Source organism: Sanguibacter sp. A247 (genome assembly GCF_052324925.1).
GTDB lineage: Bacteria > Actinomycetota > Actinomycetes > Actinomycetales > Cellulomonadaceae > Flavimobilis.
On record NZ_JBQPRE010000003.1, the window covers coordinates 342,662 to 399,772 of the forward strand.

Consider the following 57,111-nt stretch of genomic DNA (forward strand, 5'->3'; position numbering starts at 1 on the left):
CGGTAACGCCGCGGCCCCGCCCCCGCGGGGCTGCGCAGGGTCCGATGCTCGCTGTACGGGCACCTCGGACCTGAAGGGACCTGCATCCCTAGACTGACGCCATGCTCACAGCCCGCGCCGCAGCGTTCAAGGAAGCACTCGCCACCAGGGTCGTCGTCGCTGACGGCGCGATGGGCACGATGCTCCAAGCAGCGGATCTCTCGCTCGCCGACTTCCTCGACCTCGAGGGTTGCAACGAGATCCTCAACGTCACGCGGCCGGACGTCGTCGAGTCGGTGCACGACGCGTACTTCGCGGTCGGCGTCGACTGCGTCGAGTCCAACACGTTCGGCGCCAACTGGTCGAACCTGTCGGACTACGGGATCGACGATCGCATCACTGAGCTCGCCGAGGCGGGCGCGGCGATCGCGCGTCGCAGCGCGGACAAGCACACGGCCGCCGACGGGCGCGAGCGGTGGGTCCTGGGCTCGATGGGCCCGGGCACGAAGCTCCCGAGCCTCGGCCACACGACGTACGCGCACCTCAAGGAGACGTTCTCGCTGCAGGCTGAGGGCCTGGTGCGGGGTGGTGCCGACGCGATCCTCGTCGAGACGAGCCAGGACCTGCTCCAGGCGAAGTCCGCGATCAACGGCGCGCGCGACGCGATGGAGCGCCTCGGCCAGCACGTGCCGATCATCGCGCAGGTCACGGTCGAGACGACGGGCACGATGCTCATGGGCTCGGAGATCGGCGCGGCGCTCACGGCGCTGCGCGTCCTCGGCATCGACGCGATCGGCCTCAACTGCGCGACGGGCCCGTCCGAGATGAGCGAGCACCTGCGCCATCTCTCGAGGCACTCCCCCGTGCCCGTGACCTGCATGCCCAACGCGGGCCTGCCCGTGCTCGGCGCGCACGGCGCGGAGTACCCGCTCTCCCCGGCGGAGCTCGCCGCGGCGCACAAGCAGTTCGTCGGCGAGTTCGGCCTCGCGCTCGTGGGCGGTTGCTGCGGGACGACGCCGGAGCACCTGCGCGCGGTCGTCGACGCCGTGGGCGGGACGCCCGTCGTCGCGCGCGACCCGAAGCCTGAGCAGGGCGTGGCGAGCCTGTACTCGCACGTGGACTTCGACCAGGACGCGAGCTTCCTCGCGATCGGTGAGCGCACGAACGCGAACGGCTCGAAGGCGTTCCGTGAGGCGATGCTCGCGGGCGAGTGGGACGAGTGCGTGCGCATCGCGCGCGACCAGACGCGCGACGGCGCGCACCTGCTCGACGTGTGCGTCGACTACGTGGGCCGCGACGGCGCGGCGGACGCGCGGGAGGTCGTCTCGCGCCTCGCCTCAGCGTCGACGCTGCCGCTCGTGCTGGACTCGACGGAGCCGGAGGTGCTGCGCGCGGGGCTCGAGCTCGTGGGTGGGCGCGCCGTCGTGAACTCGGTGAACTTCGAGGACGGCGACGGCCCGACGGCGCGCTACGGGCGGATCATGCCGCTCGTCAAGGAGCACGGTGCGGCGGTCATCGCGCTGACGATCGACGAGGACGGGCAGGCGCGCACGGCGGACCACAAGGTCGCGATCGCGAGCCGGCTCATCGACGACCTGGTGGGCACGTGGGGCATGGCGGTCGAGGACATCATCGTCGACACGCTTACGTTCCCGATCGCGACGGGTCAGGAGGAGACGCGCCGCGATGCGATCGAGACGATCGAGGCGATCCGCGCGCTCAAGGCGAAGTACCCGGGCGTGCACACGACGCTCGGCGTCTCGAACGTGTCGTTCGGCCTCAACCCGGCCGCGCGCACGGTGCTCAACTCGGTCTTCCTCCACGAGGCCGTCAAGGCAGGGCTGGACTCGGCGATCGTGCACGCGGCGAAGATCCTCCCGCTCGCGAAGATTCCGGATGAGCAGCGCGAGGCCGCGCTCGATCTCGTGTGGGACCGGCGGCGGTACGACGACGCGGGCGTGCTCGTGCACGATCCGCTCGCGCGTCTGCTCGACCTGTTCGCGGGTGTGGACTCGGCGTCGCTCAAGGACCAGCGGGCAGCGGAGCTCGCGGCGCTTCCGCTCGGTGAGCGCCTCGCGCGGCGCATCGTCGACGGCGAGGCCAAGGGCATGACCGACGACCTCGACGAGGCGCTTGCGTCGGGCCTCAAGGCACTCGAGATCGTCAACGACTACCTGCTCGACGGCATGAAGACGGTCGGCGAGCTCTTTGGGCGCGGAGAGATGCAGCTGCCCTTCGTCCTGCAGTCCGCCGAGACGATGAAGCAGGCTGTCGCCTACCTTGAGCCGCACATGGAGAAGGTCGAGGGAGGAGCGTCGAAGGGCACGATCGTGCTCGCGACGGTGCGCGGAGACGTGCACGACATCGGCAAGAACCTCGTCGACATCATCCTCACGAACAACGGCTACACGGTCATCAACATCGGCATCAAGCAGTCGATCTCCGCGATGATCGACGCCGCCGAGGAGCACGGCGCGGACGTCATCGGCATGTCGGGCCTGCTCGTGAAGTCGACGCTCGTCATGAAGGAGAACCTCCAGGAGCTCGTCTCTCGGGGTCTCTCCGGCAAGTACCCGGTGATTCTGGGTGGCGCGGCGCTCACGCGCACGTATGTCGAGGACGACCTGGCGTCGTTGTACGACGGCGAGGTGCGGTACGCGAAGGACGCTTTCGAGGGCCTGCGGCTCATGGAGCCGCTCGTGCGCATCGCGCGCGGTGAGGCGCGCGACGCCGTCGGGCTTCCCCCGCTCAAGAAGCGCCGCCACGCGGTCGTGACGCCGACGTTCACGGCGCCCGAGGACCTTCCGGCGCGCTCGGACGTCGCGCTCGACAACCCGGTCCCGACGCCTCCGTTCTGGGGCACGCGCATCGTCAAGGGCGTGCGCCTCGCCGACTATGCGACGTTCCTCGACGAGCGGGCGACGTTCATGGGTCAGTGGGGGCTCAAGCCGTCCCGCTCTGATGGGCCGGGATACGAGGAGCTCGTCGAGACCGAGGGGCGTCCGCGCCTGCGCTCATGGCTCGACCGCATCGTTGCCGAAGAGCTCTTTGAGCCGACGGTCGTCTACGGCTACTTCCCCGTCGTTGCCGAGGGCGACGACGTCGTCGTGCTGCACCATGAGGGGCCCGACGGTGGGTCGGGTGGCGAGCCAGGCACGGAGCGGCTGCGGTTCACGTTCCCGCGTCAGCGTCGCGACCGTCACCTGTGCCTCGCGGACTTTGTGCGGCCGCGCTCCTCGGGTGAGGTGGATGTCATGGGCGTGCAGCTCGTGTCGATCGGCGCGCGCGTCAACGACGTCACGGCTGCGCTGTTCGCGGACAACAAGTACCGCGAGTACATGGAGCTCCACGGCCTGTCGGTGCAGATGACTGAGGCGCTCGCCGAGTACTGGCACTCACGGGTGCGAGACGAGCTCGGCTTCGCCTCCGAGGACCCCGACGACGTCGCCGGCATGTTCGACCTCAAGTACCGCGGCGCCCGCTTCTCGCTCGGCTACCCGGCATGCCCCGAGATGGAGGACCGCCGCAAGGTCGTCGAGCTGCTGCGCCCCGAACGGGTGGGAGTCAAGCTGTCCGAGGAGCTTCAACTGCACCCCGAGCAGTCGACGGACGCGTTCGTCTTTCATCACCCGGAGGCTAAGTACTTCTCGGTGTGACGACGCGCACAAGCATGAGACAGTCGTTCTGGAGGCATAGTACTGATGCCCCACGCGCCTCCCGGCCGCATGCCTGCGGACCCGCCGTGCAGACGCACCTTCACTGTCCGTCGATTCGAAGTCCTGTCTTTTAGAAGCAATGCGCACTGTGCAGAGTTCTGAAGGGACCCAATGCAACTCCCGGCGACATTCGCAGAAACCCTCGATTTCGAAGCCGCCGCTCGGGAGGTGGTTGCGAAGCCACTACTGGAAATGCCACCTCTCATTTCCGAGCGCGCCCTAAATAATAACGCAGCGCTTCTTGCGGACGCCTCATCGGCGGTCTCGATTGGTGGCCACACTCCGTCCATGACCATCATGGCGATGCCAAAGAAGGGCTACGGCCCACGCCCAATCGGCATTCTCTCACCGATCGACCGAACCATATACGAGGCGCTCGTGAACCGATTGATCATACACTTGCCCCCCTCGTCACGAGACGGAGGAATCGAGACTCATCGAGCATTTGGCCTAGACAGCACCGACCAAGACGCGCGTGTCGTCGACCTGGATATTGCCGCATGCTACGAGTACATCGATCACAAAATTCTAGCCGACGAGATCCTGATGCAGAGCCTGGACCCGGCAGGCACCCGAGCCCTAACAGCGTTCCTCAATGACCTATTCCCCCGATCCGTTGGACTTCCCCAGGCCATGGCCGCGAGCCACGCGCTAGCGGATGCCTATCTTGAGCGCATCGTCCGCGGGATTCAGCGCGGCGGCTACCAAGTAAATAGGTACGCAGACGATTTTCGCATTGTAGCGAGGAACTGGGCGGATTCGCACTTAGCCCTGGAACTGGTGGTCACCGAGGCTCGCAACATTGGTCTCACGCTGGCCGACGGGAAAACGCGAATAAGCTCTCGCGACGCGCTGCTCGCCGAAATTCAGGAACGCCAAAATCTATACGACCAGTATAAATCGGACGCAGCCGACGAGCTGCGCTACATTGATTTTACAGATAACGGCTATGACGATGTCGTTATCGAGGAGAAGGAAGCGCCAGAAGAAGAGGTGGACTTCGCAACCCTGCGTAGGATTGTTGAAGATTGGATTACGAGTCAGAGCGACCCTCGTGCACTCCACGCTTCCTTTGGCTCGCGCGCCCTCCAAGTGCTCGCCGCCGCGCCAGAACGAATTCCCGACGAGTGGCTTCTCAGGATCGTCGCCCGCGAGCCGAGGAGGCTACGCAGCGTCCTCGCGTATATTTCGCGCCGGGGGGAGAGTGAGGAGAATTGGAAGACCCTGGAACTTCTTTCACAGCAGCCGAGGAGATCTCCATGGTCGCGAGTGTGGCTCCTGGCTACTGCTGACGAACTGCAGTCGCGCGACGCCAACACTACAGCGGAGTTGATGGAGTGGGCCACAGGTTGTCTGCGAGACAACTCCGAGGTCGTCCGTGCCGAGGCTGCCTGGCTGCTCGCCCACACGCATTCGGTCAATGGAGATGACCTTGCATCCATTTTCGTCGAGTCCACCCCGATCACAAGATTTGGAGTTGCAGCCGCGGCCGGAAGACTTGACGGAGCCACACCGTCGAAGGTTGGAAAGGCCCTTCGCGCGGATTCAAGGGTAGCGCGCGCCGCCTATATGTGGGGAACCGACCATGCTAGTTGATGGCCGACTCACCGCCGAGGCAGAGGCCACCATCGCCCGTCTCTCACACGGGCTCTATGCAGACAGTCTTGCGACGGCTTCACTGTCGAGCCTTGTGGCGATAGTCGAAGCCCATGTGGATGCGTCGATTCAGACGCTGTTCGATTGCTCGACTGTCGGAGATACAACATTTGGCAAGTTCCTATTTCAGCGCTATAGTCGTGAATTGAAGCAGACCTGGACGGGGCGAATGGAATCCCTCCGGGCGGGGTTCGGAATCGTCATTGAGCCCGAGATTCTCTCGAGGAGACTACTCTGGATAGTGGATATTCGGAACGCGATTGCGCACGGCGACGGGTCACTCACGGACAGGCAGGTGCAGAGTTGGAGCGCTGCTCTGAACTTGCGCCGAGATCTTGAACGCGAGTTGGCAGTTTCTATAAATGCTCGCAGGATCACCATAACCCCATTGACGATCGAGAGGTCGGTACGGTTTCTCGTTGCGTACGTTGCCGCCTTCGATCTCGCTATTGGCCGCAGCCTTAGTCGCACTGCATAGCGGCTTTGGGATATTGGGCTCTTCGCGATCGAGGGTGTAGAGGCCTGAGCGCGTCGTTGGCCGGATGTGGGTCGAGGTCTCCCTGAGGATGGAAGTTCTCACACTCACCATCTGGAAGACCTCGACATGCCCCACCCTACTTTCGCAGCCCCCGACCTGACGACGTTCGCCCGCCTGGACGAGCTCGGCCTTGAGGCCGTCGGGCAGTACCTCGGCACGGACCGGGCGGTGCTGGAGTGCCGCGCCACAGAGCCGGACCAGTGGTGCCGGCAGTGCGGGTGCGAGGGCGTGCCGCGCGGCACCGTGGCCCGTCGGCTTGCGCACGAGCCGTTCGGGCACTGGCCCACGACGCTGCTGATCCGCGTGCGCCGCTACAGGTGCACGGGATGCGGGCGGGTGTGGCGGCAGGACACGACGGCGGCAGCGCCACCTCGGGCGAAGATCTCCCGCGGCGGGCTGGCGTGGGGGCTGGCGGGGATCGTGCTGGACCACCTGTCGGTCTCGCGTGTCGCGGCAGGACTGGGGGTGTCCTGGTCGACTGCGAACACCGCGATCCTCGCCGAGGGCAAACGCCGCCTCATCGAGGACCCTCATCGGTTCGACCACGTCACCACGATCGGTGTCGACGAGCACGTCTGGCGTCACACCAGGCGCGGTGACAAGTACGTGACCGTCATCATCGACCTCACCCCGGTGCGGGACAAGACGGGCCCGGCGAGGCTGCTGGACATGGTCGAGGGCCGCTCGAAGGCCGTGTTCAAGCAGTGGCTCGCCGACCGGCCGAAGGCATGGCAGGACGGGATCGAGGTCGTCGCGATGGACGGCTTCACCGGGTTCAAGACAGCCACCACCGAGGAGCTGCCCGACGCGGTCGCGGTCATGGACCCCTGCCACGTGATCCGCCTGGCCGGTGACGCGTTGGAGAACTGCCGACGCCGCGTCCAGCACGACATCTTCGGCCGCCGCGGGATGAAAGGCGACCCGCTCTACCAGGCCCGCCGCACCCTGCTCACCGGCGCCAGCCTGCTCACCGGCAAGCAGCAGGCACGGCTGGGGGCGCTGTTCGCCGACGAGCGGCACGCCGAGGTCGAGGCGACGTGGGGCGTCTACCAGGACGTGATCACCGCCTACCGCGAGAAGGACCCGAGCCTGGGCCGGTTCTTCCTGCAGCACACGATCGACCGGATCACCACCGGCGTCCCGGACCCGCCGGGCACCTCGAACGGACCGACGGAGGCGATCAACGGTCGGCTCGAGCCCCTGCGTGGCACTGCCCTTGGCTTCTGGAACCTGACCCACTACATCCCACGAAAACTGCTCGAAGCCGGCGGCTTCAGGCCTCGACTGCACCCTGGATTGGGATGAGCCTGTTTCGCCTCAGTTCACGGCTGATCGTCGAAGGTGCCCCCATCGTCGCCCCGATCTTCCGGATCGACAGACCCGTCATGATCAGGTCCTACAGCGGTCTCGCTCGAGGAGGCCGAGGTAGCGGGCATCGATCACCTGCTCGGCGCGGAGCGTTTCATAGCGCGTAGCAGCCCGGGTCTTGATGGCGTCGATGACGGCGGCGAGGTCGTCGGGTAGCGGGTCGGCGGCGCTGATGGTGTGGTCGCCAAAGGTGCTGTCGATGGTGCATTGAACAGATCGGCGGCCAGACGCGCTCCCGTGGGGCGGCTCCAATCCACGATCCGATACCCTCTTGTCGACAGTGTCCCCACAAGCGTGAATCAAGGAGGAAATCGTGATTCCCATCAAGACCAATGTCGAGGACATTCAGAAGTTGCTCGCTTACCTCGGAAAGCAGATCGGCTGGGTGGAACCGGCAAAGATCGAGAAGGCACTCGGGTCGGTCGACGATCGCAAGGTTAGCGCGATGGTCGAGTACGGTCTCATCGTCCGCGACGGTGGGAATCTTCGGACGACTGATCGCGGCAAGCAGTTCAACACCGACCCGCGCGCCGTGCTCCGAGAGGTGTTGTCGAGCGTTGAGCTGTACCAGGCAACGCTGGAGTGGGTTCACTACGGCAAGCGGTCTGAGGCGACGACGTCTGAAATCGGACAGTACTGGGAGGGATCCCACAAGGACACCGTCGGCAGCTTGAGCGGCTCAACGCTCGCGTCTGGTGCGGTGACCTTCGGGCGCATCATTGACGGAGCGGGGCTGGGAACCTTCGTGGTCGGCCGCGGCGGGAACGAGACTCGGGTCAGCTTCGACCTCCCTGAAGTGGACGCGGTGGTGAATGGGGCTCCTCCAGCGGAAGAAGCCGAATCAGAGGTTGTCGAGGATGTGGAGCCCGCGACGGCAATGGCCACTAACACCCCAACACCCGTAGCCACGCCCGCGACGGCTCCGAGCTTCCCCGCACCTACGTCCACGGTTTCCCTATCCACCAGCCCGAGCGTGCACGTCAACGTCGAGATTCACATCGCCGCCGACGCCACTGCGGAAACGGTGCGAGAGATCTTCAAGAACATGGCTCGATACGTCCTCAACAAGCCCGTAACAGATGACGTCTAGTGAGGACTGGGTACCAGATCTCGAACGGCTCCGAGAGTTCCAGGAGGCGTATCGGCTACCCGTAACCGACATCGCGAGGCAGGCTCCCGCACAGGCGCTTCACTCGCTGCGAGACGCCACGAAGAACGCTCCTGAAAGCTACCGACCGTATCTGGATGAGGCTGTGGACTGTTACGAAGCTGGCGCGTATCGCGGCGCAGTTCTCATGGTGTGGGCGGCGACTATCGAGCACATCTACTCTGTGATCGAGAGACATCGGCAAGGGTTCAAACTCCTCGAAGCGGAGAACTTCAAGCGTTACGAGAAGGCGGGCTTCTACCGAAAGATCAACAAGAAGAGCGACCTCCTGTACGTAAGCGACGGGAATCTGCTGCTGATCTGCGAGGACGCCGGAGTTTTCAACAAGAACGCGCGCGCCGTTCTCAATGATGCTTTGAAGACGAGGAACCGTTGTGGGCATCCGACGGGCTATGTCGTCGGTCGCGAAGAGGTCGTCGTGTTCATTGAACGGCTAATCAACAACTTCATCAGCGGGGCGATGGTCGACTGGGACTAGGGCTAGTTGTGATGTCCAGGGACGTTGTTGCATGAATCGCGAATGATCTGCTGACAGGCGAAGGCCTCCCGTTGCGGGAGGGGAGCTGTCTAGAAACCGCTCACGCAACACAGGAGGCCTTCGTGTCCCACGCTAACGCTGCTCTCACCCCGCGCGCTCGATTACGGCTCGCTAAGCTCATCGCCGAGGATCATTGGCCAGCGACTGTCGCGGCGAAGATGTTCATGACCTCACCGCCCACGGCGCGGAAGTGGGCTGCGCGGTTCCGGGCAGAGACCAGCCGTGACGCCACGCCCCATGAGAGGATTCGCGCTATGACGGGACCCGACGGGACAGAATCCGGCTCAACGGCCCTCGGGACCGCCGGGCCCGGATCGACGGCTGGCACACTCGCCTACCGCACTTCCATCCGCCCTGGTTGGGACTCGGTCTCCCCCGCTGCCCGCGCGGCCATCGCGCAAAGGTGCGTCGCCGTGGTCGTTCGCGCAGAGTCAGCGATTGCCGGTTTCACTCCCGGCCTCGCATGCGTGCTGGAACTTGCTGACGGCACTCGCCTCTTCATCAAGGGCGCGGGCCCGGCAAGCCCGGAGTGGCTTGTGGGGAGCTACCGGCGGGAGGCCGCGACGGTGGCAGCTCTTCCGCCGCACTCCGCGCTCGTGCCGCTGCGATGGACGCTCGACGTCGACGGGTGGTTCTTCGCCGTCTATGACGCGGTCGATGCCACACACCCAGTGCGGCCATGGACGGCTCCTGACGCATGGCGGGTACTCGACGCGCTCACCGAGGCCGCGGCTGCACTCACTCCTCCGCCTGCTGCACTCGAAGCCGGGTCGTGGGTGGACGAGCTGGGTCCCTATGTCGATCAGCTCGGCGCCCTCGAGCCACGCATCGGGTCTGCCAGGACCGCACACTTGCAGGACCTTGCCCGGCGCGTGCTTGCCGAGGCTCCTGCGACGACATTGAGCCACGACGACGTCCGCGACGACAACCTCCTTCTTGAACGCGGAGGAGGCGTGAGGCTCGTCGACTGGAGTCACGGGATGCTCGCTCCCCCGTGGTTCATGTCCGTGGTCGCGACGATTTCCATGGCTGCCGACGGCCTTGATGCGCGTGCTCTGCTCGCGGAGCACCCTGCAACGCGCGACGTCCACGCCGATCACGTCGACGGGCTCGTGGCGCTGCACCTCGGGTACTACGCGGGCGTCGCAGACCTCGAGGAGGTTGAGACGTCGCCGCAGTTGCGGGCCCACCAGAGGTGGTACCGCGAGGCGACGATCGGGTGGTTTGGCTACTGAGCGCTGGCACGAGGAAGCACGCGACGAGCCGCTGCCACGGCGATCTGCGCGTGAACGTGACGGGCCGACGCTGCGCATCATGGTCCCGGCCCCGTCCCTGACGATCACCGCCCGGCGAGCCTCCGCAGCATCTCCTGCGTCTCCGGATCGACCGAGAACAGGTACGTCCCCTCCATCCCACGCGTGAGCAGCACCTTGTAGACGTTGCGCACGAGGCGGTCGAACTCGTCGTCGGGTACGCGCGTCCGCGAGCGGAAGTCAGGGTCGCGGTTCTGCTCGCGCCGCGCGACAAAGCGGTCGCCGCGCCACACGAGGTCGGGGCCGAGGATGACGCCGTTCCACCCGTACTCGAAGCCCTGCGCCGTGTAGACGCAGCCGACCTGCTCGAAGCCGCCGTCGGCCGTCGCCCACAGCGCGGACGGCGGTGCCGAGCCGATCCCGCGGTCGCCCTTGACGTTCCACGGCCGTACCCAGTCGCCGATCCTCACGTCGGGCACGAGCCCGACACCGTCGACCGGGTCGCTCCACGGCCAGCAGTACCCGGCCGTCATGCGAGCCCCGTGCCCCGCTGCGAGCTTCGCGCGCAGGCGCGCCTCCATCTCGTGCGGCGAGTCGACGACGTCAACGCTGAACGACGGCTCGTCGTGCCACGGCAGCGGCCCTCCCGGCGCAAGACCGAGAAGACGCCGCACCCACTCGATGTAGGCGAGCGACCCTCCCGCGCGGAACTCGGCGTCGAGGTCGACCTGGACGACATCGATGCCCCGCCGAGCAGCCGCCGCACGGATATCTGCCACCGCACCCTGCTCGCCCGGCCGAACGACCTGGTGCTCATCGAGGAGGAACACTGGCACGCGCGCGGCGTCGAAAAGTTCATCAACCTGGAGGCGTGCAGATTCTCGGACGACCTTCGGCGTGTATCGGCTCACGGACGTCTCGCGGATACGGTGCGCCTCGTCACAGACGAGCACGTCGAGCCCGTTGCGCTCTGCCTGCATGAAGCTGTTGAAGTACGTGAAGAGCGTCCGGACGCGCGGCGCACGATGACCGACGACCTTCCGCAGCGTCTGCGTGAACGAACGCGACCCCGTCGCGTGAAGGACCGCGCGCTCCTGCCGGGCGAGCTCGCCGAGCAGCGCGAGGGCGATGACCGACTTCCCCGAGCCCGGACCGCCCGTGATGACGACGGCCGACTTCACGTCCCCGCGGCGTGACCGTTCGACGGCACGCAGGACGAGATCGAACGCGACGCGCTGCTCGTCGAGCAGGACGAACTGCTCCCGCTCCCGCACCTCGTCGGCGGCGAGCGCAAGCAGCTGCTTCGACGGCGCGACGGCCGACCTCGCAAAAGCGTCGGCCGCCTCGATGCCCGGCTCGGGCGCGAACGCCCGCCGCAGGTGCTCGACGAGCTCGGCGCGGCCGTCGCCCGTGAAGAGCGGGAAGTCGCGGACGTGCGCGTGGTCGTAGAGCGAGTCGACGGACCGGCGGGTCGCGTTGTGGAGATAGGCGAGCCCGCCGATCGTCGCGGCGTCCGGGTTGTGGGGCCCGAGGATCGCGAGGAAGTCCCGCAGGTAGTCGACGTACCCACCGACCTGGACGGACGGGTGGAGCGACTGCCTGTACGCCGTCCCCGGAACGGTGACGAGATTCTCAGCGTCGGGCATCGTCGTCGCCTCGGCCCACTGCTTGAGCTCGACGACGACGTACCTGGGTGCGCCCGTCACCCGGTCGACGCCCGCGAGGACAACGTCAGCGCGCTTTGACGTCAGCGGAAGCCGTTGCTCAACGAGCATCTCGATGCTGCCGAGACCCGCGTCGGACAGGTCGCGCGCAAGTCGCGGCAGCGAGTTCCGCCACGAACGCGACTCGCTCGCGCCACCGGCGCCAATCCCCTGCGACCGGAGATACTCCGCCAAGACACGCTCCAGCTCGGACGTGCCCGACGCCGACAGCTCGACGATCTGGGCCGCCGTCAGGCGAACGGAAGTTACCGACATGGACACACCCCGGGCAGCACGAAGTTTCGTGCGGTGGGGGCATGTCCCGGGGGAAGTCCGTCGGTACCGCTGGTACGAGGGTCACGCTAGCAAGCGCTAGCGCTCTGAAGTGCTGCGACACGGACGGACGCACTGCCCGGTCCGAGTGCACCTCACACCAAGCGATACGCCGGTAGCCCCCGGTCGCTCTCATAGCGCTGAGGTGGCCGAAGCGGTGACCAGAGGCGTGCCCCTGGTTCAATGTCAGACGTCTCCGGCAAGATGTGAGCGGTCACCGGGGGCGCAGACCTGGGCATCGTCGACTCCGACCCGATGCTGCGCGTGCGGTTCCTCGACGCGACGCTCGCCCCCGGCGGCATGGCCGATTTTGCGGCACCCGTCCAGCAGCTCGCAGCCCTCGACGTCGAACCGCGGATCCTCGTGCTTCTCGAGAACCGCGAGACCCTTCTCTCACTCCCCGCGATGCCCGGCATCGTCGCGGTGCACAGCCCCGGATATGCGGTCGAGATGCTCGATCCCATCGGCTGGGTACGGAACTCACCGGTCGTCTACTGGGGCGACCTCGACTCGCACGGGTTCTCGATCCTGCACCGGTTGCGTACCCATCACGATCGCGTCGAGTCGGTGCTCATGGACACCGAGACGCTCGAGGCGCATCTCGACCTCGCCGTCGTCGAGCCACGACCTGCGCGAGGCATCTACCCGACGCTCACCGAGGCTGAGAGCACGACACTCGAGCGCTTGCGCGCTGGCGGCGACCTGCGCCTCGAACAGGAGCGGATCCCATGGGAGTACGCGCTTACACAGCTCAACGCCGCGATCACACCGCCTCGCCCCACGCAGCGATCCCCGATGTGACGTATCACCTATGAGATGGTCAGAGCCGTAGGTATGGCGTAACAAGATCGGTGACGGGTGGAGATTCCCTGGCCGCGACCGCGATCGACATCGACGACTACCACTGAGGAGGAACGATGACCACGAACTACGCCGTAGCTCCGGGCGAGTACCTCGCGAGTGGATCGACGAGCAAGCGCTCAGCCAGGGAGCGATTGCCGACCTCCTCGGCGTAAGCCGCAAGCACGTCAGCGAGATCGTCAACGGTCGCGCCTCCATCTCCCCTGAGACGGCGGTCAAGCTAGGGCGAGCGACCGGGATAGCCGCGGACGCATGGCTCCGGCACGAGGCCCTCTATCGCGCCGATCTCGCTCGAATCGCGAGCGAGCGCTCACTTTCCGCCTCTTCGTGGAGCTTGCAGGCCCACCCGTGACCTGAGGCACGCCACCCACGCCGCCGGCCCCCGATGAACACAGAAGCACCTCACACCAAGCGATAAGCGGGCAGCCCCCGTCGCCGCACGAGCCACTCCGCGACCACGAGGTTCGGGATCCAGCAGAGGAACGGCACTGCTGCGTAGGCGTTGTCGAAGATCGGCGCGAACTCGATCTCGCCGTTCGCGAGCAGGATCTGTCCGACGATGAGCAGCCCGAGCCACAGTCGCAACGTCGGGGCGGCGAAGCTGAGCGCGTAGTTGCGGATCATCCAGGACCGGTGGAGCTTGATGTCCCCTCGCCTGATCGCGGCGAGCGCCCGCCACCCGGTGACGAACCACAGCACGCCGAGCGCACCGAACCCGAACGTGCCCACGAGCCCGGCGGAGTTGAACGGTGCGATGACGAGCGACGTCACCGACGCGAGCCCGACGGCGATGAAGTAGCCGCGCCCCAGCACCCGGTGCACCCGGGGTGAGCGCACCCGCAGGCGACGCGAGAACTGCGCGGGCCCGAGCACGAGGGCGAGCGCACCGGTGACGATGTGCAGGTAGAACGACGCTTGGACGACGAGCGGCGCACCCACGTAGCTGCCGGCGATCGCCTGCCCGTCCTCGTCGGCCGCAGCGATCTCGGCGAGCGTGCCCTGGCTGTAGAAGAACAGCGTGTAGGCGACGACGGCGAGCGAGAGCAGCGCCACGGTGACGAGGCCTGAACGGCGCCGCAGGCGCGCGACCCTCCCGGGTCGGGGGCGCCACGACCGCGACGCGTCTGCGCGTCCGGGTGCGGCAGGAACGGGTGGTGAGCCGACGGCACTAGTCATGAGAACCCCTCGAATGTGAACGCCGTTAACATCGCGTGAGACAGCACCGTAACGGCGGATGTTAGAGTCGTCAACATGGAGGCTCAACAGCGCTATCACCATGGCTCACTGCGCGAGGCACTGCTCGCGGCGGGCCGCGAGCTGCTCGCCGAACGCGGACCCGACGGCTTCTCGCTCTCCGAGCTCGCACGCCGCGTCGGTGTGAGCACAGCAGCCCCCTACCGTCACTTCGAGGACCGTGACGCGATCCTCGACGCTCTCGCAGCCGAGGGCTACGCGATCTTCGACGACCACCTCCGCGCCGCGATCGAGGGCGCACCCGACCCGGCCGCTGCACTCGCCCGCGCCGGCGTCGCCTACCTCCGGTTCTCGATCGAGAACCCCGCCGTCTTCCGCGTCATGTTCCACAACCGCCCAGGACGACCGACGATCACCATCCCGACCGCGTTCACCGCGTTCGCAGACACCGTCACGCAGGCCCAGCACTCAGGCTTCCTCACCGACCAGATCGAGCCGCACGTCGTCGTGCGCAGCCTCTGGTCCGCGATCCACGGCGCCGCCGTCCTCCACGCCACGGGCGGCTTCACCAAGCTCGGCCTCGACGCACCTCTCGAGCAGATCGTCGACGGCATCGTCGCGCCCTACCTGACACAGCCACGCTCCCCCGCCCCCTAGCGCAACCCCTGCACCCAGCAGGTCCTCAGAACACCAGGGATGCCGCAAGCCGCGTCTGACGCGGCCGCGCGAGTGGCGGCTGGCAGGGGTTGACTGGGAGGACGGCCGGCGGACAGCCGCAGGAGGACCCGAGCGAGGAGCGCATCATGACGACGACGTCGATCGACGCAGACGAGCACACTGAGCAGGTCGACATGCTCGTCATCGGCTGGGGCAAGGCAGGCAAGACCCTCGCCAAGGTGGCAGCGGGCCGCGGGCTGCGGGTCGCGCTCGTCGAGGAGTCCTCGCACATGATCGGCGGCGCGTGCATCAACGTCGCATGCATCCCGACAAAGATCCTCGTGCACGACGCAGAGCAGCGCCGTGCAGGTGACGACGTCGACGCCTACCTCGCCGCGACGATCGAGCGGCGCGACACGCTCACGGGCGCGATGCGCGAGGCCAACCACCGCCTGCTCGCAGATCTCGACCAGGTCATGCTCGTCCAAGGCCATGCGACGTTCACGGGGCCACGCACCGTGCTCGTCGAGGGCGGCCCCGAGCGACTGCACCTCGTCGCCACGACCGTCATCATCAACACCGGGACCCGTCCCGCCACCCCGCCCATCCCGGGGGCCGCTGTCGGGGCCCGAGTCCACAACTCGATCACGATCCAGCACGTCGCACCGCTCCCGCGCACACTCGTCGTCATCGGCGGCGGTGATGTCGGCCTCGAGCTCGCGTCGACGTTCGCCCACCTCGGCTCCGACGTCACCGTCCTCGACCGCGGGCCGCGCCCGCTGTGCCACGAGGACGACGACGTCGCCGAGACAGCCGCCGAGATCCTCGCCGACAACGGCGTGACGTTCGTGCCGCGCGCAACCGTCACCAAGATCGACCCGGGCGACAGCGAGAGGCGCGCACAGGTCACGTGGCACGACGGGGACGACGAGTCCTCGCGTGAGGCCGACGCCGTCCTCGTCGCGCTCGGCCGCGAGCCCACGACAGACACCCTGGGGCTCGCAACCGCAGGCGTCGCGGTCGACGACCGCGGCTACGTCGTCGTCGACGAGCACCTGCGCACGAGCGCAGCGGGCGTCTACGCCGTCGGCGACATCAACGGCGGCCCGCAGTTCACGTACATCTCGTTCGACGACCATCGCATCGTCGCCGACCACCTCTTCGGCGAGGGGCGTCGCTCGACGACGGACCGCGTCGCGGTGCCGCGCACGACGTATCTCACTCCCCCGCTCTCACGCGTCGGCCTCACCGAGGCGGATGCACGGGACCATGGCTACGACGTCCGCGTCGCCTTCCGGAAGGTCGCGCAGATCGCCGCAGCCCCCCGCGCCAAGATCGAGGGCGACCCGCGCGGGCTCGTCAAGATCATCGTCGACAGCGCAACCGACCTCGTCCTCGGCGCTGCTCTCCTGCACGTGCACTCCGAGGAGCTCATCAACTTCGTCGCCCTCGCGATGCGCCATGGCGTCACCGCGAGCGAGCTGCGCGACGGCATCTACACCCACCCGTCGACCACCGAGGCACTCAACGAGGTGCTCACGGCGCTCACGCCGTAGCGCACCTCACGCCGTAGCGGACCTCACGCCGTAGCGCACCTCACGCGCCAAGACGCTTCTGCGCCCGTCCGAGGACGCCGAGCACGGTCGAGCCGAGGACGAGCACGCCCACCGCCGTGACGACTGCCCGCACGGTGTCGACCGTGAGCGTCGACGTCGCCAGCGTGTACCAGACGAACCTCGGCAGGTTCTCGCCGAGCCCACCCCCCGGCACGTAGGAGAGCTGCGTGCCGTCCCCGAGCGCGAACGGCCAGAACCACAGGTTCGTCACGAGCCCGTAGAGGTAGGCGGCGACGATCCCGTATGCGGCCAGCGCGATGACGGCGCGGCGCGGGACGCGCGCACGCCGCCCCTCGTCGGGCACAGCACCCGGCACCGGACCGCGCCCACCACCCGGGAGCACAAGCCGACCGACCGCTCCCGCGCCTGCCCCCACCCACGCAGCCGCGAACGCCTGGAACGGCAACCACGGCCCCACGCCCGCAGTGAGCAGCGCGGAGACGAGCATCGCGAGGGCCCCGAGCGAGAACCCGAGGCTCGGGCCGAGCACCGCCGCTGCCAGCACGAGCAGCACGAACATCGGCTCAAAGCCGCCGAGCCCGGTCCCGAGCAGACGCAGTGCGGCGATGAGCGCGCCGAGCACGCCGACGAGGGCCAGCGCACGCGGGTCGGGCCGCTCCCGGGTGACCGCGGCGAGAGCGCTCGCGAGCACGAGCGGCACGAGGACGACGACGAGCCACGGCGCCGACTGCCCCTCGGACCGCGGCGTCACTGACGCCAGCAGCGGCCAGCCGAGCATGGCCGCACCGAGCAGGCTCGTGAGCACGACGAGGATGCGTGAGGTCAGCGTGCTCACGCGGGCCCCGCCGCGGGTCCCCGTACGAGGTCATGGACGGTGAGCGCGGTGAGGGGTCGCACGACCCGCGCGATCTGGGGTGCGGCCGCAACGGATCCCGTGAGCACGTCGCGCGCGGGTCCGTCGCTGATGACCTCGCCGTCGGCGAGCACGATGACGCGGTCGGCGGCCTCAGCCGCAGTTTCTCCGTCGTGCGTCGCGAGGACGACGGTCGCTCCGGCCGCGGCTCGCGCGCGCAGCGCCGCGACGAGCGCGTGACGGGCGGGCGTGTCGAGGCCGCGGGTCGGCTCGTCGAGCAGGAGGACGTGCGCGCCGGCCGCGAGCTGGATCGCCAGGACGAGTGCGAGCTTCTCCCCCTCGGACAGGTCGCGCGGGTGCGTCGCGTCCGCGATCCCGTCGACGAGCGAGTCGAGCAGCGTGCGCGTCGTCCCCTGCTCAGCCCCCGCGTCGGCGTCACCACTTGCGCACTCGTGCGCGACGCTCGCCGTGAACAGCAGCGCCCCGATCTCCTGCGGGACGAGCGCAACCCGGCGCCGCGCGTCCGCTGCACCGAGGCGCGCGGGGTCCGCACCCTCGACGTCGAGGCGTCCGCGGTGCGGCAGCATCCCTGCGAGCGCACGCAGCAGTGTCGACTTGCCGGCGCCGTTGCGCCCCATGAGGACCGTCACCTCGCCCGCATGCAGCTCGAGGTCGAGCCGCGGCACGACGGTGTGCGTCCCGCGCCGTACCTCGAGCCCGCGCGCACGCACGCGGACGGGAGCGGGCGCGGCCGTCGGCGCCGCGGCACGCTGCTCCCGTACGACGAGCCGCTCGGGCTCGGCCAGGTAGGCACGGCGCGCCGCACGGACGTCGGCGGGCAGCTCGCGCCACCCGGCGACGTCGGTGAGGTGGACGAGCGGCGGTGCCTGCGGCGTCCCCCGGAGCACCTCGAGCCCTCCCGTGCGCAGCGTTCCGTCCCCGCCCAGGTGCCAGATCGCGTCGGCCACGCCCGTGACGCGTTCGAGGCGGTGCTCGGCGATGATGACGGTGAGCCCGACGTCGTGCGCGAGCCGCCGCACGGCCCCGACGACGTCGTCTGCCGCACCCGGGTCGAGCGCGGACGTCGGCTCGTCGAGGAGCAGGACCGACGGCTCGGAGACGAGCGCGGCCCCGAGCGCGACGCGCTGCGCCTGCCCGAGGGAGAGGGTGTCGAGGCGTCGCGCGCGCAGGTCAGCGATGCCGAGCAGGTCGAGCGTGTCCTCGACGCGTCGGCGCATCGAGGCGGCCTCGATCCCCTGCTGCTCGAGCCCGAACGCGAGCTCGGTCTCGACGTGAGCGGTGACGAACCCGCGCAGGGGGTCCTGGGTGACGTACCCGGTGAGGTGCGCACGGTCGCGTGCGGGCACGCTCAGCACGTCGCGTCCGGACAAGGTGACGGTGCCCGACGTCCGCCAGGCGGCGCCGTCGAGCAGGCCCGCAATCGTCCGCAGCAGCGTCGTCTTGCCCGTGCCGGTCGGTCCGGCGAGCAGCACGACGTCGCCCTCGCGCACGTCGGCGTCGATCCGGTCGAGGACGACGCGTCCGTCGATGGCCGCCGTGACCTCGCGCAGGCGCATCATGACGTCGCTCCGCGTACGTCGCCTGCGGGCGTGAGCGCGGACTGCGCCCTCCGCCTGCCCGGCGTCGCAGGTGGGACGAGCGCCGGGAGGACCGCCACGAGCGCCGCGCCGAGCGCAGCAGCAGAGAGCGCGAGCCAGGCGTCGGCCGCGGGTCCGCGCACGGCAGCGGGTGCAAGAACGACGCCGACCGCGGCCACGATCCCGCACCCGACGACTCCGAGGCTCAGGGGCGTCCATCGAGGCGGTCGGTGCACCGTCGTGAGCCGCCCCCGGCCGCCGCCGAGCGCGATCCAGGTGAGCATGCCCGCCACCACCGCGAGGACGGGCGCGGACCACGCAGGCCAGGCCCCGTCGAGGAGCGCGAGCAACGCCAGCGCGCTCGCGGCGAGCGAACCGAGCATGAGCACGGGCGCGCCACGTCGGACGGTCGCGCGCGAGCCGAAGCCCCGCGCTTCCATGCCCATGGCTGTCGCGAACGCGCGCTCGATCGCTCCTTCAAGAACCGGCACGACGACGCGTTCGAGGCTCCGTCGGTCCCGAGCCGGCCGGCCGGTGAGGCTCACGCCCCGCAGCCGCAGCGCCTCACGCGTGTCGAGGACCGAGCGCACGAGCGCGGGGAATGCCGCAACCGCGATGACGGCAGCGATGGCGACGGGGCCGAGCGCGGCGGGCACGTGCCGCAGCAGCAGACCCGCGTCCGCGATCGTGTGCGCGGCTCCCACAGCCAGGACGAGGACCGCGAGCTGCAGACCCCCCGAGACCCCTGCGAGGAGCGATTCCCGCGTGAGCGGCCCGAGAAGCGTGAAGGGGCCGAGGTCAAGCGCCGGAAGGTCGACGAGCACGTGCGCACCCGGCGTCGCCAGGAGGATGTGCGCGCTCACCCGCACGGCGAAGATCAGTCCGGCAACAGCCGCGTACACGCCGAAGCCGCGCGCGCCGTCGGGGCCGTGCACCGTCACCGTGAGCACGACAACTCCCGCGAGCAGCGCGAGCAGCAGCACGTTCGTCGTGCTCGTCGCCGCAGCGGCGAGGGCGCCGGCCCAGCACCACCACGCCGCAGGATGGACGCGGGGCGCGGTCATCCGCGCGACCGGCGCACACGCACGACGACGACCCCGACGGCTAGGGCCGCAAGCACGCCCAGGCCCACGAGCACGACGGGCTCCGGCCCGCCGTCCGGCAGAGCGGTGCCCGCGGCAGGTTCGCGCAGCGTCCAGCCGTTCGGGACGTCCCCTGCGCGTGCGTGGGCGACACTCACCGCGGGCGTCCGGCCCTGAGCGCGTTCGACCGAGTAGACGAGCGCAAGGGCACTGCCCGCCGCAAGGTCGATGTCGCCGATCCCGGCTGTCGCGTACCGCCACGCACCGTCGTCGCCCGCTTGCCACAGTGACCAGTACGAGGTCGCAGGCGGGGTCCGGCGGCATGGCTCGGTGCGCGTCGAGCCGTCGGCGAGCCTGATGCTCTCGTCCGCCGCGGGGCGTCCCTCGACGCGGCACACGAAGGCGAGGCCCATCTGGACGGTTCCCTCGAGCTCGACGTTCGCGACGCGCAGGACGTCGAGCGCGGGGCCCGTCGTCGGTTCGCAGTGCACGAAGCTCCCTCGCTGCGGGTCCGTGACGGGCAGGTCACCGAGGTCGACGACGATCGCCACGCCGGGGCATGCGTCGGACGTCGCCAGCGCGACACCGCGCGGGGCTGCGGCGGGCGCAGCGACCACATGCCCGACGGTGGGCGCCGCACCGGCGGGCGCCCCACCCGCAACGCTGAGCGCGCCCAGCACGAGAGCCGCCGCGACCCCGGCGAGACGCCCCATCAGTCAGTTCCCTCCACGAGGTCGACGAAGCCCGCGCCGACGAGTGCCGGGATCGCCTGTGCCGACGCGCGCGCGTCGGGCGTGGTCCCGTCGAACGTGAGCGCGGTCGCACCCGCGACGGTGACGGTCTGCGCGGCGAGCCACGTACGGGCCGCAGCAAGCGTCTCGGGCGCGACGCCCGCATCGGTGAGGGCACCGATGACGACGCCGGTCGAGTTGACGTTCGCCTCGGGCGCGTCGGCCGAGCGCCACGCCTGCCCACCGTCGGTCTCGAGCGCGGCCTCGAGCAGCCACGTCTTCGCGGCCTCGGTCACCGCCGGGCCGGCGACGGCGTCATCGCCCTCGGCTGCGGCAGACGCACCGAATGCCGTGAGGGCTGAGAGCGCGAAAGCCGTCGAGTCGGCGTCACCCACGCACGGCTCCGCCTCGAGCGCGGCAGGGAACGAGCCGTCCTCGCACGCTTGGTCCACGAGGTAAGCGACGGCCGAGCGCGCTCGCGCAGGTCCGCCGTCGGAGGCGAGCGCGGCCGGGCGGACGAGCGCAAGGACGCCCCACGCCTGGCTCACCGTCGAGGAGTAGTCATCGGCTCCGAGGTCGGAGAGACGGCCGTCGTCCGAGAGGAACTCCGCGAGACGAGCGCCCATGTCGTCGGCGAGCTCGTGCCCGGCCGCTCCGAGCACGACGGCGGCCTTGGCGGTCGACCCCGCCCAGCCGGCGCTCGCGCCGTCCCCCGCGTAGGCATCGAGCACGTCACGCGTGAACGTCCCCGAGAGGTCCGCTGCAAGAGCGGTGTCGCTCGACGCGAGCGCAGCTGCGAGGACGTCGAGGGTGAGTCCCTGATCGGGGTACGCGGTGCCGTCGAAGACGGTCGTGAAGAGGCCGGCCGGGCGCTCGAGCGACGACAGCCAGGCAAGCGCACCCGCCGCGGTCGTCCCGGCCTCGGGCGCCGCGGGGTCGGCGACAGCGGTCGGGGCCGGTGTCGTCGTCGAGCTGGTCGACGGCGGAGCGCCCGGTGCGGGGGCGTCGTCCGCGCACGCGGCGAGCGGAAGGAGGAGAGCTGTGGCGCACACGAGCGCGGCGGAGCGCGAGGTGCGGGCGCGGAAGGAGCGCATGGTGGCCTTTCGACGAGGGGTCGCGTACGCACCCCGCACATGCACGAGGCGCTGCGACGCAGTCCCCCTCTGGGGCCATCATCCTGCGTCGGGGGCGAGTCTAGCCAGGCTCACCCGCGAGGGCCGGTGCTGTTCGCGGTTCGTCCCGCACCGTGGCACGCTCGCGCCGGGCGCACGCGTGCGCGAGGAGGACCTGGGCGGCGACGTAGGTGAGCATGACGAGGAATCCGCGCTGCGGAGGGTCAAACGACGGCGCGAAAGCACCGAGCGCAATCATCGCGTCCGACGCGAGGAAGATGATGCCGCCCACGCCAGCAACTGGCCCGAGCCCCCACGCGAGAACAGAGGCCGTCGCAAGGACGGCGGCGTACACGGCGACCGCGGGAAGCAGCGCGCCCGCCTCCTTCGCGCACAGCACGACGACCCCGACGAGAACCGCCCCGTAGAGGACGAGCGTCCACGGCGCCCTGCCCCACGCGCTCGCGCGGCGCGACGGCCAGAACGCAGCCGAGTAGATGACCTGGGCGACGAGGAAGAAGCCGATCATCGCGAGGAAGCCCACGTCCCCGCTGAGCACCCGCGGGACCGCGTCACCGAGCCACGAGAACCCGAGCGCGAGGAGCACGAGCACGGTGAGCCGGGAGCGCGGACCGGGCGTCGTCCGACTCCACAGCCACGCGGCGACGAGCGGCATGAGCAGGACCTGGGTGATCGCGGCGAGCCCCGATGCGTCGTTCCACTGCGCGACGAGGTGCACCCCCGTGACGGCGATGCCAAGGACAGCGATGACGGTCGTCGCGTTGCCGCTGGTCAGGTTGCCGCTGGTCGGCGCAGGTGCAGCGCCCTCGGGCCGAGCCACCATGAAGTCCTCCACAACGTCGGGTGGCCACACGCTACGGGACGGGGTGCCGTCCGGGAAGGTCAGTGTCCCGACACGCCGAGCAGAACCTCGGAGTGGAAGACGCGGAAGCCCAGACGTTCGTAGAGCCGGTACGCGCCCGACGGGTTGGCGGTGTCGACGCCGAGCGTGCCGGCTTCCATGCCGTCCGCCCGGAAGCGTTCGAGCGCGCGCGTGAGCAGAAGACTGGCGATGCCGCGGCCGCGGCCCTCTCGCACGACGCCGAGCAGGTGGACGTAGCCGCTCGTGAAGCCCTGCGCGGGCCAGTCCTCGGGGTACTTGTCGCTGCGCAGGTAGCCGACGACGGGGCTGCCCTCGCGCGTCGTGTCGCGGGCGACGAGGCTCCACCCGGGGACGAACGTCGTGCGGCCGGCGAGCCAGCGCTCCAAGCTCATCGGCTGGGAGCCCCAGTGGTCGGCGAACGCGGCGTTGTGCGCGAGGCGCACGTCGTCCTCGTCTGCGTCCGCCCAGGTCGTGACGGTGATGCCCGCGGGAGGTGCGGCGGGTGCGAGGTCGGTGTCGAGGTCGCGTCGCAGGCTCGCATAGTGGCGCAGGTCTGCGAAGCCGAGCCGCGTGTAGAGCCGGGCCGTGCGAGCGTCGTCGCTCCCGATGACGACGCCGACGCGCCACGGGATGCCGTCGCCGCTGCCACGGGACGCGAGCAGCGCGTGCGCATGGTCGATGCCCCAGCGTGCGACGGTGCGGCCGATGCCGCGTCCGCGCCAGCGCTGGTCGACTCCGCCGTCGAGGTACACGCGGCGTTCCGTCTCGTCGTCGGGCGGCGCGGTGAGCATCATCCAGGCGCGCGGCGTGCCGTCTGCGTCGAGTCCGACGATGCTCTCGAGGGCAAGGTTGCGCCAAGGCTCGCCGAGGTCCTCGACGGTCTCGTCGAGCGACATGCGGAAGGGCTGCGCGTCCGCCTCCTCGACGTCGTTGAACAGTCGCAGCAACGCGGGCGCGTCGGCCGCGACCAGCGGACGCCAGAGAAGATCGGGGTGGAGGTCCATGGGCCCAGCATGCGTCGCGCTTTCCTCGCCGGTCGAGGTCTTTTCCCCGTCGGTCCCGTGCGCCTCGCGGAGCCGTCAGGCGTCGATGCGCGACCGGTCGAGGTTCACGGCACCCGCGACGATGAACTCCTTGCGGGGCGCGACGTCCGATCCCATGAGCAGGTCGAAGACCTGCTCGGCGACCTCAGCGTCGGCGAGCGTGACCCGGCGCAGCGTGCGCAGGCGCGGATCCATCGTCGTCTCCGCGAGCTGACCGGCGTCCATCTCACCGAGGCCCTTGTACCGCTGGATGTCGTCCTTGTAGCGCTTGCCGGCCTTGTCGAGCTTCTTGAGCGTTGCCGTGAGCTCGGCTTCGGAGTACGTGTAGATGTACTCGTTCTTGCGGCTTCCCGCGCCGATGACCTCGATGCGGTGCAACGGCGGGACGGCCGCGTACACGCGCCCGTCCTCGACGAGGGGCCGCATGTAGCGGAAGAAGAGCGTGAGCAGCAAGGTGCGGATGTGCGCGCCGTCCACGTCGGCATCCGTCATGAGGACGATCTTGCCGTAGCGCGCTTGCTCGAGGTCGAACGTGCGGCCCGAGCCGGCGCCGATCACCTGGATGATCGCCGCACACTCTGCGTTGCGCAGCATGTCGGAGACCGAGGCCTTCTGAACGTTGAGGATCTTGCCGCGGATGGGCAGCAGCGCCTGGAAGTCCGAGGACCGCGCAAGCTTCGCAGTACCGAGCGCCGAGTCCCCCTCGACGATGAAGAGCTCGGAGCGCCCGACGTCGTCTGAGCGGCAGTCGGCAAGCTTCGCGGGGAGCGAGGAGGTCTCCAGCGCATTCTTGCGGCGCGAGATCTCCTTCTGCTTGCGCGCGGAGATGCGCGCGCGCATCTCCGCGACGACCTTGTCGAGCAGGAGCGCGGACTGGGCCTTGTCGTCACGCTTCGTCGAGGAGAAGATCCCGCCGAGCTCCTTCTCCAGCACCCGCGAGACGATTCCGCGGACGGGAGCCGTGCCGAGGACCTCCTTCGTCTGGCCCTCGAACTGCGGCTCGGCGAGGCGGACCGTGACGACCGCGGTGAGCCCCGCAAGGATGTCGTCCTTCTCGATGCGCTCGGCGGAGTCCTTCGCGCTGATCTTCAGGCGCCGGGCGTTGGCCTCGACCTGCTTGCGCACGAGCTTGAGCAGCCCGGCCTCGAAGCCCGCGAGGTGGGTGCCACCCTTGGGCGTCGCGATGATGTTGACGAACGACCGCACGGTCGTGTCGTAGCCCGTCCCCCACCGCAACGCGATGTCGACCTCGCACTCGCGCTCGACCTCGCGCGGCGTCATGTGCCCGCGGTCGTCGAGGACCGGGACGGTCTCGGTGAACTTGCCGGAGCCCGACAGCCGCCACGCGCCCGTCACAGGGGCGTCCGGCGCCAAGAACTCGACGAAGTCGACCGTGCCGCCCGTGTGGTGGAACTCCTCCTCCCACAGGCCGCTCTCGCCGGGGGTTCCGGGCAGGCCGCGCTCGTCGCGCAGCGTGATCCTGAGGCCGGGCACGAGGAACGTCGTCTGCCGGATGCGCGCGACCAGCTCGTCGTACTGGAACGCTGCGGTCGCGAGGAAGATCTGCTTGTCAGCCCAGTAGCGCACGCGAGTTCCGGTGCGGCCGCGCGCGACCTTGCCCGACGCCATGAGCGAGGACTTCTCGACGAACGGCGTGAACGCGGCGTCAGGGCTCGGACCCGTGCGCGGGTCGTCGAACACGCCGGGTTCACCGCGGTGGAACGACATCGCCCACGTCTTGCCACCCCGGTCGACCTCGACGTCGAGTCGCGCGGAGAGCGCGTTGACGACGCTCGCGCCGACGCCGTGGAGGCCGCCTGAGGCGGCATAGGACCCGCCGCCGAACTTGCCGCCCGCGTGGAGCTTCGTGAAGACCACCTCGACGCCCGAGAGCCCGGTCTTGGGCTCGACGTCGACGGGGATGCCACGGCCGTCGTCGGCGACCGTGACCGAGCTGTCCGCGTGCAGCGTCACGGTGATGTTCGTGCAGTGCCCTCCGAGGGCTTCGTCGACAGCGTTGTCGATGATCTCCCACAGGCAGTGCATGAGGCCCCGAGAGTCGGTGGTCCCGATATACATGCCCGGACGCTTGCGTACCGCCTCGAGCCCCTCGAGGACTGAGAGGTGGCGGGCGGAATAGGACTCGGTCGTTGCGGTCGGCACGGTTACACACTCTAGGTCCACCGAGGCTCACCGACGTGCTCGAAGCCATTCGGCGAGAGTCCGCGCATCCCTCTCATCCCACCCAGGACGCCGACGCAGCCTGGGAACATGACGACCATGTGGCGGACGTCATGATCCCGGGCTGTGAACGGGGCCGATGCGTACGCCGGTGGCGAACGTCCCTGCGGCAACGGAATGCCGTGGCGGGTTCGATGGTTTGATGCTGACATGAGCACCGTGACCGCAACCCCGTTGACCGTAGCCGACCGCTGCGACCGCTGCGGCGCCCAGGCGTATGTCCGCGTCGCACTTCCCGTGGGTGAGCTCCTCTTCTGCGCCCACCACTCGCGTGAGCACGCCGAGGCGTACACGTCGATCGCGGTGGAGATCCAGGACGAGACCGCCCGCCTCCACGAAGAGCACGGCGCACGCTGAGCGATCGCTCACCGCACCATCAGACGCAGGACCCCGCACCACCATGGGTGCGGGGTCCTGCTGTCTTCGCGGCCGACCGTCCCCTCGCACCGTCCCTCGCACTGCCCGCTCCCGACTGCGCGTGCCGTCATGACGGACGACCCCCGCACCGGAGTGCGAGGGTCGTCGGGGTCGAGACTCGGGGCCAGGCCCTGTGACGGGCTCAGTCGAGGTAGTCGCGCAGCACCTGTGAGCGGCTCGGGTGCCGCAGCTTCGACATCGTCTTCGACTCGATCTGACGGATGCGCTCACGCGTCACGCCGTAGACCTTGCCGATCTCGTCGAGCGTCTTGGGCTGGCCGTCCGTCAGGCCGAAGCGCATGGAGACGACGCCGGCCTCACGTTCGGAGAGCGTGTCGAGCACCTGGTGCAGCTGCTCCTGCAGAAGCGTGAAGCTCACCGCGTCAGCGGGAACAACAGCCTCGGAGTCCTCGATGAGGTCGCCGAACTCGGAGTCGCCGTCCTCGCCGAGAGGCGTGTGCAGGGAGATCGGCTCGCGGCCGTACTTCTGGACCTCGACGACCTTCTCAGGCGTCATGTCGAGCTCCTTGGCGAGCTCTTCGGGCGTGGGCTCGCGGCCCAGGTCCTGGAGCATCTGCCGCTGGACGCGCGCAAGCTTGTTGATGACCTCGACCATGTGGACGGGGATACGGATCGTGCGGGCCTGGTCAGCCATGGCACGCGTGATCGCCTGACGGATCCACCACGTCGCGTAGGTCGAGAACTTGTAGCCCTTGGTGTAGTCGAACTTCTCGACCGCACGGATGAGACCGAGGTTGCCCTCCTGGATGAGGTCCAGGAAGAGCATGCCGCGCCCGGTGTAGCGCTTGGCGAGCGACACGACGAGACGCAGGTTGGCCTCGAGCAGGTGGTTCTTGGCGCGGCGACCGTCGGATGCGATCCACTCGAGCTCGCGACGCATCTTGGGGGCGAGTTCGCTCGCACCGTGCGCCAGCCGCTCCTCGGCGAAGAGACCGGCCTCGATCCGCTTGGCGAGGTCGACCTCCTGCTCGGCGTTGAGGAGCGCGACCTTACCGATCTGCTTGAGGTAGTCCTTGACGGGGTCCGCCGTCGCACCGGCCGTGATGACCTGCTGAGCGGGGGCGTCGTCGTCGTCCGCGTCGGAGTAGACGAAGCCTGAGGACGACTCCTCGGCCTCCTCGGCGGGCTTCGCCGCAGGCGCGGGCTTCTCGCCTGCGTCCTCTGCCGAGTCTGCCGTCGTGTCATCAGCCTCGATCTCGACGTCCTCGAGGTCGTCGTCACCGGGCGTGGCCTCGTCGTTGTCGTCGGCGGTCGCCTCGTGCGCGTCGGCGTCCTTGGCGGCTGCGGCCTTCTTCGCGGCCGCCGTCGTCTTCCGTGCCGGCGCGGCCTTCGTCGTGGCGGCCTTCGCAGGCGCCTTCTTGGCCGGGGCCTTCTTCGCCGCCGGCTTGGCGGCGACGTCGGCCTCTGCCTCGTCCTCTGCAGGAGCGGACGCCGCGACCGCCTTCTTCGCAGGCGCCTTCTTGGCCGCGGGCTTCGCGGCGGGAGCGTCGGCGTCTGCCTTCGCGGTCGTGGCCGTGGCACGCTTGGTCGCCGCAGCCGCGACCTTGCCGGTCACAGGCAGCGTCACCTCGATGCCGAGCATCGCGATCGCCCGGTAGACGGCCTTGAGTCGCTTGGCGTCAGCAACCGCAGCGCTCTCGCACGCGGTCCGCAGGCTCTCGGCGTCGATCCGGCCGTCGGTCGTCCCACGCCGGACGAGGTCCTGGAGCACGGGGTGCTCGAACTCTCGCGGCAGGGCGTGGTTCGGAATGTTGGGCGCCACAGATGACCTTTCGGCAGAACTCGAGGAGTGCTTGACGTCGAACGCGGGATGAACTTCGCGGTGCGCCGTGAGCACGGTCCCCCTATTGTACTCGGAACGAGCGTGCGGACGGCCCTGAGGGCCGCCGTCCGCTCGGCGAGCAGGCGGCCGGCAAAGACGACGTCCACACGCTCCAACGCGCGAGGACCCGCGAATTGTTCCCGTTCAGCGTGAGCTGGCCGCCCCGTTCTGCGCGGGCTTGACTGCGAGGACCGGGCACGGCGCGTCGAGCAGCACACGCTGGGCGTTGGCGCCCAGGACAAGCTTCCCCGTGGGACTGCGCCGGCGTAGCCCGATGACGACGAGCGTGGCCGAGGTCTCTTCGGCGATGCGGACGAGGTCGTCGGCGACATCACCGGCACCTTCGATCACCCGCACCTCGTGGTCGACGCCACTGGTCGCGAGCTCGGTGGTGACGCGTGCAAGGTCTTCGTCCCGCGCCCTGGCGTGCTCAGCGTCGGTGCGATCAGCACGTTCGCTGACGACGATGACGAGCCGCGAGCCACGCCCGCCGGCCGCCTCTCGAGCAGAAGCGAGTGCAGCGGCCCCTTCGGGGGTGGACTGATAGCCGACGACGACGGACATCGTTGTTCCTCCTGAGACGGGCGCCCTGGGTCACGCCGTTCATAGCCGACACTATCCGACCCCGGGACCTCTCTCCTGCGCCCTGGGTCCTCCACTCGCACGTCACCCCCTCCGCACGCACGCGTCCTAGCGCTCGTGCTCGCCCTCGGTGCGCGCGCGGCGCACCCAGCCGGGCGGCAGCCCGGCGTCGAGCGCCTCACGCACGAGCCGCGCCAGGGAGTGGTGGGGATCGGCTTCGAGGGCTCGGTCGATCCAGACCGCGGCCTCGGCGCCGTGCCCGGTCCACCAGGCCGTGAGTCCGAGCAGCGTGAGCGCAGGCGCCGAGCCACCCTCGCGATGCGCGACGACGTGACGCAGCACGCCACGGGCCGGTTCGAGCAGCGCGGGGTCGGGCGCGAGCGCGACCTCGGGGTCCGCGATCGCTCGCACGGCGAGGCCGACCTCGTCGTTGCTCTCGCGACCGTCGCTCGCGCAGAACCTCGCTGCCACCGTCCCCGTGCCCGGCACGAGGGTGACGAGCACGGCGTCGCGCACCGTCTTGTCTTCGAGCGCTTCGCCGATCTGACCCCACAGGCTCGGCCGGTTGAGGCGATGCGCTCGTTGCGTCGCGTCGCGCATCGCTGCCCGTACCCCCCTGTGCCAGGCATCGAGCGACCGTGTGCGCCAACCGCCGCTGTCCTTGTCGGGGCCGATCGTGGGTCGGCGGCTGTCGTGGGCCGCGCGTCGGGCAACACGACGGTGCGCGGCCGAGACCACCGGGATGCGACCAAGGTCGTCCCGGTCGGCGAGCACCGCGACTCCGTCGAACACCATGCGGGCGCCGACCGCTGTCGACTCGAGGTCTCGCAGGGGGCGACCCGGGGCGAGCACACCGCGAGGGAGCACCTCGTGGTAGCTGCTGGCGCCGGACGCGAGCACGGCCCGGACCTCGAGCGAGGACACCGTCGCCTCACGCAGCCGCGCCAGCGCAGTGACGGCCTCGCGGTCGAGGTCGCTGCCGTCCTCAAGATCGTCGTCGCGGTACACCACGATGACGACGCTCGACGAGCCGTCGCGGGCGACGGCCGCGACGAGATTGCGCGCGAGCTGCGGACCCGAACGGGGGTGGGCGATGTCGGCAAGGTCCGTGCGGATCATCATGCCGACGCGTCGGCGCGGGCCCTGCAGCCCGACGACCACGACCGAGTCGCGCGGCATGAAGCCGAGCTGGTAGGGAACGAGGGCGAGCAGCTCGCAGGGCTCCGAGGCCCGGATCGTGTGTGTCATGGCCCCACAGCACACGCTCGCGCGCCACCCTGCGCGCGACGTCCTCACATCTGTGGATGCTCACGCGCCGATCCACACCTGTGGGCACCCTCGATAGGGTGCCGGTATGAGCACCCCTGCCTTGGTCGATCGTGACGACGTACGTTCCCGGGTCGATCACCTCATCGACCTCTACCTCACCGGAGCACGACAGGACGCGGTGAGCGCGCACAGCGACGACGTCGATCCCCTCTTCGACGCCATGGGCCGGCTGCTCGGAGGCGGCAAGCGCCTGCGCGCCGCGTTCACCTACTGGGCGTGGCGCGCGTTCGCGACGGACGAGGGCGAGGCCGAGGGTGCGCTCCGGCTCGGCGCCGCGCTCGAGCTCTTCCAGGCCGCGGCGCTCTTCCACGACGACCTCATGGACCAGTCCGACACGCGCCGCGGGCACGCGACCGCGCACGTCCACTTCGCACGCGTGCATCGCGCGGGGGGCTGGCCCGGCAGCTCGTCCCAGTTCGGCCTCTCGGCGGCGGTCCTGCTCGGCGATCTCGCCCTGGCCGGGACCGAGCGGATGCTCGGCGACGCGCTCGATCATCTGCCCGAACGCGTCGGAGCACCGACCCGTGACATCTTCGACACGATGCGCACCGAGGTCACTCTCGGCCAGTACCTCGACGTGCTCTCCCAGGTGCGTCCGTGGAGTGACGACGCTGAGGACGACGAACGCCGGGCACGCGCCGTCATTCGCGCCAAGTCGGCGCGCTACTCCGTGGAGCACCCGTTGAGCCTCGGCGCGGCAGCGGCCGGGGTCGACGACGAGACGCTCGCGGGGGTGCGCCGCTTCGGCCTGCCCCTGGGCGAGGCGTTCCAGCTCCGCGATGACATCCTCGGCGTCTTTGGCGACCCAGCGACGACGGGCAAGCCCGCGGGCGACGACCTGCGCGAGGGCAAGCGCACCGTCCTGCTCGCGCGCGCCTTCGCAGGGGCGACGTCGGCGGAGGCAGCCGCGCTGCGTGGCCTCGTCGGCTCCCCTGAGCTCTCGGACGACGAGATCGAGGACCTGCGCGCGATCTTCGTCCGGACAGGCGCTCTCGACGGGGTCGAGAGGCTCGTCGACTCGCTCGCGGACGAGGCCTTCGCAGCCCTCGACGCCCTCGGCCTCTCGGGCGAGGGCGCGACGATGCTGCGCGCGCTCGGCTACGCCGCGATCGAACGCAGCGCCTGACGCAGCGGGCCCGCGAGTCTCATCCGAGACTCGCGGGCCTCCGCCTCACAAGAGCGACTGCGCGACGCGGCGGACCTCGGACTTGCGACCCGCACGCAGCGCGTCGAGCGGGGTCGTGCCGATCTCGTCGTCGACCGTGAGCAGCCAGTCGACGATGTCATCGTCAGAGAAGCGCAGGTCGCCGAGAAGTGCGATCGTCCCCTGGAGCGACGGCAGCGGGACGGGCAGGTCGCCTTCGACCGGCGGACGCCGATCGGCAGGGTTCTGCAGGTGACGCTCGATGAAGAAGTCGGCGGGGACCCGCATGACGGGGTTCTCGCCGCGTCGCACGGCGACGATCACGCGGTCGTGCAGCATGCCCCGCACCCTGGAGATGTCCGTCTCCAGGAGCTCGGCGACGGCCGGGAGCGTGAGCCACTCCCCCGTGTAGGTGGTGTCAGTCATGCCCCCACGGTAGTCGTGTGTGAAGCCCTGACGATCCCCCGGTGCTGATCGGGCGCGCCCACCGGCCGGGAGAGCTGGGCCACCGTAGACTCGCCACCGTGGGAGCCACCCTGACCGACCCTCTTGCCGGCCGCCTCATCGACGGCCGCTACCTTGTCGTGTCACGGATCGCTCGGGGCGGTATGGCGACGGTCTACCGCGCCGTCGATCGCCGCCTCGACCGTGAGGTCGCGCTCAAGATCATGCACGCACATCTGGCTGACGGAGCCGAGGGCGCGGACTTCGTGTCGCGGTTCCGCCGCGAGGCGCGCGCAGCCGCACGGCTCGCGCACCCGGGTCTCGTCGCGGTCTTCGACCAGGGAGTCGATGGCGACACGAGCTATCTCACGATGGAGCTCGTCGACGGGACGACCTTGCGTCGGCGTCTGCGCGACCAGGCCACCCTCTCGGTCGGAGATGCGCTCGAGATCGCCGAGGCGGTTCTCGATGCGCTCACGGCCGCGCACCGCACGGGGCTGGTCCACCGCGACATCAAGCCCGAGAATGTCTTGATCTCCGAGGAGGGCCGCGTCAAGGTCGCCGACTTCGGTCTGGCGCGCGCTGTCACCGAGGTGACGTCGACCGCGACCGGGACCGTCTTCGGAACCGTCGCGTACCTCGCTCCCGAGATCATCCTCACGGGGGCGTGCGACGCTCGCACCGACGTCTACGCGGTGGGGATCCTCCTCCACGAGATGATCACGGGCGCGCAGCCGCACTCGGGCGCCACCCCCATCCAGGTCGCCTACCAGCACGTCAACGTTGACGTCCCCGACGTCTCCGACGTTGCCACGGGCATCCCGACCGAGATCGACGAGCTCGTCGCGGCGTTTGCTGCGCGCGACGCGCAGAACCGACCGTCGGACGCCTCCGCGGCGCTCGAACTGCTGCGCCGCACGCGTGCTGGGCTCACTCCCGAGGACCTCGCGCTGCGCCACGAGCGTCCCGTCGTCGCGGAGCCCACGACTGACGAGAGCTCTGACGAGGTGGTACCGGCGCTTCCGCCCGTCCCTCCCCCGCCGGGCTCCGACCACACGTTCGTGAGCGCGGCATCGCCCGCGAGCCCGGGCTCACCCGCGACACCGGGGTCAGCTGCCAGCCCCGACGACGAGGACGACGACGACCTCCGCACCGAGGCGATCAGCGTCGGCGGGTCGGGAACGACGATCGCCCTGCCCATCGGGACGGGCGCCGTCGCTCCCGTCGACACCGCCGGGCCCGCTCGGCGCGCACGTCGCCGGCGCAGCCTGCTCATCGCCACTCTCGTCACCGTGCTCGTCGCAGCCCTCGCGGGCGGCGCGACCCTGTGGTGGGCATCGTGGGGTCCGGGGGCGTACACAACCGTTCCCACGGGTCTGCTGGGTGCGGAGGCCGACGCGGCCGCGGCCGCGCTCACGACGCTCGGCCTGCACGCCGACACGTCACAGACCGCGCACGCCGACGACGTTCCCGCCGGGTCGGTCATCTCCGTCGACCCCAAGGAGGGCGCCGAGATCCACCGGGAGGGCACCGTCCGGCTCGTGGTCTCGCTCGGCATCCTCATGCGCACGGTCCCCGACTCTCTCGTGGGCGCGACGGCCGACAAGGCGCACGCGCTCCTCGCTGAGGCGCAGCTCGAGGCCGCGCCCGACGTGCTCGTGCACGACGACTCAACCCCGCGCGGAGTCGTCATGTCGGTCGACCAGACCGAGGGCGCCTCGGTCGCTCACTCGACCGTCGTCACCCTCACGGTCTCCGACGGCCCCGCCCCGGTCACCGTCCCGCAGGTGGTCGAGTCGACGAGCAAGAACGCGTCCGCGACGCTCAAGAGCGTCGGGCTCGAGGTCGAGGTGAAGAAGGAGTTCTCCGAGACCGTCCCCAAGGGCGCGGTCATCTCTCAGAGCCCCGAAGCCTCGAGCGCGGCCCACCGCACGGACACCGTGACCATCGTCGTCTCCAAGGGCCCGCCACTCGTCGAGGTCCCGAACGTCGTCGGTCTGACCGCGACCGACGCCGAGGCCGCGCTGCGCGCAGCTGGCTTCGTCCCCGACATCAAGCAGCAGTGGGGCGGGCTCTTCGACAGGGTCCGGTTCCAGAGCGAGAAGGCGGGCGAGAAGATCCCCAAGGGATCGACGATCTCGATCACCATCGTCTAGCGCGCAACACTCAGGGCCCCGACCAACGGTCGGGGCCCTGAGTGTTGCGGACGTGGCTCCGGTCAGCGGAGCATCTCGGCCACCTGGAAGGCCATCTCGAGAGACTGCTGGTGGTTGAGGCGCGGGTCGACGAGCGTCTCGTAGCGCACAGCGAGGCCTTCGTCGTCGATCTCTTCGGAGCCGCCGAGCACCTCGGTGACGTCGTCCCCCGTGAGCTCGACGTGGAGACCACCGGGAACGGTGTCGAGAGCACGGTGGACCTCGAAGAATCCCTTGACCTCGTCGAGCACGTCGCCGAAGCGGCGGGTCTTGTACCCGGTCGCCGACGTGATCGTGTTGCCGTGCATCGGGTCGGTGACCCACGTGACGGGGCTCCCGTGGTCGCGGACGGCCGCGACGATCGGCGGGAGGGCCTCGCGGATGCGCGCCGCGCCCATGCGCGTGATGAAGGTGAGCCGCCCGGGACGGCCCGTCGGATTGAGCTTCTCGATGAGCGCGATCGCGTCAGAGGGCGCGGTCGTCGGGCCGAGCTTGACCCCGATGGGGTTCGAGACCCGCGAGAGGAAGTCGACGTGCGCGCCGTCGAGGTCGCGCGTGCGCTCCCCGATCCAGATGAAGTGGCCCGAGGTGTCGTAGGCGTCGCCCGTGCGGGCGTCGACACGCGTGAGCGCACGCTCGTAGTCGAGCAGGAGACCCTCGTGCGAGACGAAGAACTCGACCGTCTGCAACGCGTCGAAGTCGGCGCCGCACGCCTCCATGAAGCGCAGCGCGCGGTCAATCTCGGCTGCGGTCGACTCATAGCGCGCGTATGCGGGGTTGCGCATGAACCCGCGGTTCCACTCGTGGACGCGGCGCAGGTCGGCTGAGCCGCCCTGCGTGTAGGCGCGCACGACGTTGAGGGTCGCGGCCGAGATGCCGTACCCGTCGAGCAGCCGCTGCGGGTCAGGAATGCGCGACTCTTCGGTGAAGGCATGGCCGTTGACCATGTCGCCGCGGTAGGCGGGGAGCGTGATGCCGTCGCGGGTCTCGTCGTCCGACGAGCGTGGCTTGGCGTACTGCCCCGCCATGCGGCCCATCTTGACGACGGGCATGCTCGCGCCGTGCGTGAGGATGACCGCCATCTGAAGGATCGTGCGGATCTTGTTGCGGATGCGGTCGGCCTGCGCGTCGACGAAGGTCTCGGCGCAGTCTCCACCCTGGAGCAGGAACGCATCGCCGCGGCCAGCGGCCGCGAGACGTTCCGTGAGCAGGTCGGCCTCGGCGGGCACGACGAGGGGGGCTGCCTCGGCCAGCCGCGCGGCCACCTGGCCCAACGCGTGCGCGTCGGGCCAGGTGGGCTGCTGCTTGGCGATCAGCGTCCGGAAGTGGTCGAGCCCCTCCACCACCTCGTCGTGCGCCGTCGTGGTCATGCCTGTGCGGGCACCAGGTCCTGGCCGATTCCGGCGAGGAGATCGCCGAACCACGGCTGGGACACGTCGAACGCCTTACCACCGGCGATGCGCGGGAAGGCGATCGCGGACAGCACGTCACCGTTCTCCTCGTCATGGCCGACGACGCCCGACTCGCCGCGCAGCGCGGCATCGACAGCGAAGTCCGTCATCGACTTGATGAGGCGCAGGTCCTCGGCGTTGGCTGCGGCAGCGCGAGAGTAGTAGCCAGACTTCTGGACCATGACCTTCTCGGCGCCCAGACGCTGGGCGAACTGCTGGGCGAACCAGGCACCCGGGTTGATCGTGTCGAGCTTGACGTGACCGAAGGGGTCGCGCTCGACGGTCTCGCCGGCGGCTTCGAGCTGCTCGACGATCTCGTGCATGCCCGCGCCCTCGGACAGGAAGATGTTGACGTTGCCCTGGGCGTCCATGACGGTCTTGAGGCGTGCGGCCTCGGCGTCGATGTCGATCTTCATCTCGGGGACGAAGACCGCGTTGATGTCCCAGCGCTCACGTGTGAGGCCGAGGCTCGGAACCCACTCGAGGGTGTCGAGGTGCTTGCGGTACGCGGACGCCGCCGCGGCCGTGAGCCAGCCGCAGTGACGACCCATGACCTCGTGCACGATGAGCATGCGCGGGCCCGAGCGGTGCTCGCCGATGACGTTGAACGCAAAACCGGCGGCCTCTTCGGCTGCGGTCCATGCACCGAGCGACTGCTTGATCGGGACGACGTCGTTGTCGATCGTCTTGGGAAGCCCGACAACCGTCAGCTCGTAGCCGTTCTCGTGGAGGTAGGCGGCGAGGTCGGCGGCCGTCGTGTTGGTGTCGTCGCCACCGATCGTGTGCAGGACGTCGACGCCGTCGGTCTTCAGCTGCTCGGCAGCTACCTGCAGCGGGTCCTGGCCCTCCTGGACGAGGCCGCGCTTGACGCAGTCCTTCGCGTTCGTCAGCTTGACGCGCGAGTTGCCGATCGGCGAACCACCGAAGCGGTGCAGGATCCCAGCCTTCGCGCGACCCTCGGCGTCGACGACGATCTTCTCGCCGAGGAGCAGGCCGTGGTAGCCGTGCTGGTAGGCGATGATCTCGATCGACGGGTCGAGCTCGTTGTAACGCTCGATCAGCCCTCCGACCGCAGAGGAGAGGCACGGGGCAAAGCCACCGGCCGTCAGAAGGGCAACACGACGTACAGCCATCGAAGAACTACCTCTCATCGTCGCCCGCGGGCCTGCGACGCGGGGCTGCGTCGGGCTCGTCGGGCCGTGGTTTTCCGGACCGCGGGGCACGGAGCGGCCGTGGCCGCTCCTGCACCCGTCAGTCTACCGACGGTGCCGCGCCCTCTTCGGGCGGGACCGGCACATGGACGTCCGGGGCGGCACGTCCACCAGGAGCCTTGCGCGTCTCAGATGCCTCGGCACCGGACTTCTGTCCCGACGCGATCCGGGTCTTGGCGGTTGCCGCATACATGTCGACGTACTCCTGGCCCGAGAGGCTCATGAGCGCGTACATGATCTCGTCCGTCACCGAACGAAGAATGAAACGGTCGTCGTGCATGCCGTGGTAGCGCGAGAAGTCAAGGGGCTCCCCTACGACGATGCCGACGCGCACGGGGCGCGGCAGGACCTTGCCGAGCGGCTGCGCGACCTCGGTCGCGATCATCGCGACGGGGATGACGGGGCAGCCGGACTCGAGCGCGAGCCGGGCGACGCCGGTCTTGCCGCGGTACAGACGCCCGTCGGGGCTCCGCGTGCCCTCCGGATAGATCCCGAACAGGCCGCCCTCGCGCAGGCGTGTGAGACCGGTGTTGAGCGCAGCCTCGGACGCCTTGCCTCCCGAGCGGTCGACGGGGATCGTCCCGACGCCGCGGAAGAACTTCGCCTTGAGCCGGCCGGTGAGACCTGTTCCCGTGAAGTACTCGGACTTGCCGATGAAGACGATCTCGCGGTCAAGGACGATCGGCAGGACGAACGAGTCGATGACGGCGAGGTGGTTGCTCGCGAGGATCGCACCGCCGGTCGCGGGCACGTTCTCGAGCCCGCGGGTCCACGGGCGGAAGTAGAGCTTCAGCCAAGGACCGGCGACGATCTTCTTCATCAGCCAGTAGAACAACGCAGCTTCCTCCTCGCGCCTCCGACGGGGCGCACCTTCCGACTCTAGAGTGATCTGCATGGTGGAACCCAACGTCGATCCCACGCACGGCCCTGACAAGGCCTCCGAGGACCTCCCCGGCGACGCCACGGGCCAGCGCTCACCGACGCACGAAGGCGATGTTCACGCCCCCGACCCCGCGAAGCAACCTACCGCACCCGAGGCGACCGGTGCGTCAGGACCCTCCGAGACGGACGGGACCACAGCACCTGCTGACGCTCCGACTGACGCGGCCAGCGCCGTCGACACCGAGACAGAGTTCGCCCGCATCGTCGCGGGTCTCGATGACGTGCGCTCGGCGACGGACGGGGCCGGGCTCTCGCAAGGATCCTGGCTCAGCGACGTTCCCGCACTTCCGGGGGTGCGGCCGCTCGGACCACGCGACCATCGGGCGACGGACGAGGAGGTCGCGCTCGAGGACGAGCAGGGCCACTTCATCCCCCCGGACCCCGGGCCGGTGCTGGGCGGGGACCCTGTCCTGACGATCGCGTGGTTCGCCGTGCTCGCCGGGATCCTGGCGCTCTTGCTCTCAGCGCTCCTCGTCAAGGTCATGCCGTCCTTCGTCGCGTGGGGCGGCGCCGGGCTGCTCGCCGTGGGCGCGGGCATCTTGCTGTGGCGGTTGCCGCACGAGCGCGGCGACAGCGACGGCAGTGACGAGCCGTGGGTGTAAGGCCCCGACGATGACGATGACGCCGGGCGGGTGCCCGGCGTCATCGTCGACGACAGCGTGCGTGAGCACGTCCGCGGGCGTGGCTGCGCCCTCGAGCGGCAGGCCCCGCGAGGGACGTGCTCAGTGGCGCGCGAGGTCGGCCGCGCCGACCATTCCCGCGTCGTTGCCGAGGGTCGCGATCGCGATGGTCGCGACGCTCGAACGGTGCGTGCGCGCCGGGAGCACGCGCTCGTAGGCGGCCTGCGTCGGGACGAGGAGAAGGTCGCCGGCATCGCCCACGCCGCCACCGATCGCGATGACCGACGGGTCCATGAACGCCGTGACGGTCGCGGCGCCCTCACCGAGCCAGCGGCCCAGCTCGGCAAAGAGCTCGATCGCGAGGGCGTCGCCCTCGCGCGCCGCTACGGTCACGTGAGGTCCCACGAGCTCGCCGTCCTCGGCGAGCTCACGCAGGCGCACAGCACGGTCGGGGTGGGCGACGAGCGCGGCGCGTGCCGTACGCACGAGCGCGGAGCCCGACGCGTACTGCTCCCAGCAGCCGAAGTGGCCGCAGCCGCACAGGCGGCCGTCGGGAACGACGCGCATGTGGCCGACCTCGGTCGCGACGCCGTACGCGCCCCGCACGAGCTGCCCGTTGACGACCGCAGCGCCGCCGAGGCCCGTGCCCACCGTGAGCATGAGGAAGTCGTTCGTCCCCGCGCCGACGCCATAGCGGTACTCGGCCCAGCCGGCCGCGTTCGCATCATTCTCGACGACGACGGGGATGGAGGTGTCGGTGAGCTCGGCAACACGCTCGGCGAGCGGGTAGTCGCGCCACGCACCGATGTTGGGTCCGAACGCGACACGACGACGGTCGGGGCTGCAGAATCCTGCGGCAGCCAGGCCGATCGCACCGATCTCGTGCTCGGCCGAGAGCTCGTGATATGCGGCTGCGATCGCGCGGTCGATGCTCGCCGCGTCCGTCGGGTCGGTCGGACGTCGGACCTGAGCGAGGATCGTCCCGTCGTCGTCGACCACTCCGGCGGCAATCTTCGTCCCGCCGATGTCCACCCCGAGCGCGTGCATATGCGTCCCTGCTCCTGTCGTCCGGCGACGCCCTCCGGCGCTGCTCACGATCACCAAGCGTGCCACAGCCACGGAGCGCTTCCATCATCCCTTCGTCCCACGTCTGACACCGTGAGACGCACGCTCCCTCGTACGCACCGCCTGCGGCCCACGTTCGCACCGACACCCCCGCCCCCGAGGTAGGACCTAGGTCACGGATCAGTGTCGGTCGGCAGTGATAATGCGACGGCGCTCACAGGCACCTCCGGGGACCGCTAACCTGTGGGCACACGCCCACTGTCACTGGAGCCAGAATGAGCGAGCACAGCACACCGATCCTCGTCGACCCGCCGCGGTCCGAGAACATCAACAGCCTTCTTGCGGGACGCGTCGAGCGCTTCCCCGACATGGGCATCATCGAGGTCAAGGTCGCCGACGGAGAGCCCTGGCGGACCATCACCGCGCGGGAGTTCGACGCGCAGGTGGTGGCCGTCGCCAAGGGCTTCGCCGCGATGGGCCTTGCACCCGGCGACCGCATCGGCATCATGTCGCGGACCCGCTACGAGTGGTCGTTGCTCGACTGGGCCGCGTGGGCAGCGGGTCTGGTCCCCGTCCCTCTCTACGAGACCTCGAGCGCCAAGCAGGTGCAGTGGATCCTCACGAACGCGGACGTCAAGGCCGTCGTGGCTGAAACCGCGGCGCACGCCACGACCATCGAGCAGGTGCGTCGCAAGTGCCCGACGCTCGGCGACGTCGTCGTCATCGACGACGGTGGGATCGACGCGATCGTCGCGCGCGGCGCCGATGTCGCCGACGAGGAGATCACGCGCAGGCGTGCCCTCGCGGCCCTCGACTCGGTCTCGACCATCATCTACACCTCGGGAACGACGGGGCGGCCCAAGGGCGCCGAGCTCACGCACGAGAACTTCGTCTCGCTCTGCCTCAACGCGATCGAGAAGCTGCCCGAGGTGATCGGTACGCCCGGCCGCCGCACGGTGCTCTTCATGCCGCTCGCGCACGTCTTCGCCCGCTTCATCGGGGTGCTCACGGTTCCCGCCAACGTCATCCTCGGTCATACGCCCGACGTCGCGACACTCCTGCCGGACTTTGCGACGTTCAAGCCGACGTTCATCCTCTCGGTCCCGCGCGTCTTCGAGAAGGTCTACAACTCCTCGGAGCAGAAGGCGATCGCGGGCGGCAAGGGCAAGATCTTCCACTGGGCTGCCGCGACGGCGATCGCGTGGTCGCGTGCGCAGGACGACGGCAAGGTCCCGCTCATGCTGACGGTCCGCCACAAGGTGGCTGACGCGCTCGTGCTCAAGAAGATCCGTGCGGCCCTCGGCGGCGACGCACGGTGGGCGATCTCTGGCGGCGCTGCGCTCGGTGAGCGCCTCGGGCACTTCTACCGGGGCCTCGGGCTCTCGGTCCTCGAGGGCTACGGCCTCACCGAGACGACCGCGCCGATCTCCGTCAACCTGCCCGCGCTGTCGAAGATCGGCACGGTCGGCCCGCCGCTTCCCGGCGCTGCGGTCCGCGTCGCGTCCGACGGTGAGCTCCTCGTGCGCGGGCCACAGGTCTTCCGCGGCTATCACAACAACCCGGAGGCGACGGCCGAGGCGTTCGAGGACGGCTGGTTCCGCACGGGCGACCTCGGCTCGGTCGACTCCGACGGGTACATCCGCATCACGGGTCGCAAGAAGGAGCTCATCGTCACGGCAGGCGGCAAGAACGTCGCCCCGGCGATCCTCGAGGACCGCGTGCGCGCTCACGCGCTCGTCTCGCAGTGCGTCGTGGTGGGCGATGCCAAACCGTTCATCGCCGCGATGGTCACGCTCGACTCCGAGGCCCTCCCGACCTGGCTGACGGCGCGTGGCAAGCCCGAGCTCACGCTCGAGCAGGCGATGGAGGACCCGGACGTTCTCGCCGCGCTCGACAAGGCTGTGACTCGGGCCAACAAGGCTGTCTCGCGCGCCGAGTCGATCCGCAAGTTCCGCATCCTCCCGACCGACTTCACGATCGAGAACGGGTACCTCACCCCGTCGCTCAAGGTGAAGCGTTCGCTCGTCCTCGAGGACTTCGCGTCCGACGTCGAGGCGCTCTACGACGGGGTGGCCTCACCCGGGGCCGTCTGAGACTCCCGCTCGCTCCAGGGGCGCCGATCCGCTGTGCGGTCGGTGCCCCTGGGCGTCGTCGCTGGTCCGGCGCGCGTGCGTGCGGCCGGGCGGAGAGTGTCCGTGGCGGGGCGTACGGTCACGGGCATGAGTTCGACCGTCACGCACGCGATGTTCCACCCGGGCACCGGGCTGCGACGTCCCGTCGTCGAGCCCGGTGCCGTCGGCGTGCAGGGGTCGCTCGACGACCTCGGCACGGATCTTCGTGACGTCACCTTCGTCGTCGTCGACCTCGAGACCACGGGGACGTCCGCTGGTGCCGATGCGATCACTGAGATCGGCGCGGTCAAGGTCCGCGGCGGTGAGATCCTCGGCGAGTTTCAGACCCTCGTCGACCCGGGCGTTCCCGTGCCACCGCAGATCGCGGTGCTCACGGGCATCACGACGGCCATGGTGCTCGACGCGCCACGAATCGCGGCCGTTCTGCCGCAGTTCCTCGAGTTTGCGCGCGGCGCAGTTCTCGTCGCACACAACGCGCGCTTCGACGTCGGGTTCCTCAAGGCTGCCGCGCGTGCGACCGAGACGCCGTGGCCCCCGTTCGAGGTTGTCGACACGGTCGCGCTCGCCCGCCGGGTCGTGCCCAAGGACGAGGCCCGTAACCACAAGCTCGGGACCCTCGCGAAGCTCTTCGGCGCAACGACGGTCCCCAACCACCGAGCGTTGTCCGACGCGCGCGCGACGGTCGACGTCCTCCACGCGTTGCTCGGGCGCCTCGCCCCGTGGGGTATCACCCACATCGAAGATCTCGCCTCGGCGCTCGACCCGGTCCCTCCCGCAGTACGCGCCAAGCGCCACCTGGCCGACGGCCTTCCGACCGGCCCGGGCGTCTACCTCTTCCACGCACCCGACGGCGAGGTCCTCTACGTCGGCACGTCCGTCAACGTGCGGGCCCGCGTACGCACCTACTTCACCCGGTCCGAGACGCGCCGTCGCATGGCCGAGATGGTGACGATCGCCGAGCGTGTCTCAGCGGTTCCGTGCGCGACGCGGCTCGAGGCACAGGTACGCGAGCTCCGGCTCATCGCCGAGCACTCCCCGCGCTACAACCGTCGTTCACGCTTCCCCGAGCGCATGCCGTGGGTCCGGCTGACGGACGAGCCTCACCCGCGGCTGAGCATCGTCACGCAGGTCGCTCCCGAGGCTCCCCCGAGCGCGGACGGGGCCGCCGACGACGGGCTCGGCACGGGAGCGTGGCACATCGGTCCATTCTTCTCGCGTTCCACGGCGCAGGCGGCGCTCGAGGGACTGCAGTCCGCTCTCGACATCCGGCGTTGCACCCGCAAGCTGCCGCTCGTCGCGCGCCCGGGTGCCGCGGCGTGCCCGTTGCTCGACCTTGGCCGGTGCGCGGGCCCGTGCGTGGCAGCCGACGACGACGTCGGGCGCGCAGCCCGCACGGCCCACGACGCCGAGGTCGCTGCAGCGCGCACGGCGATGAGCGACGACCCGTCGTCGGTCGTCGAACGCGTCCTGGCCCGGATCACGCGCTACGCGGACGAGGAACGCTTTGAGCTCGCTGCGCTCGAGCGCGACCGCCTTGCCGCACTGCTCGAAGGCTCCGCTCGGCGCGAGTCGTTCGCCCACATGTCGGTGTGCACAGAGCTCGTGGCCGCGCGTGCCCGCGACGACGGCGCATGGGAGATCGTCGTCGTGCGCCATGGGCGTCTCGCGACGACCGCGGTCGCTCCCGCGGGGACCGACCCGTACCTGACGATCGACGCGGCGACCGCGACGGCAGAGGTCGTCGCCGCACCGCTCCCGCCCACGACGGCTGCGCACCCCGAAGAGACGATGCTCGTCCTCGACTGGCTCGACTCCCCCGGCGTCCGCCTCGTCCGGACGTCCCATCCCCACGCGTGCGCCGTCCGCGGTCCCGGTGCATACGGCGCACTCACGCAGCAGGCCCGCAAGGCCCGGGCGAGCGATCCCGCGCCCCGGGACACCTGAGCCAGGACGCACACCCGGCAGGTCGACGGTCCCAGCAACACGCGCAGTGGCAAGATGAGACCAGCCCCGTCAGAGCGTCCCCGAGGAGTCCCCCATGCTCACCGCCATCGTCATGATCGATGCCACTCCGTCGCGCATCCCCGAGGTCGCCGAGACGATCACGGCGATCCGCGGCGTGAGCGAGGTCTACTCCGTCACGGGCGACAACGACCTCATCGCGATCGTCCGGGTCAAGGACCACGACGATCTCGCAGAAGTCGTGGCGGACGGGATCAACAAGGTCGACGGTGTGCAGCGCACACAGACGCACCTAGCGTTCCGTACGTACTCGTCGAGGGACCTCGAGAAGGCCTTCGACCTCGGGCTTGGTGACTGACGCCCTACCTGATCACGCCTGGGCGCTCGCACGCGCCCAGGCGTCGAGCCGAGCGCGCGCCGCACCGGAGTCGACAGACGTCGCCGCGTGGTCGAACCCGGCTCGCAGCCGCTCGACGAGCGTGCCCTCACCCGTTCCCGGAAGCGACCCGTCCGCGACGATCGCGGCTGCCGCATTGAGCAGGACCGTTTCACGGACGAGCCCGGGCTCACCGTCGAGCACCCGTCGCACGACGGCCGCGTTGTGCTCGGCCTCGCCGCCGCGGAGGTCGGCGACCGTGACGGGAGCCAGCCCCAGCTGAGACGCTGCGTCGAACGTCGTGTGCGTGACCTCGCCGTCGCGCACCTCCCACACGTCGGCCGGACCGTTCGCGGCCAGCTCGTCGAGGCCGTCGGCCCCGCGGAAGACGAGTGCGTGAGTCCCCCGGGCCGCAAAAACACCGGCCATGAGCGGGGCCATCCGGAGATCTGCGCAGCCGACCGCGATCGCTCCTGGCTGAGCGGGGTTCGTCAGCGGGCCGAGGAAGTTGAAGGCCGTCGGAATGCCCAGCTCGCTCCTCACCGCACCGGCAAACCGCATGGCCGGGTGGAAGGTCTTGGCGAAGCAGAAGGTGATGCCCGCCTCGATCCCGATACGCGCGACCCGCACCGGGGCATGGTCGAGGTCGATCCCGAGAGCCTCCAGGACGTCCGCGGATCCGGTTGTCGAGGACGCCGAGCGGTTGCCGTGCTTGACGACCGTGAGTCCTGCGCCCGCGACGACGACAGCGGCCATCGACGAGATGTTCACGGTGTTGGCCATGTCGCCGCCGGTGCCGACGATATCGACCGCGCGCTCGACATGGGCCGCATAGGGCACGGCGTGCTCGAGCATGCCGTCGGCGAGGGCGGTGAGCTCCTCAACGGTCTCGCCCTTGGAACGGAGCGCGACGAGGAGCCCCGCGAGCCGGGCGGGAGGAACCTGCCCGGTCATCACCTGGTCCATCGCCCACGCGACGTCGTCCCGAGGCAGGTCATGACCGGCGACGAGCTGCTGGAGAAGCTGGGGCCACGTCGTGCTCATGAAAACTCCCTCACTGGGCCTGCGCGGCACCAACCTGCTCGGCGATCGTGCGCTGCACCTCGAACGGGTCGAGCGGGCGCGACACCGAGACGTCGGCAAGTGACCAGGAGGCGAGCCAGGCATCGTGCGGACGCCCGACGAGGACGAGCACCCGCGGGCAGCGGTAGATCTCATTCTTGAGCTGACGGCACAGGCCCATCCCGCCGACCTTGTCAGCCTCGCCGTCGAGGATAAGCAGGTCGAAGGATGCGAGGTCCTTCCTGTCCAGGACAGCGTCGGCAGTCGCCACCTCGAGCCACTCGATCGCGGGCGCACCGGCGCTCAGGCGCGGTCCCACAGCAGTGCGGACCTGGTCGCGCACTGTGACGTCATCGCTGTGCAAGAGGATGCGCGGGGCTCGGGTCGCGGGAGTGGTGGGGGCCGGCAGGGTCGACATCGTCATCGCCTTCGCTTCGTGTCTCTGGGGCTGTCGCGTGCTCATCGCATCTTGTCACGGCCCTCACCGGCTGTGGAAACACGCCGCGCGCGAGGGGTGACAAAAGTCAGCGAGTCGTCATCAAAATCGTTGAAATCCCGGGGATTCCGCATGGTTGCGCGGCTCCCGAACCGGACGTCGGCCCATTGTGCGCCATGAGTGAGGGCCTCGGGGGGGTCCAATGGTCCCAGGCGAGCCTCTGTTCGGCCATAATGGCTCCGTGACGACTGCAACCACCCCTGCCCCGAGCGCCCACGTGGGCGTCAACCGGCCGAACCCCGTCTCGGTCGGGACCATCGTGTGGCTCGCTAGTGAGCTCATGTTCTTCGCGGGCCTGTTCGCGATGTACTTCTCGCATCGATCAGTCATGCCTGCCCAGGAGTGGGAAGGTCACGCGGCCAACCTCGCGTTCCCCTTCGCACTGGGCAACACGCTGATCCTTGTCGCCTCCTCGATCACGTGCCAGATGGCCGTGTGGGCAGCCGAGCGCTTCCAGCCGAGGCGCACGGGCTCGCTCCTGAAGATCAAGGGCTGGGGAATGAACGAGTGGCTCGTCCTCACGTTCATCATGGGCTCCGTCTTCGTCGCAGGTCAGGTGTTCGAGTACGCAGAGCTCGTGCAGCACGGCGTGACGATCTCGTCGAGCCCGTACGGCTCGGTCTTCTTCCTCACGACCGGATTCCACGGCCTCCACGTCGTCGGCGGGCTCATCGCCTTCCTCTTCGTGCTCGCCCGCTCGCACGCGGCCAAGCGGTTCGGCCACCACGAGGCCACGACCGCGATCGTCACCTCGTACTACTGGCACTTCGTCGACGTCGTGTGGATCGCGCTCTTCTTCGTGATCTACGTCCTTCGCTGAGCCAGCCCCCGCGCGGATGTCACACCGCGCACCCGACCCACCCACCCACCACGTCGAGACGAGGACTCCCGTGAAGGCACTCGCCGCCCGCAGGCACCACCGGTTCGCTCCGGTCGTGCTCATGCTGCTGGCGCTGCTCGCCACCGGCGCGCTGTACGCCGTGATGACCCCGACGACCGCTTCCGCCGACACCACGGCGAGCGCAGCGGACATCGAGTCAGGCAAGCAGCTCTTCCAGGCCAACTGCGCCACCTGCCACGGCACCGGAGCAGGCGGCACGGACGACGTGCCCTCGCTCATCGGGGTCGGCGCAGCATCCGTGAACTTCCAGGTGAGCACGGGCCGCATGCCCATGCAGGCGAGCGGGCCCCAGGCCCCCGCCAAGCCCGCGCAGTTCACCGACAAGCAGGTTGACCAGCTCGCTGCCTACGTCGCCTCGCTCGGCGCTGGACCCTCGGTCCCGACCGCCGAGATGGTCGACCCCGCGCTCGGTGACCCCGCCAACGGAGCGGCGCTCTTCCGCACGAACTGCGCGATGTGCCACAACGCCATCGGCGCCGGCGGCGCCCTCTCCGAGGGCAAGTGGGCTCCGGCCCTCTGGGACACGACGCCGACGAATCTCTACCAGGCGATGCTCACGGGTCCGCAGTCGATGCCCGTCTTCAACGACGCGAACCTCACTCCCGACGAGAAGCGCGACGTCATCTCGTTCCTCGTCGAGCAGCGTGAGCCGTCGGTCGGTGGCCTGAGCCTCGGCTCGATCGGCCCGGTCTCCGAAGGTCTCTGGGTGTTCGTCATCGGCATGGGCGTCCTCATCGGTTTCGCCGTCTGGATCGGAGCGAAGTCCTCGTGAGCACGAACGACAAGAACACCGAGCTCTCGCGCCAGCAGGCGCCGACCCAGTTCGAGGATCCGGGTCTTCCGGAGCACCGGCTGCGTATGGGTGACACGGACCCCGCGGCCAACAAGCGCGCTGAGCGTCAGGTCGTCCTCCTCTTCGCCGTCTCGGTTCTCGGTGGCATCGGCGCACTCGTCGCCTACTTCGCCCTCCCCCTCGGTTCTGACCCGATGTCCGTCCGGTGGGCGACCCTGGGTCTCGGCATCGGCCTCGCGCTGAGCCTTCTCGGCATCGGCGTCGGCGCGGTCCACTGGGCCAAGACGCTCATGTCCGACCACGAGGTCACGGAGAAGCGCAAGCCACTGGCCTCCGACCAGGAGACGCGTGACGCGGCCATCGCGGCACTCGTCGACGGCGCGCGCGACTCGGCGATCGCACGCCGCGGAGTCCTCAAGGGTGCGGTTCTCTCCGCAGTCGCGATCTTCCCGCTGACGATCGCTGTGCCGCTCATCGGCTCGGTCGGCGGCGACTGGAACATCTCGAAGTTCCGGCACACCATCTGGCGCAAGGGCCGCCGTCTGGCGCTCGACCCGAGCGGCCGTCCGATCAAGGCCTCCGACGTCACGATCGGCTCCGTCTTCCACGTCATCCCGGACAAGCTCCGCGATGAAGAGCACTGGATGGAAGAGAAGGCGAAGGCGGTCGTCCTCCTCGTCCGTCTCGACGAGCGCGACCTCAAGGGTGACCAGTCCCCCGCGGGCCAGACGTGGTCGTACGACGGCATCGTCGCCTACTCGAAGATCTGCACGCACGTCGGCTGCCCCGTGGCGCTCTACGAGCAGCAGACCCATCACCTTCTGTGCCCGTGCCACCAGTCGACGTTCGACATCGCCGACGGCGCCAAGGTGGTCTTCGGTCCCGCGAACCGCCCGCTGCCTCAGCTGCCCATCGCCGTCGACGACGAGGGCTACCTCATCGCACAAGATGACTTCGCCGAGCCCATCGGCCCAAGCTTCTGGGAGCGTCTCAAGTGACCACCACCCAGCCCGAGACGAAGATCGGCGCGGCTGCCGACTACCTCGACCAGCGCACCGGCATCGCCGGCGTCGTCAAGGAGTACGCCCGCAAGGTCTTTCCCGACCACTGGTCGTTCCTCCTCGGTGAGATCGCGCTCTACTCGTTCGTCGTCCTGCTCATCTCGGGCGGGTTCCTCACCATGTTCTTCGTCCCGTCCATGGGCTTCATCACCTACCCGGAGGACGCCCTCCCGGTGACGATGCAGGGCGTCGAGATGTCAGAGGCGTTCGCCTCGACGCTCCACACGTCCTTCGAGGTGCGCGGCGGCCTCCTCATGCGTCAGATCCACCACTGGGCAGCGCTGCTGTTCATGGCGTCGATCGTCACGCACATGATGCGCGTCTTCTTCACGGGCGCCTTCCGCAAGCCGCGTGAGCTCAACTGGCTCGTCGGCTTCACCCTCATGATCCTCGGCCTGGCCGCCGGATTCTCCGGCTACTCGCTCCCCGACGACGTCCTCTCGGGCAACGGTCTGCGCATCGCTGACGGTGTCGCCAAGTCGATCCCGATCCTCGGCGCTTTCGTGTCGTACGCGCTCTTCGGCGGAGAGTTCCCGGGCGAGCACATCATCCCGCGTCTCTTCACGGTGCACATCCTGCTCGTTCCGGCGCTCATCCTTGCGTTCGTCGGCATCCACCTGCTCATGGTCGTGCTCCACAAGCACACCCAGTACCCCGGTGGTGGCCGCTCGAGCAAGAACGTCGTCGGCTTCCCGCTCTTCCCGGTGTACGTCGCCAAGGCCGGTGGATTCTTCTTCATCGTCTTCGGAGTCCTCGCCGTCATGGGCGCGACCCTCTCGATCAACAACGTGTGGAACTACGGGCCGTACGACCCCTCCCCCGTCTCAGCCGGCGCCCAGCCGGACTGGTACATGCTCTTCCTCGAGGGCGGACTGCGCCTCATGCCGGGCTGGGAATGGGTCATCGCTGGCTTCACGATCCCGATCAACATCCTCGTGCCCGGTGTCGTCGTGCCTGGACTCCTGTTCACGTTCCTCGCGCTCTACCCGTTCGTCGAGGCGCGCGTGACGCAGGACAAGTCCGAGCACCACGTCCTCGACCGTCCGCGCAACGTCCCCGTTCGCACGGGGCTGGGTGTCGCGTTCCTCGTCGCGTTCTTCATCCTCGTGCTCGCCGGTTCGAACGACATCATCGCGACGCACTTCGAGATGTCGATCAACACGATCACCTGGTTCTTCCGAGCAGCGATCTTCGTCGTGCCGGTTCTCGCGTTCATGATCACCAAGCGCCTGTGCTTCGCGCTGCAGCGCAAGGATCGTGAGCTCGTCCTCCACGGCCACGAGGCCGCCCGCCTCGTGCGCTTCGAGTCCGGTGAGGTCATCGAGGTGCACAAGCCCCTCAGCGACCAGGAGCGCTGGCTGCGCGTCAACTACCAGGCCCACTCCCCGCTCGTCATCGAGCCCGGCGAGGACTCCCGCGGCGTGCGTCGCAAGGGCTATCGCGCAGACAAGCGCTGGCAGGCACTCTCCCGGTTCTTCTACGAGGACCGCATCGAGCCCGTCACCCCGGCTGAGATCGAGGGGACGCACGGCGCGCACCCCGAGGTCGACGGATCCACGGGTGCACCTGAGATCGGACACTGATCTCCGCTCGCGCACGGAATGACGGAGACTAGACCTGTGTTCACCTAGCAGGACGTGAGCCCCGCGGCCGACTACGGCCGCGGGGCTCACGTGCAAGGACACCGCTCTCTGTGAGGCGGTGTCGCAACCCGAGGGCGCCCGGCGCCCGCGACGATGGAGGCAACACGGCATGGCCGAGTACACCCTTCCCGAACTCTCCTACGACTACGGCGCGCTGGACCCGCACATCTCCGGCCGCATCATGGAGCTCCACCACTCCAAGCACCACGCGGCGTACGTCGCGGGTGCGAACGCGGCTCTCGACGCCCTCGCCGAGGCGCGCTCGACGGGCAACCTTGGTGCCGTCAACCTGCTCGAGAAGAACCTCGCGTTCAACCTCGGCGGTCACGTCAACCACTCGGTGTTCTGGCAGAACCTCTCCCCTGAGGGCGGCGACCGACCCGAGGGCGAGCTCGCGGCCGCCATCGAGGAGTTCTTCGGCTCGTTCGACGCCTTCGTCGCGCACTTCACGGCGAACGCACTCGGCATCCAGGGATCCGGCTGGTCGATCCTCGCGTGGGACACGCTCGGCGAGAAGCTCATCATCGTGCAGCTCTACGACCAGCAGGGCAACCTGCCGATCGGCGTCGTGCCGCTGCTCATGCTCGACATGTGGGAGCACGCCTTCTACCTCGACTACGTCAACGTCAAGGGTGACTACGTCAAGGCGTTCTGGAACATCGTCAACTGGGCAGACGTGGCCGCCCGCCTCGAGCGAGCACGCTCGCAGGGTCGCGGCCTCATCGTCGCACTCTGACACCTGCTCGACCCGCAGGGCGGCCTCCCGAATACCGGGGGCCGCCCTGCGGCGCACCCGCCCGGCGCACCCGCCCGGTGCCCTCGCCTGCGACTTCACCCGTCCCTCAAGCTCGAGGGATACGATCGATGTGTGCGGGGCGCGGGGTTCCGCACCTGACGAAGGAGTCGACATGAGCACGCACGAGCGCACCGCTGGTCGCGCTATCACTGACACACTCGCTCACGTTCTGGGGCCACCCCAGGTGGGTGACTATGCCGCCCCCATCCGCCCGGCCAACGCCGCGGAGAGGGCTCGGGAGAAGGAGCTGCGTACGCGCTTCCGGCGCGTCGTCGCACCGGACGGGAGCGTCCACCTCGTTGAGGCTCACCCCGATGACGAGTGAGACGACACCCGTGGAGTGCGTCTACCGCACCGGACACAAGGAAAGGGCTGCACCCACCGGTGCAGCCCTTTCCTTGTTGCTGTTGCTGTCTGAGTGAGGAGTCCAGCTCAGTGAGCGTGGAGCCCCCGCGAGTACTCCATGACCCAGCCTGAGACCGCGATGACCGCGAAGCCGGCGCCGATGTAGAAGACCCACCAGCCGACCGCCAGGCCGAGGAAGCAGATCGCGGCGGCGAGAGCGAGCACGAGCGGCCACCAGCTCCAGGGTGCGAACGTGCCGAGCTCGCCTGCCCCCTGCGAGATCTCGCCGTCCGGGTCGTCCTCGGGGCGCGGGTCGATGTGACGCGCGACGAGCGCCAGGTACCCTGCGATCATCCCGTTGAGGCCAGCGAGCAGGAAGAGCGCGGCAGAGCCGACCGGCTCCCACTCGCTGAACAGCCCGTAGGCGAGCGCAACGATAGAGAAGAACGGAACGAGCGCGGCGAAGAGCCGAGTTTCGATCTTCACTTCACATCATCCTTCGTCGAGTCGGAGGCAGGGAGAATCGCGGGCGCGTCGGCCGGAGCCGCCACCACGCCGTGGATGTAGTCCATCGCGGCGACCTCGGGGTGGTGCAGGTCGAACGCGGGGCGCTCCGAACGGATGCGGGGAACGGAGATGAAGTTGTGGCGAGGCGGGGGGCAGGACGTCGCCCACTCGAGCGACGCGCCGAAGCCCCACGGGTCGTCAACGGTGACCTTGGGTGCACGACGCCAGGTGATGTAGACGTTCCAGAGGAACGGCAGCGTCGAGGCGGCGAGCAGGAACGAGCCCACGGTCGAGACCTGGTTCATCCACGTGAAGCCCTCTTCGGGCATGTAGTCCGGGTAGCGACGGGGCATGCCCGCGACACCGAGCCAGTGCTGCACGAGGAAGGTCGCGTGGAACCCGATGAAGAGCATCCAGAAGTGGACCTTGCCGAGCTTCTCGTTGAGCATGCGGCCCGTGAACTTGGGCCACCAGAAGTAGAAGCCCGCGAACATCGCGAACACCACGGTGCCGAAGACCACGTAGTGGAAGTGCGCCACGATGAAGTAGGAGTCGGACAGGTGGAAGTCGAGCACCGGGGTCGAGAGGATGACGCCCGTGAGGCCACCGAAGAGGAACGTCACGAGGAAGCCGAGCGCCCAGAGCATCGGGGTCTCGAACGTGAGTTTCCCTCGCCACATCGTGCCGATCCAGTTGAAGAACTTCACACCCGTGGGCACCGCGATCGCCATGGTCATGAGTGAGAAGAACGGCAGCAGAACTGCACCGGTCACGTACATGTGGTGCGCCCACACGGTGACCGAGAGCGCGGCGATCGCGATGATCGCGTAGACCATGCCCTTGTAGCCGAACAGAGGCTTGCGGCTGAACACCGGGACGATCTCGGTGATGATGCCGAAGAACGGCAGGGCGATGATGTAGACCTCGGGGTGGCCGAAGAACCAGAAGAGGTGCTGCCACAGGATGGCGCCGCCATTCTCCGGGTTGAAGACCTGCGCGCCGAGCCGACGGTCTGCGCCGAGCGCGAAGAGAGCCGCGGCGAGCGGCGGGAACGCCATGAGAATGAGGATCGACGTGACGAGCGTGCCCCACGTGAAGACGGGCATGCGGAACATCGTCATACCGGGCACACGCATCGTGATGATCGTCGTGATGAAGTTGACCGCACCAAGGATCGTGCCGAAGCCGCCCATGGCAAGGCCGAAGACCCACAGGTCACCACCGAGCCCGGGACTGAAGGTCGCGTTCGAGAGCGGTGCGTATCCGAACCAGCCGAACGACGCCGCGCCCTGACGCGTGAAGAAGCCCGCGCACGCGATGAGCCCACCGAAGAGGTAGAGCCAGTACGCGAACATGTTGAGCCGCGGGAACGCGACGTCAGGGGCACCGATCTGGAGCGGCGTGATGACGTTCGCGAAACCCGCGAAGAGCGGGGTGGCGAACAGCAGCAGCATGATCGTGCCGTGCATCGTGAAGAGCTGGTTGTACTGCTCCTTGGACTGCACGACCTGGATGCCCGGCTCGAAGAGCTCGGCGCGGATGACGAGCGCCATCACTCCTGCGATGCAGAAGAAGAGGAACGACGTGATGAGGTAGAGGTAGCCGATCGTCTTGTGGTCAGTTGAGGTGATCCACTTGACGACCGTGCGCCCCATGTTCTGGCGGGAGGGCGCGAGGCCCGGAACCGCTACTGACGTGCCGGCGGTCATCAGTGGTCACCTTCCGTGGAGGAGAGATCGGCGTCGTCCTGCTGGCGGACGAGGTCGGTGCCGAGGGCACCCGTCTGTCCCTTGGCGCGCAGGTCGGACATCGCGGCGTCGTAGTCAGCGCGCGAGACGATCGCGACGTTGAAGAGCATGCCGGAGTGGTGCTCACCGCAGAGCTCGGCGCACTTGCCGGCGTAGTAGCCGATGCGCTCGGGGATGATGTGCATCTTGTTCGTGCGGTGCGGAATCATGTCGAGCTTGTCGAGGAACGCGGGCACCCAGAACGAGTGGATGACGTCACGCGAGTCGAGGATGAGCTCGACCTTTTCGCCGACGGGCAGGTAGAGCGTCGGAAGCGACTCGTCGGTGCCCACCGCGCCGTCGAGGCTCGTCGCGCCACCCAGAAGGGAGACGTCGCTCGCGTGGACGCCGGACTCGTAGACGTCGTCGTCGAGGTAGTTGAAGTCCCAGCTCCACTGCTTGCCGACGACCTGGATCGTCACGTCGGGCGTACCCGACGTATCACGGATCTCGGCCATGTCGCGCTGCGTGTAGAAGAACAGCACGCCGATCATGACGATCGGGATCGCGGTGTACATCATCTCGAGCGGGATGTGGTACCGCGTCTGCACCGGGAGCTGGTGGTCGTCCTTGCGCTTGCGGTAGGCGACGACGCACCAGAGCATGAGGCCCCACGTGATGAGGCCGACGACGAGGAGCGCGATCCACGAGCCCGTCCACATGTTGGTGATGCGGTCGGTGTGGTTCGTCACCGGCCCGTCGGAGTACCCGGGAAGGAAGCCACGCTGGGCCTCCTCGGAGCATCCGGACACCACGAGCACGGCGAGCGTCGAGAGCGCGAGCGCACCGATCCTCGTGCGCCGGCGGCGGCTGGGGGGAGTCTGCGAGTGCAAGGGTGGGCCTTTCACGTCACGTCCTGGTGGCGGGCAGGCCGCTCCTGGGACCTTGGTCCTCATCGGTCCGAGCCTATCGCTTCCCGCCACCCGTTCTCCCCAGGATGCGCACGCGGGTCACGTCACTTCTCGGGGTTGTGTCATGAAGTAGCCGGTGCGACCTCGGCTAGCGTGCTGTTGTGACCGAGACCACCCCCTCCACCCCCGCAGTCCGCAGCTTCTTCGATGCCGGCGGCGCAGCCCCATTGCGTCCCGCAACGCTCGAAGCACTCGCCGCAGGGCGTAGAGAAGCCTGGTCAGGGACGCGACGCCTGCATTCCGAAGGCCGACGCGCAGGGCTCCTCCTGGGGGCTGCACGCGAGACCATCGCGTCAGCGATCGGGGCACGCACGGAAGAGGTGCGCTTCGCTCCGTCGCACACGGCCGCAATCCACGCAGCGGTCGGGGCGGTCGCACCGGCTCGTCGGCGCGTCGGGCGCCGCATCGTCGCGAGCGCCGTCGAGCGTTCCGCCCTCCTCGCCGCCGCGGACCACACCTCCCCCGGTGAGGTGACCTTGGTCCCGGTCGATGCGCTCGGGCGCGTCCGCACGGACGCGTTCGTCGCGGCGCTCGAGGCCGACGGCGTCGGTCTCGCGTGCCTGCAGCACGCCAACTCCGAGGTCGGGACGTGCCAACCGCTCGGAGTCGTGCACGCAGCGGCTCGCGCGGCCGACGTCCCGCTGCTCGTCGACGGCGGTTCGTCGCTCGGCCACGTCGACGTCGGCGGCTCGTGGGACGTGCTGACCGCCGATCCCGCGGACTGGGGCGGGCCCGACGGCATCGGGATCCTCGCTGTCCGGGCTCGCGTGAGGTCACGGCCCGCGATGCCCGATGATCCCGATCCGTGGTTCCCTGGCGGGGTGAGCACGGCCGCTGCCTTTGCTGCGGCGGTCTCGCTCGCCGACGCCCGCTCGGTGCAGCAGGCCGAGGACACGCGTCTCCGGAGCCTCATCACGTACCTCCGCGACCGTGTCGCGGCCCTCGTCGAGGACGTCGACATCGTGGGAGACCCCGACGACCGGCTCCCCCACGTCCTCACGTTCTCGGTTCTCTACGTCGACGGCGAGGCGATCCTCGGCGAGCTCGACGCGGCCGGCTTTGCGGTCGGTTCGGGATCCGCGTGCACGTCGCTCACGCTCCAGCCGAGCCACGTGCTGGCAGCCATGGGCGCTCTCACTCAGGGCAACGTGCGGCTCACGCTGCACCCCGGGGTGACGCGTGAGGACGTCGAGCGGTTCTGCGCGGTCCTCCCCGGTGCGGTGGCGCGCGTCCGCGCCCGGCTGGGCGCCGACGTGCCGTGAGCGCGCCCGCTCGGAGAACGCACAAGGCCCGTCGTCAGCGGTTCAGCTGAAGGAGTCGCCGCACGCGCACGATCCGCCCGCGTTGGGGTTGTCGATCGTGAAGCCCTGCTTCTCGATCGTGTCGGCGAAGTCGATCGAGGCACCCTCGAGGTACGGGACCGACATCTTGTCGACGACAACCTCGACACCGTCGAAGTCACGCGTCACGTCGCCGTCGAGCAGGCGCTCGTCGAAGTACAGCTGGTAGATGAGTCCGGAGCAGCCGCCGGGCTGCACCGCGACGCGGAGCCGGAGGTCGTCACGGCCTTCCTGCTCGAGGAGGCTACGGACCTTGTCCGCGGCGACGTCGGTGAGGAGCACGCCATGCGTGGTCTCAGTGGTCTGCGAGGTCTCGCTCATGTGAATCTCCGAACGGTTGGCTCGTGGGGACGGGTGTCCGCTGGGTGCAACACCCGCGACCCCGGCGATGTTCCCGGCAAGCCTACGCCGCGTCACGTGCAGAGGCCGGAGATGTTCACCACAGGGGCTCGGCGAGCGACTCAGAACCGCCAGGTGCGTGCGACACGCGCGATGCGTTCAGCAGCCTCGTCGCGCACGATGCCGTCGTCGTCGAGCAGGTCGGTGACGGTCGACCAGCCGGTCTCGTGGACGGCGGCGACGCCGAGCCCGGACCATTCGCGTCGCCCGGACAGCGAGGTTCCCGCGAGGACGACGACGGGCACGACGCGTTCGATCGCGCCGTCGGCGACGACGGGCAGCACGCCGTCGTGCGACTCGCCCCCGTCGAGCCGTGGCATGACGACGACGACGAGATCCGCGGCCGCCGTGCGCGCGGGCAGATCAGCCAGCTCGGCGACCGCGCGTGCCGCGGGGACGAGCGGGACCCCGAGCGCTGCGAGCATGAGTGCGACGCCACCTCCTGCGGCACCGCCGCGCAGCGCGCCGAGCTCACGCGCGTGGTCCGCGACGGCGCGAGCGCTCGACGTCCTCGCACCTGCGCCGCCGAGCAGATCGCGCCCGACGAGCGTCCCGGACCGCTGGCTGGCGATCGCCTGGACGAGGTCGCCCAGCGCGCGTTCGAGATCTTGGGAGACGGCCGCGTCGACGACGTCGGGCGCGAGGCTCCCGGCGAGGCCCCCGAGTCCGAGAAGTGCCTCCGGAGCGTGAGACGCGGCCCGGATGTCGCGCCCCGCGAGGGCCTGGCGGAGGGCGCCAAGGTCGGGCAGGTCCTCAGCCGTCACGCCGCGGAGCCCGGACGCCCCCGAGCACAGGCGCGCGGGGGCGGGCACGGGGATGCCGAGGCCCTCAGCCAGGCCGACGAGGAGCCCCGCTCCGCCGTCAGCCCACGCGGTGTCCGCACCGGGTGCGTTGCCCAGCGCAATGAGCACCGTGCGTGCGTCGGTGTCGAGCGCCGAGGCAAGGAGCGCGCCGAGCGGGCGCGAGGTCCCGTACACGACCGCGCGGGCCCGTTCGGTCGGAGCGGGGGCCAGGGTCGCGCCAGACAGGACGACGACGTCGTCGCGCTCGGCGAGCGCCTCGGTCGTCCCCGGGCGTCCGTCGGCCAGCGGAACCGCCTCAACCGTCGCATCAGGCACGGCGCGGCGCCATGCGCCGGCCACGGCCGCAGCCACCTGGGGGCCCCGTGGGCCCCATCCACCCGAGTTCACAACGACGACGCGCACCCGCCCATCGTCCCACCTTCGGGCCCTCGTCCAGTTCCATCGCGGTTGCTGACAGCCCTGGGCCGGGG

The 57,111-nt window shown here is 69.2% G+C and carries 49 protein-coding genes and 2 pseudogenes; 25 read left to right on the top strand and 26 right to left on the bottom strand.

What is annotated here, in order from left to right; genetic code table 11:
- Positions 1–101 precede the first annotated feature (101 nt).
- From metH to ACTVCO_RS09785, 3 genes are all read left to right on the top strand, one after another.
- Complete coding sequence (metH, locus tag ACTVCO_RS09775; protein WP_443728227.1) at positions 102–3,635, top strand: methionine synthase; 3,534 nt, start codon at positions 102–104, stop codon at positions 3,633–3,635.
- A 348-nt stretch (positions 3,636–3,983) separates the two neighbouring features.
- Positions 3,984–5,291 (top strand): reverse transcriptase domain-containing protein, encoded by a 1,308-nt coding sequence (locus tag ACTVCO_RS09780; protein ID WP_443728228.1) that lies wholly within the window; start codon positions 3,984–3,986, stop codon positions 5,289–5,291.
- A 664-nt stretch (positions 5,292–5,955) separates the two neighbouring features.
- Positions 5,956–7,194 carry an ISL3 family transposase gene (locus ACTVCO_RS09785; RefSeq protein WP_443728312.1) on the top strand — a complete coding sequence of 413 codons (1,239 nt, stop codon included), beginning with the start codon at positions 5,956–5,958 and terminating at the stop codon, positions 7,192–7,194.
- A 4-nt stretch (positions 7,195–7,198) separates the two neighbouring features.
- Here the strand turns inward: ACTVCO_RS09785 and ACTVCO_RS09790 are convergent.
- Positions 7,199–7,338, bottom strand: a pseudogene (locus ACTVCO_RS09790) (helix-turn-helix domain-containing protein); the annotation flags it as partial.
- Between the two features lie 232 nt (positions 7,339–7,570).
- Between ACTVCO_RS09790 and ACTVCO_RS09795 the strand changes: the two are divergent.
- The 4 genes and pseudogenes from ACTVCO_RS09795 to ACTVCO_RS09810 all read left to right on the top strand — a co-directional run bounded on the left by ACTVCO_RS09795 (position 7,571) and on the right by ACTVCO_RS09810 (position 10,198).
- The gene (locus ACTVCO_RS09795) at positions 7,571–8,347 is read left to right on the top strand and encodes a hypothetical protein (RefSeq protein WP_443728229.1); all 777 of its coding nucleotides are present in this window, start codon (positions 7,571–7,573) and stop codon (positions 8,345–8,347) included.
- Positions 8,337–8,903 carry a hypothetical protein gene (locus tag ACTVCO_RS09800; protein ID WP_443728230.1) on the top strand — a complete coding sequence of 189 codons (567 nt, stop codon included), beginning with the start codon at positions 8,337–8,339 and terminating at the stop codon, positions 8,901–8,903. The genes ACTVCO_RS09795 and ACTVCO_RS09800 overlap by 11 nt, the downstream gene beginning before the upstream one ends.
- A gap of 122 nt (positions 8,904–9,025) precedes the next feature.
- A pseudogene (locus ACTVCO_RS09805) lies at positions 9,026–9,202 on the top strand (helix-turn-helix domain-containing protein); the annotation flags it as partial.
- 174 nt (positions 9,203–9,376) lie between these two features.
- Complete coding sequence (locus ACTVCO_RS09810; protein WP_443728313.1) at positions 9,377–10,198, top strand: phosphotransferase; 822 nt, start codon at positions 9,377–9,379, stop codon at positions 10,196–10,198.
- A gap of 104 nt (positions 10,199–10,302) precedes the next feature.
- On the opposite strand, the gene ACTVCO_RS09815 is transcribed toward ACTVCO_RS09810, so the two are convergent.
- The gene (locus ACTVCO_RS09815; protein WP_443728231.1) at positions 10,303–12,195 is read right to left on the bottom strand and encodes a DNA/RNA helicase domain-containing protein; all 1,893 of its coding nucleotides are present in this window, start codon (positions 12,193–12,195) and stop codon (positions 10,303–10,305) included.
- A gap of 294 nt (positions 12,196–12,489) precedes the next feature.
- Between ACTVCO_RS09815 and ACTVCO_RS09820 the strand changes: the two genes are divergently transcribed.
- On the top strand, positions 12,490–13,053 hold the full coding sequence (locus ACTVCO_RS09820; protein WP_443728314.1) for a Wadjet anti-phage system protein JetD domain-containing protein: 564 nt from the start codon (positions 12,490–12,492) through the stop codon (positions 13,051–13,053).
- Positions 13,054–13,246: 193 nt separating this feature from the next.
- Complete coding sequence (locus ACTVCO_RS09825; RefSeq protein WP_443728315.1) at positions 13,247–13,465, top strand: helix-turn-helix transcriptional regulator; 219 nt, start codon at positions 13,247–13,249, stop codon at positions 13,463–13,465.
- A gap of 50 nt (positions 13,466–13,515) precedes the next feature.
- Here ACTVCO_RS09825 and ACTVCO_RS09830 read toward each other — a convergent pair whose 3' ends face one another.
- Positions 13,516–14,289: a DUF2306 domain-containing protein gene (locus ACTVCO_RS09830; RefSeq protein WP_443728232.1), complete on the bottom strand. Its 774-nt coding sequence runs from the start codon at positions 14,287–14,289 to the stop codon at positions 13,516–13,518.
- 75 nt (positions 14,290–14,364) lie between these two features.
- Here ACTVCO_RS09830 and ACTVCO_RS09835 point away from each other — a divergent pair, with 75 nt between their 5' ends.
- Together ACTVCO_RS09835 and ACTVCO_RS09840 are read left to right on the top strand one after the other, a co-directional pair.
- A complete protein-coding gene (locus ACTVCO_RS09835) occupies positions 14,365–14,964 on the top strand; it encodes a TetR/AcrR family transcriptional regulator (RefSeq protein WP_443728233.1) in 600 nt (199 codons plus the stop codon).
- Positions 14,965–15,110: 146 nt separating this feature from the next.
- Positions 15,111–16,520, top strand: coding sequence for a dihydrolipoyl dehydrogenase family protein (locus ACTVCO_RS09840; RefSeq protein ID WP_443728234.1), 1,410 nt, complete (start codon positions 15,111–15,113; stop codon positions 16,518–16,520).
- A 40-nt stretch (positions 16,521–16,560) separates the two neighbouring features.
- Here the strand turns inward: ACTVCO_RS09840 and ACTVCO_RS09845 are convergent, their stop codons facing one another.
- From ACTVCO_RS09845 to ACTVCO_RS09880, 8 genes are all read right to left on the bottom strand, one after another.
- Positions 16,561–17,376 (bottom strand): ECF transporter S component, encoded by an 816-nt coding sequence (locus ACTVCO_RS09845; RefSeq protein WP_443728235.1) that lies wholly within the window; start codon positions 17,374–17,376, stop codon positions 16,561–16,563.
- A complete protein-coding gene (locus tag ACTVCO_RS09850; protein ID WP_443728236.1) occupies positions 17,373–18,974 on the bottom strand; it encodes an ATP-binding cassette domain-containing protein in 1,602 nt (533 codons plus the stop codon). The genes ACTVCO_RS09845 and ACTVCO_RS09850 overlap by 4 nt, the downstream gene beginning before the upstream one ends.
- Positions 18,971–20,056: an energy-coupling factor transporter transmembrane component T gene (locus tag ACTVCO_RS09855; protein ID WP_443728237.1), complete on the bottom strand. Its 1,086-nt coding sequence runs from the start codon at positions 20,054–20,056 to the stop codon at positions 18,971–18,973. The genes ACTVCO_RS09850 and ACTVCO_RS09855 overlap by 4 nt, the downstream gene beginning before the upstream one ends.
- On the bottom strand, positions 20,053–20,787 hold the full coding sequence (locus tag ACTVCO_RS09860; RefSeq protein WP_443728238.1) for a hypothetical protein: 735 nt from the start codon (positions 20,785–20,787) through the stop codon (positions 20,053–20,055). The genes ACTVCO_RS09855 and ACTVCO_RS09860 overlap by 4 nt, the downstream gene beginning before the upstream one ends.
- On the bottom strand, positions 20,787–21,899 hold the full coding sequence (locus tag ACTVCO_RS09865) for a hypothetical protein (protein WP_443728239.1): 1,113 nt from the start codon (positions 21,897–21,899) through the stop codon (positions 20,787–20,789). Before ACTVCO_RS09865 ends, ACTVCO_RS09860 begins: the two co-directional genes overlap by 1 nt.
- A gap of 100 nt (positions 21,900–21,999) precedes the next feature.
- Complete coding sequence (locus ACTVCO_RS09870; protein WP_443728240.1) at positions 22,000–22,761, bottom strand: lysoplasmalogenase family protein; 762 nt, start codon at positions 22,759–22,761, stop codon at positions 22,000–22,002.
- A 59-nt stretch (positions 22,762–22,820) separates the two neighbouring features.
- Positions 22,821–23,804 carry a GNAT family N-acetyltransferase gene (locus ACTVCO_RS09875; RefSeq protein ID WP_443728241.1) on the bottom strand — a complete coding sequence of 328 codons (984 nt, stop codon included), beginning with the start codon at positions 23,802–23,804 and terminating at the stop codon, positions 22,821–22,823.
- 75 nt (positions 23,805–23,879) lie between these two features.
- Positions 23,880–26,006, bottom strand: a complete 2,127-nt coding sequence (locus tag ACTVCO_RS09880; protein ID WP_443728242.1) for a DNA gyrase/topoisomerase IV subunit B — start codon at positions 26,004–26,006, stop codon at positions 23,880–23,882.
- A gap of 228 nt (positions 26,007–26,234) precedes the next feature.
- Here ACTVCO_RS09880 and ACTVCO_RS09885 point away from each other — a divergent pair, with 228 nt between their 5' ends.
- The gene (locus tag ACTVCO_RS09885) at positions 26,235–26,441 is read left to right on the top strand and encodes a DUF7455 domain-containing protein (RefSeq protein ID WP_443728243.1); all 207 of its coding nucleotides are present in this window, start codon (positions 26,235–26,237) and stop codon (positions 26,439–26,441) included.
- 202 nt (positions 26,442–26,643) lie between these two features.
- Here ACTVCO_RS09885 and ACTVCO_RS09890 read toward each other — a convergent pair whose 3' ends face one another.
- The 3 genes from ACTVCO_RS09890 to ACTVCO_RS09900 all read right to left on the bottom strand — a co-directional run bounded on the left by ACTVCO_RS09890 (position 26,644) and on the right by ACTVCO_RS09900 (position 30,174).
- Entirely contained in the window at positions 26,644–28,284 is a 1,641-nt protein-coding gene (locus ACTVCO_RS09890; protein WP_443728244.1) for an RNA polymerase sigma factor, read from the bottom strand.
- A 204-nt stretch (positions 28,285–28,488) separates the two neighbouring features.
- On the bottom strand, positions 28,489–28,908 hold the full coding sequence (locus ACTVCO_RS09895; protein ID WP_443728245.1) for a universal stress protein: 420 nt from the start codon (positions 28,906–28,908) through the stop codon (positions 28,489–28,491).
- A 126-nt stretch (positions 28,909–29,034) separates the two neighbouring features.
- Complete coding sequence (locus ACTVCO_RS09900; RefSeq protein WP_443728246.1) at positions 29,035–30,174, bottom strand: DUF4192 domain-containing protein; 1,140 nt, start codon at positions 30,172–30,174, stop codon at positions 29,035–29,037.
- Positions 30,175–30,280: 106 nt separating this feature from the next.
- Between ACTVCO_RS09900 and ACTVCO_RS09905 the strand changes: the two genes are divergently transcribed.
- Positions 30,281–31,381 carry a polyprenyl synthetase family protein gene (locus tag ACTVCO_RS09905; protein ID WP_443728247.1) on the top strand — a complete coding sequence of 367 codons (1,101 nt, stop codon included), beginning with the start codon at positions 30,281–30,283 and terminating at the stop codon, positions 31,379–31,381.
- A 45-nt stretch (positions 31,382–31,426) separates the two neighbouring features.
- On the opposite strand, the gene ACTVCO_RS09910 is transcribed toward ACTVCO_RS09905, so the two are convergent.
- Positions 31,427–31,825 (bottom strand): Rv2175c family DNA-binding protein, encoded by a 399-nt coding sequence (locus tag ACTVCO_RS09910; protein WP_443728248.1) that lies wholly within the window; start codon positions 31,823–31,825, stop codon positions 31,427–31,429.
- Positions 31,826–31,923: 98 nt separating this feature from the next.
- Between ACTVCO_RS09910 and pknB the strand changes: the two genes are divergently transcribed.
- Positions 31,924–33,999: a Stk1 family PASTA domain-containing Ser/Thr kinase gene (gene pknB, locus ACTVCO_RS09915; RefSeq protein ID WP_443728249.1), complete on the top strand. Its 2,076-nt coding sequence runs from the start codon at positions 31,924–31,926 to the stop codon at positions 33,997–33,999.
- Positions 34,000–34,061: 62 nt separating this feature from the next.
- Here the strand turns inward: pknB and ACTVCO_RS09920 are convergent, their stop codons facing one another.
- The 3 genes from ACTVCO_RS09920 to ACTVCO_RS09930 form a co-directional block, all read right to left on the bottom strand.
- Positions 34,062–35,408 (bottom strand): class II 3-deoxy-7-phosphoheptulonate synthase, encoded by a 1,347-nt coding sequence (locus tag ACTVCO_RS09920; protein WP_443728250.1) that lies wholly within the window; start codon positions 35,406–35,408, stop codon positions 34,062–34,064.
- Positions 35,405–36,622: a pyrophosphate--fructose-6-phosphate 1-phosphotransferase gene (locus ACTVCO_RS09925; protein ID WP_443728251.1), complete on the bottom strand. Its 1,218-nt coding sequence runs from the start codon at positions 36,620–36,622 to the stop codon at positions 35,405–35,407. Before ACTVCO_RS09925 ends, ACTVCO_RS09920 begins: the two co-directional genes overlap by 4 nt.
- Positions 36,623–36,740: 118 nt before the next feature.
- Positions 36,741–37,520 (bottom strand): lysophospholipid acyltransferase family protein, encoded by a 780-nt coding sequence (locus ACTVCO_RS09930; RefSeq protein WP_443728252.1) that lies wholly within the window; start codon positions 37,518–37,520, stop codon positions 36,741–36,743.
- A 73-nt stretch (positions 37,521–37,593) separates the two neighbouring features.
- On the opposite strand from ACTVCO_RS09930, the gene ACTVCO_RS09935 reads away from it, so the two are divergent.
- Positions 37,594–38,244 carry a hypothetical protein gene (locus tag ACTVCO_RS09935; RefSeq protein WP_443728253.1) on the top strand — a complete coding sequence of 217 codons (651 nt, stop codon included), beginning with the start codon at positions 37,594–37,596 and terminating at the stop codon, positions 38,242–38,244.
- 120 nt (positions 38,245–38,364) lie between these two features.
- Here the strand turns inward: ACTVCO_RS09935 and ACTVCO_RS09940 are convergent, their stop codons facing one another.
- Positions 38,365–39,309 (bottom strand): ROK family glucokinase, encoded by a 945-nt coding sequence (locus ACTVCO_RS09940; RefSeq protein ID WP_443728316.1) that lies wholly within the window; start codon positions 39,307–39,309, stop codon positions 38,365–38,367.
- A 293-nt stretch (positions 39,310–39,602) separates the two neighbouring features.
- On the opposite strand from ACTVCO_RS09940, the gene ACTVCO_RS09945 reads away from it, so the two are divergent.
- The 3 genes from ACTVCO_RS09945 (at position 39,603) to ACTVCO_RS09955 (ending at position 43,779) form a co-directional block, all read left to right on the top strand.
- A complete protein-coding gene (locus tag ACTVCO_RS09945) occupies positions 39,603–41,420 on the top strand; it encodes an AMP-dependent synthetase/ligase (protein WP_443728254.1) in 1,818 nt (605 codons plus the stop codon).
- A gap of 126 nt (positions 41,421–41,546) precedes the next feature.
- Entirely contained in the window at positions 41,547–43,403 is a 1,857-nt protein-coding gene (locus ACTVCO_RS09950) for a DEDD exonuclease domain-containing protein (protein ID WP_443728255.1), read from the top strand.
- 94 nt (positions 43,404–43,497) lie between these two features.
- Positions 43,498–43,779 (top strand): Lrp/AsnC family transcriptional regulator, encoded by a 282-nt coding sequence (locus ACTVCO_RS09955; protein WP_443728256.1) that lies wholly within the window; start codon positions 43,498–43,500, stop codon positions 43,777–43,779.
- A gap of 12 nt (positions 43,780–43,791) precedes the next feature.
- On the opposite strand, the gene trpD is transcribed toward ACTVCO_RS09955, so the two are convergent.
- Positions 43,792–44,841, bottom strand: a complete 1,050-nt coding sequence (trpD, locus tag ACTVCO_RS09960; RefSeq protein ID WP_443728257.1) for an anthranilate phosphoribosyltransferase — start codon at positions 44,839–44,841, stop codon at positions 43,792–43,794.
- A gap of 10 nt (positions 44,842–44,851) precedes the next feature.
- Positions 44,852–45,277 (bottom strand): hypothetical protein, encoded by a 426-nt coding sequence (locus ACTVCO_RS09965; protein ID WP_443728258.1) that lies wholly within the window; start codon positions 45,275–45,277, stop codon positions 44,852–44,854.
- Between the two features lie 220 nt (positions 45,278–45,497).
- On the opposite strand from ACTVCO_RS09965, the gene ctaE reads away from it, so the two are divergent.
- The 6 genes from ctaE to ACTVCO_RS09995 all read left to right on the top strand — a co-directional run bounded on the left by ctaE (position 45,498) and on the right by ACTVCO_RS09995 (position 50,874).
- The gene (gene ctaE, locus ACTVCO_RS09970; protein WP_443728259.1) at positions 45,498–46,175 is read left to right on the top strand and encodes an aa3-type cytochrome oxidase subunit III; all 678 of its coding nucleotides are present in this window, start codon (positions 45,498–45,500) and stop codon (positions 46,173–46,175) included.
- A 70-nt stretch (positions 46,176–46,245) separates the two neighbouring features.
- Positions 46,246–47,028, top strand: coding sequence for a cytochrome bc1 complex diheme cytochrome c subunit (gene qcrC / locus ACTVCO_RS09975; RefSeq protein WP_443728260.1), 783 nt, complete (start codon positions 46,246–46,248; stop codon positions 47,026–47,028).
- Positions 47,025–48,047: a cytochrome bc1 complex Rieske iron-sulfur subunit gene (qcrA, locus tag ACTVCO_RS09980; protein ID WP_443728261.1), complete on the top strand. Its 1,023-nt coding sequence runs from the start codon at positions 47,025–47,027 to the stop codon at positions 48,045–48,047. The genes qcrC and qcrA overlap by 4 nt, the downstream gene beginning before the upstream one ends.
- Positions 48,044–49,693, top strand: a complete 1,650-nt coding sequence (qcrB, locus tag ACTVCO_RS09985) for a cytochrome bc1 complex cytochrome b subunit (protein WP_443728262.1) — start codon at positions 48,044–48,046, stop codon at positions 49,691–49,693. The genes qcrA and qcrB overlap by 4 nt, the downstream gene beginning before the upstream one ends.
- Before the next feature lie 169 nt (positions 49,694–49,862).
- Positions 49,863–50,489: a superoxide dismutase gene (locus ACTVCO_RS09990; protein WP_443728263.1), complete on the top strand. Its 627-nt coding sequence runs from the start codon at positions 49,863–49,865 to the stop codon at positions 50,487–50,489.
- 172 nt (positions 50,490–50,661) lie between these two features.
- On the top strand, positions 50,662–50,874 hold the full coding sequence (locus ACTVCO_RS09995) for a hypothetical protein (protein ID WP_443728264.1): 213 nt from the start codon (positions 50,662–50,664) through the stop codon (positions 50,872–50,874).
- Positions 50,875–50,981: 107 nt separating this feature from the next.
- On the opposite strand, the gene ACTVCO_RS10000 is transcribed toward ACTVCO_RS09995, so the two are convergent.
- Genes ACTVCO_RS10000 through ctaC form a run of 3 tightly spaced genes read right to left on the bottom strand, consistent with a single transcriptional unit; the run spans position 50,982 to position 54,036 of the window.
- A complete protein-coding gene (locus ACTVCO_RS10000) occupies positions 50,982–51,380 on the bottom strand; it encodes a cytochrome c oxidase subunit 4 (RefSeq protein WP_443728265.1) in 399 nt (132 codons plus the stop codon).
- Entirely contained in the window at positions 51,377–53,110 is a 1,734-nt protein-coding gene (gene ctaD / locus ACTVCO_RS10005; RefSeq protein WP_443728266.1) for an aa3-type cytochrome oxidase subunit I, read from the bottom strand. Before ctaD ends, ACTVCO_RS10000 begins: the two co-directional genes overlap by 4 nt.
- Complete coding sequence (gene ctaC / locus ACTVCO_RS10010) at positions 53,110–54,036, bottom strand: aa3-type cytochrome oxidase subunit II (RefSeq protein WP_443728267.1); 927 nt, start codon at positions 54,034–54,036, stop codon at positions 53,110–53,112. The genes ctaD and ctaC overlap by 1 nt, the downstream gene beginning before the upstream one ends.
- Before the next feature lie 164 nt (positions 54,037–54,200).
- Here ctaC and ACTVCO_RS10015 point away from each other — a divergent pair, with 164 nt between their 5' ends.
- Positions 54,201–55,361 (top strand): cysteine desulfurase family protein, encoded by a 1,161-nt coding sequence (locus tag ACTVCO_RS10015; protein WP_443728268.1) that lies wholly within the window; start codon positions 54,201–54,203, stop codon positions 55,359–55,361.
- Positions 55,362–55,403: 42 nt separating this feature from the next.
- Here the strand turns inward: ACTVCO_RS10015 and erpA are convergent, their stop codons facing one another.
- Positions 55,404–55,760, bottom strand: a complete 357-nt coding sequence (erpA, locus tag ACTVCO_RS10020; protein WP_443728269.1) for an iron-sulfur cluster insertion protein ErpA — start codon at positions 55,758–55,760, stop codon at positions 55,404–55,406.
- A 140-nt stretch (positions 55,761–55,900) separates the two neighbouring features.
- Positions 55,901–56,956 carry a glycerate kinase gene (locus ACTVCO_RS10025; RefSeq protein ID WP_443728270.1) on the bottom strand — a complete coding sequence of 352 codons (1,056 nt, stop codon included), beginning with the start codon at positions 56,954–56,956 and terminating at the stop codon, positions 55,901–55,903.
- Positions 56,957–57,111: the final 155 nt, after the last annotated feature.

Excerpts from the sequence above, each read along its gene's own strand:
- ACTVCO_RS09895 (WP_443728245.1), bottom strand. The coding sequence starts at position 28,908 with ATGTCCGTCGTCGTCGGCTATCAGTCCACCCCCGAAGGGGCCGCTGCA.
- ACTVCO_RS09800 (WP_443728230.1), top strand. The coding sequence starts at position 8,337 with ATGACGTCTAGTGAGGACTGGGTACCAGATCTCGAACGGCTCCGAGAG.
- ACTVCO_RS09940 (WP_443728316.1), bottom strand. The coding sequence starts at position 39,309 with ATGCACGCGCTCGGGGTGGACATCGGCGGGACGAAGATTGCCGCCGGA.
- ACTVCO_RS09905 (WP_443728247.1), top strand. The coding sequence starts at position 30,281 with ATGAGCACCCCTGCCTTGGTCGATCGTGACGACGTACGTTCCCGGGTC.
- ACTVCO_RS09830 (WP_443728232.1), bottom strand. The coding sequence starts at position 14,289 with ATGACTAGTGCCGTCGGCTCACCACCCGTTCCTGCCGCACCCGGACGC.
- ACTVCO_RS09865 (WP_443728239.1), bottom strand. The coding sequence starts at position 21,899 with ATGCGCTCCTTCCGCGCCCGCACCTCGCGCTCCGCCGCGCTCGTGTGC.
- ctaD (WP_443728266.1), bottom strand. The coding sequence starts at position 53,110 with ATGACCGCCGGCACGTCAGTAGCGGTTCCGGGCCTCGCGCCCTCCCGC.
- ACTVCO_RS09965 (WP_443728258.1), bottom strand. The coding sequence starts at position 45,277 with ATGTCGACCCTGCCGGCCCCCACCACTCCCGCGACCCGAGCCCCGCGC.
- ACTVCO_RS09930 (WP_443728252.1), bottom strand. The coding sequence starts at position 37,520 with ATGAAGAAGATCGTCGCCGGTCCTTGGCTGAAGCTCTACTTCCGCCCG.
- trpD (WP_443728257.1), bottom strand. The coding sequence starts at position 44,841 with ATGAGCACGACGTGGCCCCAGCTTCTCCAGCAGCTCGTCGCCGGTCAT.
- ACTVCO_RS09925 (WP_443728251.1), bottom strand. The coding sequence starts at position 36,622 with ATGGCTGTACGTCGTGTTGCCCTTCTGACGGCCGGTGGCTTTGCCCCG.
- ACTVCO_RS09785 (WP_443728312.1), top strand. The coding sequence starts at position 5,956 with ATGCCCCACCCTACTTTCGCAGCCCCCGACCTGACGACGTTCGCCCGC.
- ACTVCO_RS09955 (WP_443728256.1), top strand. The coding sequence starts at position 43,498 with ATGCTCACCGCCATCGTCATGATCGATGCCACTCCGTCGCGCATCCCC.
- ACTVCO_RS09945 (WP_443728254.1), top strand. The coding sequence starts at position 39,603 with ATGAGCGAGCACAGCACACCGATCCTCGTCGACCCGCCGCGGTCCGAG.
- ACTVCO_RS09950 (WP_443728255.1), top strand. The coding sequence starts at position 41,547 with ATGAGTTCGACCGTCACGCACGCGATGTTCCACCCGGGCACCGGGCTG.
- ACTVCO_RS09860 (WP_443728238.1), bottom strand. The coding sequence starts at position 20,787 with ATGGGGCGTCTCGCCGGGGTCGCGGCGGCTCTCGTGCTGGGCGCGCTC.
- ACTVCO_RS09850 (WP_443728236.1), bottom strand. The coding sequence starts at position 18,974 with ATGATGCGCCTGCGCGAGGTCACGGCGGCCATCGACGGACGCGTCGTC.
- ACTVCO_RS09900 (WP_443728246.1), bottom strand. The coding sequence starts at position 30,174 with ATGACACACACGATCCGGGCCTCGGAGCCCTGCGAGCTGCTCGCCCTC.
- ACTVCO_RS09870 (WP_443728240.1), bottom strand. The coding sequence starts at position 22,761 with ATGGTGGCTCGGCCCGAGGGCGCTGCACCTGCGCCGACCAGCGGCAAC.
- metH (WP_443728227.1), top strand. The coding sequence starts at position 102 with ATGCTCACAGCCCGCGCCGCAGCGTTCAAGGAAGCACTCGCCACCAGG.
- ACTVCO_RS09780 (WP_443728228.1), top strand. The coding sequence starts at position 3,984 with ATGACCATCATGGCGATGCCAAAGAAGGGCTACGGCCCACGCCCAATC.
- ACTVCO_RS09990 (WP_443728263.1), top strand. The coding sequence starts at position 49,863 with ATGGCCGAGTACACCCTTCCCGAACTCTCCTACGACTACGGCGCGCTG.
- ACTVCO_RS09815 (WP_443728231.1), bottom strand. The coding sequence starts at position 12,195 with ATGTCGGTAACTTCCGTTCGCCTGACGGCGGCCCAGATCGTCGAGCTG.
- ACTVCO_RS09840 (WP_443728234.1), top strand. The coding sequence starts at position 15,111 with ATGACGACGACGTCGATCGACGCAGACGAGCACACTGAGCAGGTCGAC.
- ACTVCO_RS09935 (WP_443728253.1), top strand. The coding sequence starts at position 37,594 with ATGGTGGAACCCAACGTCGATCCCACGCACGGCCCTGACAAGGCCTCC.
- ctaE (WP_443728259.1), top strand. The coding sequence starts at position 45,498 with ATGGTCCCAGGCGAGCCTCTGTTCGGCCATAATGGCTCCGTGACGACT.
- ACTVCO_RS09835 (WP_443728233.1), top strand. The coding sequence starts at position 14,365 with ATGGAGGCTCAACAGCGCTATCACCATGGCTCACTGCGCGAGGCACTG.
- ACTVCO_RS09885 (WP_443728243.1), top strand. The coding sequence starts at position 26,235 with ATGAGCACCGTGACCGCAACCCCGTTGACCGTAGCCGACCGCTGCGAC.
- ACTVCO_RS09875 (WP_443728241.1), bottom strand. The coding sequence starts at position 23,804 with ATGGACCTCCACCCCGATCTTCTCTGGCGTCCGCTGGTCGCGGCCGAC.
- ACTVCO_RS09920 (WP_443728250.1), bottom strand. The coding sequence starts at position 35,408 with ATGACCACGACGGCGCACGACGAGGTGGTGGAGGGGCTCGACCACTTC.
- ACTVCO_RS09855 (WP_443728237.1), bottom strand. The coding sequence starts at position 20,056 with ATGACCGCGCCCCGCGTCCATCCTGCGGCGTGGTGGTGCTGGGCCGGC.
- erpA (WP_443728269.1), bottom strand. The coding sequence starts at position 55,760 with ATGAGCGAGACCTCGCAGACCACTGAGACCACGCATGGCGTGCTCCTC.
- ACTVCO_RS09910 (WP_443728248.1), bottom strand. The coding sequence starts at position 31,825 with ATGACTGACACCACCTACACGGGGGAGTGGCTCACGCTCCCGGCCGTC.
- ACTVCO_RS09995 (WP_443728264.1), top strand. The coding sequence starts at position 50,662 with ATGAGCACGCACGAGCGCACCGCTGGTCGCGCTATCACTGACACACTC.